Here is a 57,671-nt window from a genome sequence, read left to right on the forward strand (position 1 = left end):
ACGACGACGAGCTAAAACATTGCGTCCTCCTGGTGTTGCCATACGAGCGCGGAAACCATGAGTTTTTGCACGTTTACGTTTGTTTGGTTGCCAAGTACGTTTCATCTATAACACCTCCTAAGAGTTTTATACCATAGCATAATTCAATATTATAGTCAATCTAAACTGTAAAGTCAATGATTACTTTTTGGATATCGTGTCGTCTACTGTGGACATGTGAATAGATTTTACTTAGACGATAGAATTAAAAAGTATTCCACAATATTATTCACAATTCGACACGTTGTTTATACCTTACTCTGTGGATATTGGGGATAAATGACGAAAACATTGGTGTTACAGGCTTTTTAGCTTGTGGTTATCCACTGCACATTGTCGAAAAGTGTTGCAGATTGTTGAAGAAAAACACATATCCACAAGGTTGTTTATAACTTTTTGTTGATTTTTTACACATTGTGGACTTTTTTAAGTTTTGGTTATGCTATAATGTTGATAGAAGAGACTTTCGGATGAGGTGTATGTGGTGGAAAAATATCAACGAATATGGGATGATGCTATCAACCGACTGAAATCTAATATTTCTCAACAATCATTTGATATGTTTTTTAGCACTCCCAAAAAAGTATATAAAGTAAAGAATAATAAAATGTATGTGATTGTTCAAAATAACCATGAACAATTTATGCTAGATAAATTTTATTTAAAAGAACTTGTGGAAATGATTGCCGAAGTATCCGGATTTAATTATGATGTTAAATTTATTACAAATGACTATGTAAAAAATGATCAGCAAGCATTTGATTTAACAAAACCGGATCCAAATCTTCCAAAATATTATAGAGGGAATTTAAATACAACTTATACATTTGATCGCTTTGTTGCGGGGAAAAGCAATCGTTTAGCGTATATGATTGCTCTTCAGGTAGCGGAACGTCCTGGAGAGGTTGCCAATCCACTGTATATTTTTGGTGGGGTAGGACTTGGAAAGACACATTTAATGCAAGCCATCGGGAATTTTATTTTAGATGATAATCCATCATCAAGAATTTTATACTGTACCTCAGAAAAATTTATTGATGATTATCGTCACGCAACATTAGATAATAATTTTGAAGCATTTAAAGAAAAATATCGAAATATTGATGTTTTATTAATTGACGATATTCAATTCTTATCTAAAAAAGAACAAACTCAAACTGAGTTCTTCAACACGTTTAATGAGCTATACAATAATAATAAGCAAATTGTTATCACATCGGATCGTCCAGCATCTGATTTAAAGGATATTATGGATCGTTTAACTTCTCGATTTGAATGGGGATTACAAGCAGATATTCAAATCCCTGATACGCAAACAAGAATTGAAATTATGAAGAAAAAATTAGCTGGGGAAAACATTAATCTTGATGAGTTCCCAGAAGAAGTTTTAGAGTTTATTGCAAGTAAGTTTAATAGCAATGTTCGTACGCTTGAGGGTGCATTGAAACGTTTAATTTTCTATGCTACAATTAATAATTCAGATTTCACTATTGAATTAGCGAACGAAGCGTTAAGAGATTTATTTAAAGCAGAACAAAAAAATTCAAAAATTGATGTGAATAACATTATAAAAGAAGTTGGCGCATACTACGATGTATCAGTTGCTGATATTTTATCGAAAAAACGTAAGAAAAATATTGCTTATGCAAGGCAAGTGGCCATGTTCTTAACAAGGGAACTAACAGGAAGTTCATTCCCAAAAATCGGGGAAGCTTTTAGTGGACGCGATCATACGACAATCATGCATGGTTGTGAGAAGATTGAAAAAGAGTTAAAAGAGAGTACTGAATTAAAGAAAGCTATTAATGATTTAAAACAGGCTCTATCTTAATTTATAAACAGGCTTATGGATAAGATTCGACATTAAAGTATGAACTGTCCACAAGTTATCCACAACTAAAAACACCTACAGGAGGATGTTTTTAGACATTATCCCCTATATTCACAAACATTATTACTAAAATGGTTATAAAAAGATATAATATATAATTATATAGGAGTGATTAATTTGAAAATTAAAGTTGATCGTCAATTGTTATTAACCCAACTTTCATACATTAGCAAAGCAATCCCGACTAAAACACCTTTACCAGTGTTGACGGGTATTAAATTTGTTGTATCAGATGAAGGTCTTTATTTAACAACAAGTGATTCAGATATTACGATTAATACATTTTTACCGTTAGAAGTAAATGATACACAAGTAATCCAAATTGATGCTGTAGGTTCAATTATTATCCCAGGAAAATATTTTATTGAAATTATTAAAAAATTAAATGGAGATACAATTGAAATTAGTACATTTGAAGGAAACTATGTCACAATTAAATGTGGACGAAGTGAATACACATTAAATGGATTTGATGTTACTCAATATCCAAACATTGAGTTAATTAAAAATGATGATCCTATTCACATGGAAAAACAATTACTAAAAACAATTATTCGTCAAACGGTATTTTCAACAGCAAATAGTGAAAATCGTCCTGTGTTAACAGGGGTTAACTTCCGCTATGATGCAGATGAGTTAATGTGTGTTGCCACAGATAGTTTCCGTTTATCTAAAAAGACAGTTCCATTAAATAAATTACATGATTCATTTAATATCGTTATTCCAGGACGTAGTTTAATCGAGTTATCAAAAATTTTAGATGATTCACATAACTCGGTAGATATCTATTTAGCAAATAATCAAATTTTATTCCAAATTGGAAATATTTCATTCCAATCACGTTTATTAGATGGAATTTATCCAGAAACAAAAGAATTTGTTCCTACAACATTCGGAATTGAAATTAAAGCAAATTATCATGAATTATTAAATGCATTTGATCGTGCTGCTTTAATTGCTCGTGATCAAGTATCTAATGTCGTTAAATTAAATATTTTACCTGAAGAAAGTAAGTTATTAATTACAGCTCAATCTCCTGAAGTCGGAAAAGTTGAAGAAGAAGTTCAAGTAGAAATGATTTCCGGTGGAGAATTACGTATTGCATGTAGTGCACTATTTATTATCGATGCATTAAAAGCAATTAATAATTCAGATGTTATCATGAGTTTCAATGGAGATATGCGTCCATTTGTTTTAAGAGATAAATACGATGAGACAACAATTCAATTAATTGTCCCAGTACGTATGGAATAGTATTTAAAAGATTAGTGACATTTTGTCACTAATCTTTTTTTGTTTGTCCACAAGTTGTGGATAACTTTTAGAGTTGTTCACAGATTTGAAAACGATATTTTCCGATTTTTTTAGATAGAAAAAAGTATGATTTTACATTGGTATTATCACAAAATTAGAAGAAAATATTAAATATAGTCGAAAAAAAGATACTATTTTGCCTGTGGATAATGTGGATAAATTAAAAGAGTTAGATAAGAGAATAAAAAAAACGGTAGGAAATAAAGTTTCCCACCGTTTTTTTATTAAGATTTTTTAACTGATTGCATGAATTTTTTGATGACTGAATCTCCCGAGTAGTTTAAAACACCATTTTTATAAACTCGTGATCCGAAGGTTAGAATAATGATGATAACTAGTAGATTGAGTCCAATTGATAACCAAATCATTGGCGTTGAAACAGTCATGGTCGCGATTCGAAGTGGCATAATGTAAGGAGAAACAAATGGAATCATAGACATGACTTTGATAAATGGCGCTTCGGGTGAAGTCATTCCAAAAATTCCAATGTAGAAAGAAACAAGTCCAATGACCATAATTGGTGAAATAGCAATTTGATATTCTTCTACGGAACTAATGATTGAGCTTAAGATTAAGACACTAACGAGATAAACGAGGTAAGCGACAATTGCAAAGATAATTAGGTAAATAATAATTCGAGCTTTATCAGGTGATATCACCATTGAGACGGTATTCATAACATCTTCTGGGAGGTTTTTCATCATCGATTGAATGGAGATTGTAAATAGCACCATAAAGATAGCGAGTTGTGTTAAAGCATAGAAGCTGTTATACACAATTTTTCCGTAAAGCTGTTTGATTGGAGAAATTGAAGTAATGATAATTTCCATAACACGTGATGTTTTTTCTTCCATGATTTCTTGACCTGCATACACTGAGTACATGTATGAGAATAAGAAAATTAAGATGATTGAGATATAGGCAATTCCCATGCTCCCTAATGATTCTTCTGCTGATTGAGCTTTCTCATCAAGTGCAATTAAATTCATAGAAAATGGTCTTTGGATAAGTTCGGTTTGAGCTTCTGTTAAACCGGCAGTTTCCATTGCAATTTTTGAGTTATACCCTGATAAAATTTGTTCACCAATGGTATAGAATGAATTGTTGGAGAAATCATTGGCAACATATGTGGCAGATAATAGGTTCGTTTCATCATAATCGATAATGAAGTAAGCCGATATGTCGTTATTTTCGACGAGTTGGTTAAGTTCATCTGTTGAATCTGTACTTTGTTCAAGTAAGACATCTGAGAGAATACTATTAAAATCTTTTTCAAATTGTGAATAAAGTTGATTCGTTTCGTCCACAACATAAATTGTCTGAGAATAATCAAAAGTATCATTAAAGAAACTCATGATATTACCAAGTTGACTCACTAAAAAGCCGATGATGATTAAGAAGATGTTAAATCCAATAAAGGCTTTACTTTTAATTTTACGAAGATAGTTATATAAGACGTAGTTCCAAAATTTACTCTTCATATGCTTGTCCCACCTTTTCTATGAAAATTTCATGTAGTGAAGGTTCACACACGAGAAACTTTTCAATATGATGCTCAGGTTTTAAAGCATTAAAAATTGTTGAAACATACTCTTTATTATCGATTTTTAAACACCAATCATCTTGAACACGTGTGACTTCATTAACATGTGGAATAGCTTTTAAATAATCAAGAGTTAAATTTCCTTGAATCAGAATGGTTCTAGCATTATATGATTTTTTTATTTCTTTTAGATTACCTTGTAAAACAGTTTGACCTTTTCTCAAAATAGTAAGTCGATCACATAATGTTTCAATGTGTTCCATACGATGAGAGGAGAATATAATCACTTTACCTTGTTCTTTGAAGTTCATTATTTCTGTTTTCATCATTTCAAGATTGATTGGGTCAAGTCCTGTAAAAGGTTCATCTAGGATAATAAGTTCTGGCTTATGAATAACGGCGGTAATAAATTGAATTTTTTGTTGGTTTCCTTTTGAAAGTTCTTTAATTTTTTTGTTTTTATATTCCATGATTCCAAATTTTTCGAGCCAATAATCAAGTTCTTTATCAATTTCTTGTTCTTTCATACCTTTTAGTAAAGCAAGATAAGAAACTTGATTTTTAACGGTTAGTTTTTGTAGCAATGCTCTTTCTTCAGGTAAGTACCCAATGATATCGTTTGTTGATTCATTGATTTTGTGGCCATTCCAAGTGATTTCACCAGAGGTTTGATCATAAAGTCCTAAAATCATTCTAAATGTTGTGGTTTTACCTGCTCCATTTGCCCCGAGTAATCCATAGATTTCACCTTTTTTTAGATGCAGGTTTAAGTCTGATACGGCTTTTATATCATGAAACTCTTTATTTACATTTTTTAAAACTAGCACCGTTTTTCTCTCCTTTTCATGTAAATTCATGAAGTATGCGCCTTATGATTAAGTCATAGATATCAATATTATGATATATTTGGTATCAAATAACAATATTTGGATGATAATAATTCATAATTGCTTTTTATCCACAAATTTAATTTCTCATAAAATATTGAAGGATGTTAAAGAATTTTGTCTAAAACGAAAGAAATTTGTTTACTATTTGTGATACTAATGTTATTTTTATTGTTTATTGTCGAGTTTTAGATGTAAAATAAGAATAGTCTTTTTGAATAGTGTGAAGTTTAATGTTTACTGTAAGGAGTGAGCTTATATGATATATGATGTAATCGTTGTTGGTGGAGGTCATGCCGGAATTGAGGCGGCACTTGCCCCGGCACGTATGGGTTGCCAAACTTTAATGGTAACGGGAGATATTAATCGTATTGGTCATATGCCATGTAATCCAGCTATTGGGGGTCCAGCGAAAGGGATTGTTGTTCGTGAAATCGATGCCCTTGGTGGAGAAATGGGTGCTAATACAGATAAGACGCATATTCAAATGCGTATGTTAAACACAGGTAAAGGACCTGCTGTTCGAGCACTTCGTGCTCAAGCGGATAAAGTTGATTATCCAAAAGAAATGCAAAAAACAGTTCTTTCACAAGAAAATTTAGATGTTAAAGAAGCAATTGTGGATAACTTAATTGTTGAAGATGGAACTGTTAAAGGAATTACTTTAGAATCTGGGGAACAAATTTTTGGTAAAACGGTTATTTTAACAACAGGTACTTACATGCATTCTAAAGTCATGATCAGTGATGAGATTACATTAAGTGGACCTGATGGTGCTAAAACTTCGTTAGGATTATCTCAAAGTCTAAAAGATTTAGGATTTGAGCTATTCCGATTAAAAACTGGAACACCGCCTCGTGTTGCAACAGATAGTGTTGATTTTTCTAAAACAGAAATTCAACCTGGCGATGATGTTGTTCGTGCGTTTAGTTTTGATACAAAAGAACATTTACCACTTGAGGATCAAGTGCCATGTTATTTAACTTATACAAGTGGTGATACACACCAAATTATTATGGATAACTTAACACGTTCTTCAATGTATTCAGGAGTTGTTGAAGGGGTTGGACCTCGTTACTGTCCATCAATTGAAGATAAAGTGGTTCGTTTTAACGATAAACCACGTCACCAAATCTTCTTAGAACCTGAAAGTAAGCACATCGATGAAATTTATGTTCAAGGGTTCTCGAGTAGTTTACCAAGAGACGTACAAGAGAAAATGATTCGTACGATTGCAGGGTTAGAAAATTGTCGTATTGTGCGTTATGCTTATGCCATTGAGTATGATGCAATTAAACCTGTTCAATTATGGCCGTCACTTGAAACTAAATTAGTTAAAAATTTATATAGTGCAGGTCAAATTAACGGAACAAGTGGATATGAAGAAGCAGCAGGGCAAGGAATTATGGCCGGAATTAATGCGGCACTTCGAGTACAAGGGAAAGATCCATTAATTTTAAAACGTAGTGAAGCTTATATTGGGGTATTAATTGATGATTTAGTGACGAAAGGAACGTTAGAACCTTATCGTTTATTAACATCTCGTGCAGAATATCGCTTATTATTACGCCATGATAATGCAGATTTACGTTTACGCGAATATGGACATCAAGTTGGTTTAATTAATGAAGAAAAATATGCAGCCTTTTTAGATAAAAAAGCTCAAATTGAAGCTGAAAAAGAACGCTTATCTCAAATTAAAATTACTCCAAAAGGAAATACGAATGAATATTTAGAAAGTATTCCTTCATCTCCTTTAAAAGATGGGATTACAGCTCTTGAACTTTTAAAACGTCCAGAGATTACTTATCAACATATCCACAGTTTAATTGAAGAAAAAAATGAATCAATTTCTGAAGAAGTCATTGAGCAGGTTGAAATTCAAGTTAAATACGAAGGATATATTAATAAGGCTTTACAACAAGTTGAAAAACTTCATAAAGTTGAAGAAAAGAAAATTCCAGACTACATTGATTATGATGATGTTCCAAACTTAGCGATCGAAGCAAAACAAAAACTAAAAGATATTCGTCCATTAACAATTGGACAAGCAACTCGTATTTCGGGAGTTAATCCGGCGGATATTTCAATCTTAATGGTTTATTTAGAGTCAGGGAAATTTAAAAAAACTAATTAATAAAAAAGAGTTAAGGAAGGACGCTTTCTTAACTCTTTGTCGAGTAAGGAGATGAAATAATGACACCACAACAATTTTATGAGGCATTAAAAGAATTTGGAATTGAGTTAACGGAAGAGCAAAAATGGCAATTACATCGTTATTTTGAGTTATTAGTTGAATGGAATGAAAAAATGAATTTAACTGGAATAACTGAAGTTAATGAAGTTTATTTAAAACATTTCTATGATTCGTTACTTGCATTTTTAATGTTTAAAGATATCCACAAGTGTGAATCTTTATGTGATGTTGGATCTGGAGCAGGATTCCCAGCTTTACCGGTGAAAATCGTTTATCCACATTTAAAGATGGATTTAGTCGATTCCCTAGGAAAACGTGTGAACTTTTTAAATCATGTTATTGCGGAAACAAAGCTTCAAAATATCAAGGCTTATCATTCACGTGCTGAAGAATATGCAGATAAACATCGTGAATCGTTTGATATTGTAACAGCACGTGCGGTTGCAAGATTAAATGTTTTATCTGAGTTATGTGTGCCTTTAGTTAAAGAGGATGGATTCTTTATTGCTCTAAAAGGTCAAACAGGTGATGAAGAATTAAAAGAATCTAAAAAAGCATTAGAAACATTTGGTGTGGAAATCATTGAAGTCAAACATATTGAGTTACCCGAAGAAGCGGGAACTCGAACTAATATTTATACAAAAAAATACAAAAAGACACCAAACAAGTATCCAAGAGCATACGGGCAGATTAAAAATAAGCCAATAAAATAGCATTAACTGTCAGTTGTCAGGACAAGACTTTATAAATGATAGAAAAAAGAAGAAAAATACGTTATAATTTAAACATTAATTCTTTTTTTATTTTACTATAAGGGGGACATAGGGTGTTTAGCTTTTTTTCGAAAGATGACTCGCACAATCAAGTAAAAGATGAAGTAACTCAATTACCTATTGCAAAAATTGTTCCGAATAAATATCAACCACGAAATATTTTTAATGACGAAAAGATTTTGGAATTATCAGAATCAATTAGGGAACACGGGGTTATTCAACCAATCGTGGTAAGAAAATTAAAAGATGGATATGAAATTATCGCCGGAGAACGACGTTATCGTGCATCAAAATTAATTGGATTAGATAAAGTTCCTGCTATTATTCGTGATTATGATGATAAAAAATCAGCATCAATTGCGATTGTTGAAAATATTCAACGTGAAGATTTAACGGCAATCGAGGAAGCTTTAGCTTACAAACAGTTAATTGATTTACATGGTATTACGCAGGCGACTTTAGCAAAACAGATGGGAAAATCTCAATCGACGGTTGCTAATAAAATTCGTTTATTAAATTTATCTGAAACGGTGCAACAGGCTGTTTTAGAACGTAAAATTACGGAACGTCACGCACGTGCATTATTAGTGGTAAAAGAGGAAGAGTTACAGTTAGAGTTATTAAATAAAGTGATTGAAAAGGATTTAAATGTATCAGAAACAGAACGTTTAATTGATGAGACATTAAATCCAGTTCAAAAGCCGACGAAGCCAAAAACAATTTCTCGTGTTCCAAGAGATTATCGTATTGCAATGAATACGTTTAAACAAGCAATTATGATGGTTGAAAAAACAGGAATGAAAGTTGCTCATGAAACAGAAGAATTAGAGGATTCTTATGTGATTAAAATTTCCCTTCCTAAAAATAAACATTAATAGAAAAAAAAACAGGATTATTCATCCTGTTTTTTTTCTATTAATAATTAGGGGAAAAAGTTGTAAGTTTGAGTTTAATAGTAAAAATGGGCTATAAATTTTGAAAAGTTAATACTAAATATCTTTTATTGTAAAGTTAATGATTTTGGGCAAGTTATTTGTAGATTTATTTTGAATGTAGAGTTATTCACAGGTGGACAAATTAGACGCCATTTTTTGATAAAAAATTAGGTATTGTTTATAATAATCCTATATATCTACAAGATAAGATTTTATGTATTATAAAAATCACAAAATACACAATTATCTGCTAAAATTTATTTTTAATATAATATCATTTCATGGTAAAATATTAACAAGTATGACTTTAGGAGGGTTAATATGGGGAAAATTATCGCTATAACGAACCAAAAAGGTGGAGTTGGTAAGACGACATCTAGTATTAACTTATCAGCATCGTTGGCTCACTTGGGACATAAAGTTTTACTTGTCGATATGGATCCCCAAGCTAACGCTTCTACAGGAATTGGGGTTTATAAAGGTGATGCTGAGTTAACTGTGTTTGATTTATTAGTTGATGAGATACCAACAAATCAGGTAATTTTAAAAACAAATGAAGAAAATTTATTTTTAATTCCATCTTCACAGGAATTAGCGGGATTTGAAGCGATGATTGTAATGGAAAAAGAACGTGAGTTTAAATTATTGCCGAAGTTAGAGCAGGTAAAAGATTATTTTGATTACATTATCATTGATTGTCCACCTTCACTTGGATTACTAACTATTAATGCGTTATCTGCCGCAGATTCGACATTAATTCCAGTTCAATGTGAATATTATGCATTAGAGGGATTAACGCAGTTATTAAATACAATTCGTATTGTTCAAAGACGTTTAAATCGAAATTTATCAATCGAAGGTGTTTTATTAACGATGCTTGACCGTCGTACTCGTTTAGGACTTGATGTTATTAACGAAGTAAAACTATATTTTAAAGAAAAAGTTTTTAATACGATTATTCCACGTTTGGTTCGTTTAAGTGAAGCACCATCGTTTGGAAAATCAATTATTGCCTATGATGAAAAATCGTCTGCTGCTCAATTTTATGTTGATTTAGCTAAAGAGGTGGTTAAGAACAATGTCGACTAATAGATTAGGAAGAGGTTTAGGTGCCTTATTTCAAGAACATGATATTGAAAGTATTGAATCTTTTGAGCAAGTAAAAGAAGGAGAAGTTGTTCAGCAGTTAGATGTGAAAACACTTCGTCCAAATCCTTATCAACCACGTAAATATTTTGATGAGACTAAGATTAATGAATTAGCTCTTTCGATTAAAGAGCATGGAGTATTTCAGCCGATTATTGTTAAAAAAGACATTAAAGGTTACATCATTATTGCAGGGGAACGTCGTTTTAGGGCTGCACAAAAAGCAAATCTTCAAACGATTCCAGCTATTGTTCGTGAATTTAACGATCATTTAATGATGGAATATGCTTTAATTGAAAACTTACAACGTGAAGATTTAACGGCAATTGAAGAAGCGGAAGCTTATAAAATGTTGATGCAAAAGTTAGATTTAACACAAGAAAGATTAGCTGAACGTATTGGAAAAAGTCGTGCTTATATTGCAAATACGATGCGCTTATTACAATTACCACGTGTTGTTCAAGATGATATTGAAAATAATATAATTTCAGTAGGACATGGAAAAGTTTTAGCTGGATTAAAAGATGAAGATTTAATCATTAAATTTGCGAATGTTATTAAAGAAAAACAAATTTCAGTTCGTGAATTAGAAGATTTAATTAAAGACGCGTCAATTAATCAACCGGAAATAGAAAAGAAAGTAACGAAAGTATTAAATCCACATCTAGATTATGTTAAAACGAATCTAGAGTCTTATTTCGGAACGAAAGTTAAAATTAAAGAAAAACAAGGTAAGGGTCAGATTATTATTAACTATAATGATCTTGATAACTTAAATCATTTACTCGAGATAATGGGTATAGAATTATAATAGTAAGGAACGATAGAATTGAATTTATTTTTAACTAATTCAGAGCAAGCAATGTCAACAGCAGATGGTATTGCTAAATTCTTTTCAATGGACAAAATTGAAGAATTTTTAGTTCAATTTGCTTTTGATATTTTTACTGTGATTGCGATTATCATTGTTTTATCAATTGTTCGTCGCATTGGTAAGAATATTATTAAGCGTGCATTCGCTGTTAATATCGATAAATTACAAAAGATGACAGGTGGAACGAATCGTCGTAAAGGGACACTTGAGAGTCTTGTTTTAAATATTTGGCGTTATATGATTAATATTATAGGATTAATTGCCGTTTTAGGTGTATTTGTTCCGATTCAAACATTATTAGTAGGGACAGGAAGTTTTGCAGTTGTCTTTGCATTTGCTGCTAAAAGTATGCTTGACGATATTGCAATGGGATTTTTCATTGTGTTTGAAGATTTATTCTCAGTGGGAGATTTTATTGAAGTTGATGGAGCAACAGGTACAGTTGTTGAGATTGGATTACGTTCTGTTAAGATACGCGTTTTAACAGGAGAAACAGTTATTATTCCAAATGGTAATATTAATAAAGTTATTAATCATTCCATTTCAAATGGGCAAGCAGTTGTTGATATTAGTGTAGCTTATGAAGCGGATTTAAATAAAGCTTTATCTACACTTGAAGAAGTTGCGACGCGTACATTTGATTTATATGATGAGATTATTAAAAGACCAGTAGTACTTGGGGTACAAGAACTTGGGGCATCTGAAGTGGTTATTCGTATGATCGCTGAAGTACAGCCGACGACACAGTGGCATATTCAACGTGAATTACGTAAGATAATCAAACTAACTTTTGATGAAAAAGGGATTGAAATTCCATTCCCACGCATGGTTGTATACCAACATAATGGAGGCAATGCAGTCAATGAATAATATTGTATTTGGACTTAATGATATTGTTGAAATGAAGAAACAACATCCTTGTGGGACAAATCGTTGGCAAGTGATTCGTTTAGGGGCAGATATTAAGATTAAATGTTGCCATTGTGAACGCACTTTGATGATGCCAAGACCTGAATTTAAGAAGAAAATTAAGAAAGTTTTAGTCTCTGCAAGTGAAGCTGTAAATGAATAAAATTGTACTGTAAAAGTTAGGTTTGCAGTAACTAAAAAAAAGCGTTGAAATCACTGATTTCAACGCTTTTTATTTTGGAATGACGTGTTAAAAAAATGTAAAATATGCTATAATATATATAGAAAGAAAAAGGTGATTAAACATGCAAACTGAAGTATTTATTACGAGCGAGTACATTACTCTAGGACAGTTTTTGAAGTTTGAAAACATCATTGAAAGTGGAGGAAATGTAAAGTTCTTCTTAGAAGAAATTCCAGTCTATATTAACAATGAACGTGATAATCGTCGTGGACGAAAACTTTATCCAGGTGACGTGATTGTAATTGATGAAGTTGGCGAATTTGTCATTGTCGCTGAGTAGATAGGAAGATTCTTTTGTTTATTAAAAAACTAGTTGTGAAACAATTTAGAAATTATGAGAATGCTTGTGTAGAGTTTAAGAAGAACATCAATATTATTATTGGAAATAATGCACAGGGGAAAACGAGTTTGATTGAGTCGATGTATGTTCTCTCCACGACGAAATCCCATCGAACGAGTAAAGATTCTCAGCTTATTTTATTTGGTACCGATTTTGCCCGTATTGAGGCCGATATTAAACGCGAACAAGATGACTTTTCTTTATCCCTAGTCCTTTCTAAAAAGGGCAAAAAAGCTAGCTACAATGGTATTGTTCAAAAGAAATTGAGCGACTATGTAGGTAAGTTAATTGTTGTTATGTTTGCTCCCGAAGATTTATCTTTAGTAAAAGGTGGCCCTCAATATCGAAGACGATTCATGGATATGGAGATTGGACAGTTATCGCCATCATATCTTTTTCATTTAGGACAATATTCAAAGCTTTTAAAACAACGTAATGAGTTGTTAAAACAGCTTCGTATAAATCGCCAGAATGAGTTGTTACTGGATGTTATAACTGAGCAGTTGGTTCCACATGCTGTTTATGTTTTGAATAAACGCATTGAGTTTTTAAAGCAATTGGAATCATTTTGCAAAGATGTTCATGGAGAAATTTCAAAACAAAAAGAAGAGATTCAATTAGACTACATCAATTCGTTTAAAAATATAGAATTGGATGAAGAATCTATTTTACAAAAGTATAGAGAGTTATATGATCAGGATATTCAGCTAGGATCAACTAATTTAGGACCTCACCGCGATGATTTTAGTGTTTCAATTAACGGGATTAATACCCATCAATTTGGATCACAGGGGCAGCAACGTACTGCATCATTGTCGATGAAACTTGCCGAGATTGAGTTGATTTATTCAGTTTTACATGAGTATCCCATTTTATTGTTAGATGATGTTTTAAGTGAGTTAGATGATACTCGTCAAACTCAATTGCTTAATACAATTAAAAACAAGGTTCAAACTTTTATTACAACGACGAATATTGATGGTATCGACGATGAAGTAATAGAATTAGCAGATATATTTACGATTAATAATGCTGAGATTAGGATAGGTGATAAGTATGACTCAAGAAACGACAACACAGCAGTATGATGCTAGTAATATTCAAGTCTTAGAAGGGCTTGAAGCCGTTCGAAAACGCCCTGGGATGTATATCGGTTCAACAAGTGGACGCGGATTACATCATTTAGTGTGGGAGATTGTGGATAACTCTATCGATGAGGCCTTAGCAGGATATTGTACAGAAATCAATGTAGCTATCACAGAAAATAACGAAATTATCGTAAAAGATAATGGTCGTGGGATTCCAGTCGATGTTCATAAGCAAACAGGTAAATCAACAGTTGAAACAGTTTATACTGTGTTACACGCCGGTGGTAAATTTGGTGGTGGCGGTTATAAGGTATCAGGGGGGCTACATGGTGTAGGTGCTTCTGTTGTTAATGCCTTATCAGAATATTTAGAAGTTACAGTTAGCCGCAATGGGAAAAAGTATTTCCAATCATTTGAAAAAGGAACTCCAATGAATGAATTACATGTGATTGGAGAATCGGATACAACTGGAACTGAAGTTAAATTTAAACCAGATCCAGAAATTTTTACTGAAACAACGGTTTATGATTATGATATTTTAAGAAATCGTATTCGTGAATTAGCATTTTTAAATAAAGGGTTAAAAATTACATTAGAAGATTTACGTTCTGAAAAACCACAACGACATGAGTTCCATTTTGAAGGTGGAATTAGTGAGTATGTAAGCTTCTTAAATAAAAATAAAGAAGTTATTCATGAAGATGTTATTTATGTTGAAGGAGAACGTGACGGAATTAGTGTTGAAATTGCTATGCAGTATAACACTGGTGTTGCAGGAAATATTTATTCATTTGCTAATAATATTAATACTCATGAAGGTGGAACACATGAAGCTGGGTTCCGTGCTGCATTAACGCGTATTATTAATAGTTATGCTAAAAAGGCAAACTTATTAAAAGGTGATGATGCTTTAATCGGTGAGGATATCCGAGAAGGATTAACTGCGATTATTTCAGCAAAACATCCAGATCCACAGTTCGAAGGGCAAACGAAAACGAAGCTTGGTAATAGTGAAGTTCGTCGTATTGCTGATAATGTGTTCTCTGAAGGATTTGAACGTTTCTTAATGGAAAATCCACAGGCTGCAAAATTAATTTTAGATAAGTCTTTAATGGCAGCACGTGCTCGTATGGCAGCAAAACGTGCTCGTGAGATGGTTCGTCGTAAATCACCACTTGAGTCTTTAGGGTTCAAGAGTAAGTTAGCCGATTGCCAATCACGTGATGCTAATATTTCTGAGTTATTCATTGTCGAAGGGGACTCTGCCGGAGGATCTGCTAAACAAGGTCGAGATAATAAATTCCAGGCAATTTTACCTCTACGCGGGAAAGTTTTAAACGTTGAAAAAGCACGTATTGATAAAGTTTATGCAAATAATGAGATTAAAAGTATGATTCATGCGATTGGAACGGGTGTTGGAGATGAATTTGATATCGAGAAAGCTCGTTATCATAAAGTTGTTATCATGACCGATGCCGATGTCGATGGAGCTCATATTCGTACGTTATTATTAACGTTCTTCTATCGTTATATGAGACCATTAATCGAGAATGGATATGTTTATATTGCACAACCTCCTCTATTCAAAATCTCTCAAGGAAAACGAATTGAGTATGCTTATTCACAAGAAGAATTAGAAGCTGTTATGGAAACATTATCAGCAACACCTCGTCCTAATGTTCAACGTTACAAAGGGCTTGGAGAAATGAATGCTGAACAATTATGGGAAACAACAATGGATCCTGAAGTACGTACGTTATTACAAGTTACTCTTGATGATGCTGTTGAAGCCGATGAAATTTTTGATATGTTAATGGGTGATCGTGTAGAGCCACGTCGAGAATTTATAGATGCTAATGCTAAGTACGTAACAAATCTTGATTTCTAATTTGAAGCAACATCTATAAGGAGGAACGAAAATGTCTGGATATGATCAAGTTAAACCACATAACATAGCAAAAGAAATGAAAACTTCATTCATTGATTATGCAATGAGTGTTATTGTATCGCGTGCTTTACCGGATGTTCGTGACGGTTTAAAACCTGTACATCGTCGTATATTATATTCGATGAATGATTTAGGAATGCACAGTGATAAACCATATAAAAAGTCTGCCCGTATCGTCGGGGACGTAATTGCCAAGTACCATCCTCATGGGGACTCGTCTGTTTATGATGCCATGGTACGTATGGCACAAGATTTTAGTTATCGTTATCCTTTAGTTGACGGTCACGGAAACTTTGGTTCTATCGATGGTGACGGAGCAGCCGCAATGCGTTATACAGAAGCAAGAATGTCAAAACTTGCGATGGAAATGATGCGTGATATTAATAAAAATACGATTGATTTCCAACCTAACTTTGATGGTGAAGAACATGAGCCAGTTGTTCTACCAGCACGTTTTCCAAGTTTATTAGTTAATGGTACAACTGGGATTGCAGTAGGTATGGCTACCAATATTCCTCCACATAACTTAACAGAGGTGATTAACGCCTGTTTAGCTTATATGGAGAATCCAGAAATCGATGTTTTAGGATTAATGGAACATATTAAAGGGCCGGATTTACCAACAGGGGCTTTAATTTTAGGGACTAAAGGTATCCGTAACGCTTATGAAACTGGTAATGGTTCAATTATGATGCGTTCAAAATGTGAAATTATCGAAGGTCATGGTGGGAAATATTCAATTTTAGTAACTGAAATTCCTTACCAAGTTAACCGTGAACGTTTAATTGAAAAAATTGCTGAGTTAGTTAAGGAGAAACGTTTAGATGGAATTACAGATTTACGTAATGAGTCTAACCGTGAAGGAACTCGAATTGTTATTGAATTGCGTAAGGATGTTAATCCACAGGTTATGTTAAATAACTTATTCAAATTAACTCAATTACAAGTTTCTTACGGAATTAATATGTTAGCTCTTCAAGATGGGCAACCTAAAGTATTAAACTTAAAAGAGATTATTGCAGCGTATATCAAACATCAGGTAGAAGTTATTGTACGCCGTACGCAATTTGATTTAAATAAAGCAGAAGATCGTGCTCATATTTTAGAAGGATTCCGTATTGCGCTTGATCATATTGATCGTATTATTGCAATTATTCGTGGTTCTTCAAATGATGAGGAAGCATTAAATAACTTAATTTCAGAATTCTCATTCTCTGAACGTCAAGGTAAAGCAATTCTTGAGATGCGTTTACGTCGTTTAACAGGTTTAGAACGTGACAAAATTGAGGATGAATATCAAAATTTAGTGACTTTAATTGCTGATTTAAAAGATATTTTAGCTAATGAGTATCGTGTACATGGTATTATCCGCGATGAGTTAACAGAAGTAATGATTAAGCATGGTGATGATCGTCGTACTGAGATTGTTCGTGGTTCTGATTTTGATATTGAGGATGAAGATTTAATTCCAGAAGAACAAGTCATTATCACATTAACGAATAATGGATATATTAAACGCCAACCTATCTCAACATATCGTTCTCAAAACCGTGGAGGACGTGGTGTCCAAGGTATGGGAACTCATGATGATGATTATGTAAAAGAGTTGCTATCAACTTCTACGCATGATTATTTATTATTCTTCACGAATAAAGGTAAGGTATATCAGAAGAAAGCTTATACTATTCCAGAATATGGTAGAACAGCTAAAGGATTACCGATTGTCAATATTATTGAAATTGCACAAGATGAGGAAATTAGTGCGATTATTCCAGTTAAAGAGTTCAATGAGAATGAGTTCTTATTCTTTGCAACTCGTACCGGAGTCGTTAAACGTACAACGTTATCAGCATTTGGTAATATTAGAACAAATGGTTTAATTGCTTTATCATTGCGTGAAGATGATGAGTTAATTGGAGTCAGAAAAACAACTGGTTCAAATGATATTGTTATCGCATCAAGTGGTGGTAAATTAGTATGGTTTGAGGAAGATCAAGTTCGTTCAATGGGACGTACAGCTGCCGGAGTTCGAGGAATTAACCTTGAAGAGGGAGAAGTTGCAGTTGGAATGGAAATCGTAACTGAGGATCAAGAAATTTTAATTGTTTCTGAAAAAGGATTTGGAAAACGTACTCCAATTAGTGAATATCGTAAAACTAGCCGTGGTGGAAAAGGTGTTAAAACAATTAATATTACAGATAAAAATGGTTCATTAGTTGCAATGAAAACTGTAACAGGTGAAGAAGATTTATTAATTGTAACGAATAAAGGTATTATTATTCGTACACCGATTAGCCAAATTTCACAAACAGGACGTGCAACACAAGGAGTAACGTTAATTCGATTAACTGATGATCAATTTGTATCAAGTGTGGCACTTGTTGAACATGAAGAAGAGCATACAGAGGAATTAGCAACTGAAAAGGTTGAAAATACCGAAGCTTCAGAAATTTTATTAGAAGAAAAAGAATAAACAATAGGTCTTATGCGCATATAATTAAATTTAATGAGACATAATAATATAAACTAATGTACATATGTGATGTCAGAATTCATATCAATAGATAAACCTATAGAAGCAGTATTAAATGTAAAAAACTACTGCTTCTGATATAATATTGACAAAAAAAATGTATAGTGTTATATTACAAGTAAATAATAAAGCATTGATTAGGATTAGTAATTTTCTTTCTATAGCATAGAGAGTCAGTGGTTGGTGTAAACTGATGTATAGGAGATTAAGAATCAACCTAGGAGCGGAATGAAGAAAGTCATTGATGAGTATTTATTCACGGTATAACCGTTATCTTTGTAAGGGGTCTCTAAATTGTTCCACGTGGAACAAGAGGCAACTAGGGTGGCAACGCGGGTTAATCTCGTCCCTAATTCAGGGACGAGATTTTTTTATTTTCTTTTAAATCTTTGAACTGAAATGGGATGTTGATGATTGAATTGATGCTAAATCATATTAGGAGGAATTGACATGTTAGATTTAAAATTAGTACGTGAAGATTTACAAGGTACAATTAAACGTCTCGAAACACGTGGTGGTGATTTTAGCTATTTAAATAAAATTGCTGAATTAGATGAAAAACGTAAAGAAATCATCTTAGAAGTTGAACAATTAAAGTCTAAACGTAATGAAACTTCAAAATTAATTGGTCAATATAAACGTGAAAAAAAGGATGTAACTGAATTATTAAGCCAAATGGATGGTGTTGGTGAGACAGTTAAACAATTAGATGAGCAATTACGTGTGATTGATGAAGAAATTAAAAATATTTTATTAGGAACTCCAAATGTTCCATGTGGAACAATAGCTGTAGGTAAGGATGAAAATGATAATGTTGAAATCCGTAAATATGGAGAACCAACTAAATTTGATTTTGAACCAAAAGCTCACTGGGATTTAGTAACTGACTTAGATATCATTGATTTTGAACGTGCAGGAAAAATCACTGGTAGCCGTTTTGCAGTTTATAAAGGATTAGGAGCTCGTTTAGAGCGTGCTTTAATTAGCTTTATGTTAGATTTACATACTGGTGATCATGGATATACTGAAATTCTACCTCCAGTTATTGTTAATCGTGCAAGTATGACTGGAACAGGGCAATTACCAAAGTTCGAAGATGATGCATTTAAATTAGTAGATAGTGATTATTTCTTAATTCCAACTGCTGAAGTACCAGTTACTAACTTACATCGTGATGAAATTTTAAGTGCTGATCAATTACCAATTAAATATACAGCTTATAGCCCATGTTTCCGTGCTGAGGCAGGTTCTGCTGGACGTGATACTCGTGGTATTATCCGTCAACATCAATTCAATAAAGTTGAATTAGTGAAATTCGTTAAACCTGAAGATTCTTATCAAGAATTAGAAAGTTTAACTGCTAATGCTGAAAAAGTATTACAGTTATTAGGGTTACCTTACCGTGTTATCGAATTATGTACTGGAGATATCGGATTCTCTGCTGCTAAGACATATGATATCGAAGTATGGTTACCATCTTATAATGCATATAAAGAGATTTCTTCTTGTTCTAACTTTGAAGATTTCCAAGCACGTCGCGCAAATATTAAATTCCGTCGTGATGCTAAAGCTAAACCTGAGTTCGTTCATACGTTAAATGGTTCTGGTCTTGCTATTGGACGTACTGTTGCAGCAATTATTGAAAATTACCAACAAGCTGATGGAACAATTGTGATTCCAGAAGTTTTACGCCCATATATGCGTAATGCAGAAGTAATTAAATAATTTGTATCTTAGTCAGAGGAGTACTGTATAGTACTCCTTTTTAATTTGTATAAACGCATTATTAGACATGAAAGTGTTTTGACAGTGAGATTAGATTAAAGTAAAATATTAGTATAATATACCAACTGAAGATGAGAGTGATAAGATGAAAAAACGGGGAATGAGTATTATTCTTATCATATTGTGCTTTATACCACTTATATCTGCATATGCGGGGGATATAAGCCAGATTATTTATCGGGTTTATGTTAATGATCAGATGATAGGTGTTTTAAGTGATATTGCAATATATGAAGAATATGAGGAAAAGAAGATTGAATCTTATCTAAATCACTATAAATTAGAGGATTTAATTATTCCTGATAATGTTCGAATTGAACAAGAGGTAACATATATTCCGCATATTCCGAAAGATGAGGAAGTCATCAATTATATTGATGAAAATGTTAAGTTTAAAACAAAAGGATATTATGTTAAAGTTGGTTCAGCTAATATGTGCGTAAAGGATGTTACTGAAGTTGAAAAAGAGATTGAATCATTATTTCAGTTATATATTTCTGAATCTGATTTAAAGCGTGTAAAGGATACAAATTTAAAGATTGAACCTCTGATGACTGAAGGAGAACAGGTTATTGGAATTAAATTTAGTCCAAGTGTTGAGTATTCTAGTTCTATTTGTAATATTGATGATTTAGTTACTAAACAGGAGATTGGAAATCTGATTTTAACTGGCGAAAAAGATCCTGTTAAAGTAGGTATTTTAGAAAATGATAGTACAATTGAAACTTTGGCATCATTAAATGATTTGAAATATAATGATTTCAAATTATTAAATTATCGTGTTTTAAGTAACCAGGCGATACCTTATGTTGGGCAAAAATTTAATGTTACGCCGATGATGCAATCCGTCCAAATTCAGGTTGAAAAAGAAGTTGTAAAGCAAGAAGTGATTGAGTATATAACTGAGACGATAGAGGATCCAAATCTTCCTGTGGGGGAAACATATACAGAGCAGGAAGGGTATAATGGTATTAAGCTGACATCTTACAAGGAGTCCTATATTAATGGAGAACAGGTTTCTCAAGAAAAGTTGAGTGAAAAAGTACTAAATGAGGCTCAAAATCGTATTGTTGTAAAGGGAACGAAGGAAATTCCGAGTCGTGGGACAAAGGATTGGAAATGGCCAACATCACGATATACGATTAGCTGTGCTTATTTATGCTATAGTGGTCATTATGCTTTAGATATTTCGGCTTATGTGGGACAGCCTGTTTATGCAGCTGATAATGGGGTTATCGTTCAAGCTGGCTGGAACGGGGCTTATGGATATAGTATTTTGATTAATCATAACAATGGATATTATACTCGCTATGCTCATTTAAGTAAGGTTGATGTATCTGTTGGACAAGTTGTGGCAGGAGGGCAATTAATTGGAAAGGCTGGTAATACGGGGAATAGTACAGGTCCTCATCTTCATTTTGAGATACGGACCAATACTGGATCCCAACCGAGTTATGCACCTAATCCAATGAGTTTTTATTAAAAAAAGTAGGTAGGCTTTCAATAGCCTACTTACTTTTTTTTATTTTTGAGTGCTTCTATGTGTTACCACTGGATTAGAAGTTATAAATCATGTTAAAATGAATAATCAGATAAATATCAAGGTTAAGATATAGGTTTCTTTAGAGAAAAAGGTGATATGATGAGAATATGTGTATTATCGAGCGGAAGTGTCGGAAATGCGACGATTATTGAAACAGAAAATACAGCAATATTAATAGATAATGGTTTATCATTAAAAAAATTACAAGAATTGATTAAAAAAAGTGGATTTGACGAAAATAAAATTAAGCATATCTTTATTACACATGAGCATGGGGATCATATTAAAGGTGTTGGTGTTTGTACACGTAAATGGAAGTTAAATGTTTGTGCAACAGCTAAAACAATTGATGAGATGCATCGCAAGGCGATTATTAAGCCAGGTGTTGAGAAAACGACGATTTTAGAGAAGAATGAATGGGCTGAATTTGATGATTTAATGATTATGCCATTTAGAACATCTCACGATGCTGTTGATCCTGTTGGATATATGATTAAAAAGGATGAAAAAGTACTAGTTTATATTACTGATACAGGGTATATTACAGGTGATATTTTAAAGACTTTACATAATGCAGATGCTTATATTATGGAAACGAATCATAATGTGGAGATGTTACAGATGTGTAATCGTCCGTGGTCGTTAAAGCAACGTATTTTGGATGATTGTGGCCATTTATCGAATGAAGATTCTGCTTATGCTTTAAGTCAGTTAATCGGAGATAAAACAAGACATATTTATTTAGCACATTTAAGTCAGGATGCAAATTTACCAGATTTGGCAGAAATGACGGTACGCCATATTTTAAAAGAAGAAAATGTTGATATGAATAAATTAAATTTACATATGACTTATCCGATGAATCCATCAAAGGTGATTAAATTATAAGGAGGAATAATAAATGTATACTTGTTTAGAGCATGTTGAAGAAGCAATGGATCGTTATTTAGATGAATACGGTAAATTACCTATTTTAGTGGAAGTTGAGTTACCTGAAAAATGTCAGTTTTGTAATCATTCAGCGGTTTATAAAATTATCGAAGGAATGATGGCTGATGAGGAAGATTTCGAATAGGATTTAACGTATAAAATTCCCTGTTAATCAGGGAATTTCTTTATGAATTGGAGGATATGATATGAACATCACGATTATTTCAGTCGGAAAGATTAAGGAAAAGTATATTAAACTTGGAATTGATGAGTTTTCTAAACGTTTATCACGTTATTGTAAATTAACGATGATTGAGGTTCCAGATGAGAAAACACCTGATAATGCATCAGAGCGCGAGATGGAATTGATTAAGGATAAGGAAGGAAAGCAAATTCTTTCTAAGATTAAAGATAATATGTATGTAATTGCGATGGATTTACAAGGAGAAATGAAGACTTCTGAGCAATTTGCGAAACAGTTAAGTAATTTAGCTCTAAGTGGTGATAGCAATGTGGCGTTTATTATCGGAGGATCTCTTGGATTATCAGATGATGTTAAAAAACGTGCCAATTACAAACTTTGTTTTTCAAAAATGACTTTCCCACATCAGTTATTTAAATTAATTTTACTTGAGCAAATTTATCGCACGTACCGTATTAATAATAATGAACCGTATCACAAGTAGGTATGTATATGTTCACATATATAAAGGGGCGTAAATGCAATGGAAAAGATATATCGATTAGTAGATTCTAGCGGAAAAGAATATGAAAGTAAGGTGCCGGGAAACTTTGGTGGTCATAAAAGATTGAAAATATATGGTCGATTAGATTGTAAATCTGCAGCTAGATATATTGAAAAAGGACAGTATGTACAGCATAGAGTATTTTTTGCAAATGAGGAGATTGCCATCAAGGCTGGTTATAGACCGTGTGCGAAGTGTATGCCGGAAGAATATAAGGAGTGGAAAAATAGAAAATAGGGGGTAAATATGAAGGTTGAATTTTTAAAGGCAGCAGAAGCTGATTTTGATGAGGTAGTTGATTTTGCAAACTATGTATTTAGTCATGATGGAGGCAAGACTGATTTTCCAAGTTTGTTACCTAAGTTATATAAGAAAGATTATCAGATGATGGAATATCACTATCTTGTAAAGGAAAATGGAAAGATAAAGGCTTTAGTAGGGGCATTTCCGATGGAGCTTAGTGTTTTAGGTCAGACGTTAAAGGTTTTTGGTATCGGTACGGTGTCTGTTCATCCTTATTCACGAGGATGTGGGTATATGAAGCAGTTAATGAATATGGCGTTAGGAGATATGAAAGAACAAGGATTCCATTTGAGTTGTTTAGGGGGAAAAAGACAACGTTATGAACATTTTGGATATACGCCTTGTGGGCAAAAACTTTCTTTTACGTTAAATAATGAAAATATTAAATATAGACTAAATCATTATGTTAATGAAAATCTTATTTTTAAGGGAGTAACTGATGATATAGAACAGGCCTACGAGCTTTATAATAAAGCACAGTTTAAGGTTACTCGAGAAAAATCAGTTTTTTTAGATTGGTTAAGGTCTTGGGATTTTAATGTTTATTTTGTTTATGAGTGTAATCATTTTATTGGTTATGTTGTTGTGAACAAAGAAAATACTTATATTAGTGAGTTAGTTGTTAAGAATGATGAGGATTATATTCGTGTTTTAGCAACTTATATTCATAACAATAAGGCGGATTTCGTGAATTTTGAGTTGCCTGTTTGGGAGAAACAAAAGATAAAACAGTTAACTCAGGTTGCAGAAGATGTCACGCTCCATCACGCTTATCAGTTTAATGTGTTGAATTATGAAGAGATTATTGCACAGTTGTTACATTTTAAAGCCAGTTATGCTGATTTGATCGATGGGGTGTTAAGTTTTGAAGTTTTAGATTACGGTATGTTTGTCATTTCGGTAGAAAATGGAGAGGTAACGGTTAGTAAGTTTGAGGGAGAGTGTGATGTGTTGCTTAGCCATATTGAGGCGATGCAGCTATTCTTTTCACCTTTTGGACAGCATTTGGTCGATGATGAGTTATTCAATCATTTGATCCATTCCTGGTTCCCAGCACCTTTATTTATGCCGACGCAAGATAAGGTTTAAAAATATAGTTTTCGTTATCATAAATTTTCTAGGAAAAAAATAAATATATAATGAGACTAGATTCAGATTTTGAGTCTAGTTTTTTGATTATAAATGGATAAATAAAGATTAAGTAGAAAATTTATCCTTTAATGTTGTAAAATTAAATTGATAGGATTATCGGAATCTAATGATTTAATATAGGGGGGAATTTATGACTGAATTAATGATAATTAGTGGGATTGTATTAATTATCTGTATCACTTCGAGTAAAGTATTGTATAAGTTTGGGGTGCCGATGCTACTTATATTTATGGTACTCGGGATGCTATTTGGATCAGATGGACCTGTTGGAATTTATTTTGATGATTATGAATTAACGAGTCAGTTATGTTCTTTGGCATTAGTTTTTATTATGTTTTATGGAGGATTCGGAACCAAGTGGAAGATGGCTAAACCGGTAGCTGTCCCATCTATCATGATGTCTACACTCGGAGTCATGATGACTGCGGGGTTGACCGGTTTGTTTTGTCATTTTGTTATAAAAACAACGTTATTAGAAGGCTTATTAATTGGTGCTGTGGTTTCTTCTACTGACGCGGCATCGGTCTTTGCTGTATTGAGGGCGCAACGTTTAAATTTAAAGGGATCTTTAGCCTCACTTTTAGAAATTGAAAGTGGAAGTAATGACCCAATAGCGTACATGATGACAGTTTTGATTCTTACGATGATGAAAAGTTCTAGTAGCCTTACCATTGGAACGGTATTAGGTAGTGTTTTAACACAAGTTTTAATAGGTGGAATTATCGGAGTTATTAGTGCGAAGGGAACGGTTTATCTATTACGACGATCGAAGTTTGAGATAGAAGGTTTTTATACCATTTTTGTTACAGCAATCGCCATTCTTTCGTATGCATTAAGTGAGTATCTAGGTGGAAATGGATATTTAAGCGTCTATATAGCCGGAATAATTATTGGGAATAGTGTTATTCCTCGTAAGAAAAGTATGTTTCACTTTTTTGATGGAATCTCTTGGATTATGCAAATTGCATTATTTTTTATGTTAGGTTTATTGTCTTTTCCATCTAAATTACCGTATGTGAGTGGGAAGGCAGTTGCTATTTCGTTGTTTATGATATTAGTTGCTCGTCCATTAGCCACGTTTACCATTCTTAGCCCTTTTAAATTTACAATGAAGGAAAAGTTGTTTATCTCGTGGGTAGGATTAAGGGGGGCAGCATCGGTTGTCTTTGCGATTATTGCTATAACTTTTGGAGTTATGATAGAAAATGATATCTTCCATATTATCTTTTTCATTGCTTTATTTTCTGTTTCGATTCAAGGAACACTTATCCCTAAAGTGGCTACTTTGCTAGGATTAGTTGAAACGGAAGATGAACACCAAGTATTGAAGACTTTCACAGATTATACAGGAGACATTAATACAGATTTATTAGAGGTTACAATCAAAAAAGACAGTCCGTGGCTGAATAAAACAATTATGGATGCAAATATTCCGGAAGAAATCTTGATTGTAATGATAAAGCGTGGAGATAAAATATTAGTTCCAAAAGGTGCGACTGTGTTAGAAGAAGGCGATATTTTAGTTTTAAGTGGAAATGGAATCAAAAGTTTATTAGAAGGTTAATTATGATTACATCAAACAGTCTTATTCATTGAGTTAAATGTTTAAGACTGTTTTTATATTGAGATAGAGTTGATGAATGATGATTTTTAGTTATAGGCCTCATTATCTTATTAAGGAAAGTGTTATTAATGAGTGTAATATGAGGTAAAGTATAATGAGATATAGAAATTAGGAGGTTATGGTTATGGCTAGAGGCGTTTTAGTAACGGGTGGCGCTCATGGTATTGGAAAGCAGATTTGTTTGGATTTTTTATCATTAGGTGATTTTGTTTGTTTTATAGATATTGATGAGGAAAAATCATGTTAATTTGAAAAAAGTCATCCAAATTTATTTTTATGGTGATGTGGCAAATTCAGCAACTTTGAGGGAGTTCGTAGAGTTTGCAATAAAGAAATTAGGTCGAATAGATGTGTTAGTTAATAATGCCTGTCGTGGAAATAATGGAATTTTATCTGATTTAGATTATGACGGCTTTGATTATGTGTTAGCAGTGGGGTTAAAGGCCCCTTATGAACTAAGTCGTTTGTGTAAGGAAGAGCTTAAAAAGAATCGAGGTCATATTATTAATATTGCTTCTTCAAGAGCCTTTCAATCGGAGCCGGATACAGAGGCCTATGCCAGTGCAAAAGGAGGAATTGTGGCGTTAACTCACGCTTTAGCTATTTCTTTAGGACCAGATGTATTAGTAAATTGTATTGCCCCTGGTTGGATTAATGTGATGGATGAAGTGACGTATAGTAAAACGGATGAGATGGCCATTCCAGCAGGAAAAGTTGGCAACCCAAAAGATATTTCGAGTATGGTAATCTATTTAACTAATCAGACATTTATGACAGGAGAAACGATTACGATTGATGGAGGAATGAATAAGCGAATGATTTATCATGGAGATTGGAATTGGCAATATAATAGTTAAAAGAAGACATTAATGCTCATTCTTTATTAAGATTTAATTTTTAGGTAGCGGTACAAAGAGATTGGAATTAAGATGATGATAGGAGGGGATGGTTATGCAATATAAATTAGTGGAAAATTATAAAGATGATGAAAAACTCGTTAAAAGTTTTAATGAGTTAACCGAGAAAACCTTTGGATTTAATTTTATAGAATGGCAAAATAATGGTTTTTGGACAGAAAAATATATACCTTATTCCTTAGTTAACAATAATCAGATAATCGCAAATGTTTCGGTTAATTTAATGGATTTTATGCTTGATGGTGTCAAAAAGCACTACATTCAGCTGGGAACGGTTATGACGGATGAAAATTATCGTAGACAGGGTCTTTGCCGTTATCTGATGGAGCATGTGATTAAGGAATATCAGCACAAAGTAGATGGCATCTATTTGTTTGGAAATGATAGTGTCATTCATTTTTACCCGAAATTTGGTTTTGTTGAAAGTAAAGAATATCAATATATAAAAAGTATTTGTTCAACCTCTAGTCAAGAAGTTGAACAAATCGATATGTCAATTCAATCAAATCGTGATTGTTTTTTAAATATTGTAAAAAATAGTACGATTAATGAACGTTTTACAACAGATAATTGGGGATTGATTGCTGTTTATTTGTTATTTGGGCAACCTGTCTATTATTTGGCAAAAGAAGAGGCATATATTCTTGCAAATGTTGAAAAAGAAAAACTTTTTATTCATCAAATAGTTACTAAGCATGAAGTTAATTTAGAGTCTATCATTCATGCTTTTGGAAGTGAAATTCAAGAAGTTAGACTTGGATTTACGCCTGTTAAATCTTCAGGATATGAAGTTAAAGAAGTTGAGGAAGATGACTGTACCTTGTTTATTTTAGGTAAAGATTTAAAAGAGATAGAAAAGAAAAAGCTTATGTTTCCAACGTTATCACATGCTTAAATGATAAAAAAATCTCGTAGAATGAGGATCTACGAGATTTTTTTATGTTAAAGGACTCCTGAAAATAGTCTTGAGAGAGATTCTTTTATTTTTACAATAGTGCTTCTATTTTTGTAGTCAGTTAAGGTTAATTCTGTTGATTTTAAGATATCGGCTTCAAACTGATTTTTTTGTTGTTTAGCAATCTCTTCTGAGTAAATGATAGCATTGACTTCAAAGTTTAACTCAAAGCTTCTTGTATCCATATTTGCAGTTCCAACGGAGCAAACTTCGTCGTCGATAACCACTGTTTTAGCATGTAGGAAGGCATCTTTATCGTAATGATAGATTTTTACGCCGTAATTTAATACTTCTCCAGCATATCCAAGATTTGCCCAGTAAACGAATGGATGATCACCTTTCCCAGGAATCATCACTCTTACATCTACACCTGAGATTGCGGCTAATTTTAGGCTATCTGCAATACTTTTATCGATAATTAAGTAAGGAGATTGAATGTAAATATATTTTTTAGCACGTTGAATCATTTTTAAGTAAGATAGCTTAATTTCATGCTTATTTCCTGTATTTGGTCCACTGGATACGATTTGCATTCCAATATTTTGATTATTTTGCGTTAAATCAGGCAAGACTGGATGAAGGGAAATATCTTCTTTGGTCGCATATCGCCAGTCTGCTAAAAAGCGTAAATTTAAATCTTTTACAGAAGATCCTGTAAATTTTATATGAGTGTCTCGCCAGTATCCAAATTTAGCGTCTTTTCCTAAGTATTCATCCCCAACATTGAAACCACCAATGTATCCAATACGACGATCAATGACAACAATTTTACGATGATTTCTAAAGTTCATGTTTATATTAATCAAGCGTAGCCAGGCTGGGAAAAATTCACCAACTTTCCCTCCAACAGCAATTAAATCTCGAAGTTTTTCTTTAGTGAGGGAGCGGCTTCCAACTGAGTCATAAAGGAATCGAACTTCGACGCCGGATTTGGCTTTTTCGATTAAGATATCGAGGATTTTATTTCCGATTTCGTCTCGTCTAAAGATGTAAAACTGGATGTTGATACTTTTTTGAGCTTTTTTTAGGTTTTCGAGTAGAGAATCGAAAAATTGTTGACCGTCAGAAAATAATTCGACTTCGTTATCGTTTCTAAATGGACAGTATTCGAGATTTTCGATTGCCATAATCATATTAGAGGCAGGCAAATCTGAGATGTTTGTTTGTGCTACTTGTTGTTTATATTTTTCAAAGATTTTGAGTTCTGATTCTTTTACATTAAATATTTTAGAGTTATTGATTCGTCGACCGATCATTAAAAAGACGATAAATCCAAGTAGAGGAGCGATATATAAAATTAATGTCCAAGCAATAATACTATTTGCAGATCGTTTTTCTTTAAAAACCATATACATGATGGTGACTAAGTTGATAAGATGGATTAAGATAGAAAAAAATTGAAACATGGTAATCTCCTTTCGGATTAGCTTAAAGAGGCTATTAATGATAGTTTATGTGATATGAACTAACTTTATCAAAAGAAGAATTATTTTTAAAGAGGAGGAAGAAATTTTGACAAAGTATATTGATTTAAGTTATGAAATTGAACATCAAATGGCGGTTTATCCAGGGGATGACGAGCTCAAATTGTATCGTCATCGATTTTTAAATCGCGATTATTACAATGATACAAAATTAGAAACAGGAATGCACGTTGGAACTCATATTGATGCACCAAGTCATCTACTAAATAAAGATCGTTTTATTTGCGATTATCCTGTTGAAAAATTTATTGGAAATGGCTGTTTATTAGATGTTCGAAATGAAGAAATTATTAAACTAAAGGATGAGTATTTGGATAAAGTTCAAGAAGGTGACATTGTATTGTTATATACGGGATATGATGAGTTTTTTGGAACAGATAAATATTTTGAAAATCATCCAATCGTTGATGAAAAATTAGCACAATTTTTCGTAGACCGAGGTGTTAAATTAATAGGAATCGATATGCCATCACCCGATCAGTATCCGTTTAAAGTGCATCATAAATTATTAGAAAATGATATTTTAATTATTGAAAATCTTCGAAATTTAAAAAAATTAGAGGGAGTTAAGAGGTTTGAAGTCATGGCTTTTCCGTTAAATATTCGCGCTGAGGCTTCATTAACGAGGGTTGTAGCAAGGATAAATTAAAAAAGCTATCTCACGTGAGATAGCTTTTTTAATTTAATCTGTTACAATGACCTCTTTCTTTTTGACCACGAAGAAAGCAATGATTAATCCGATAAATGTTAAAGCACCAATGGATGCAAAAGCAATATTCATACCGTATACTTGCGATTCAAGTGGATTTGTTGAAGATGAAGTCAAACTGGCTTTACTCATGATGGTAATGATGATTGAGGTTCCGATAGAACCTGCTACTTGACGTAATGTATTATTAGCAGCATTACCATGCGCATATAAATCACGATGTAATGAGTTTAATCCTGACGTTGTTAATGGCATTGTAAGCATGGCAATTCCTAGCATTCTTAATGCGTAGACAACGATCACATATGTTTTGGTTGTATCTGGAGTTAAGAATGAGAGTCCAAATGTTCCAAGTGTTAGGATAGTCAGTCCGATTAATGCTAGATAGCGAGCGCCGTATTTATCGAATATTTTTCCGGTAATCGGGTTCATAACTCCCATGATGATAGCACCTGGCATAAGGGCAAGTCCTGTGTCAAAAGCGGAGTATCCTTTGATATTTTCTAGGTACATGGGTAAGATCAATTCGGATGAAATGAGTCCTGCATAAGTAATCATGACAATAATAGTAGAGAAGATAAAGGTTTTGCTTTTAAAGACAGTTAAGTTTAGGATGGGGTCTTTCATTGTTAATTGACGCCAAATAAATAATATTAAGAATAAAGCACCTATTAATAGTGGAAGGTAAACTAATTTATCCGTCCAATCATAGTTTCCAGCATTACTGAATCCGTATAGTAGAGCTCCAAATCCTATTGTAGAGGCTATAAATGAGAAAAAATCCATGGATACATTTTTACCACCCGTTACATTTTTAGTAAGAAGAAGGCGAGGATAATATCGATGATCGCGAATGGAATTGGAATATAAAAGAGATATCTCCAAGGATAGCTATTGATAATCCAGCCTGATAGTGTTGGGCCAACTGCAGGAGCAAAAGCAAGGACGATTCCGACGATTCCCATGGCAAATCCACGGCTTTTTATGGGAAAGATTAGCATAAATACGGTTTGCATTAGGGGGACGGTAACACCTCCTGCTAAACCTTGTATAAATCTAGCGGTTAATAGCACTTCAAAGTTTGTGGCAAAAGCTCCAATTATGGTTCCAATGGTAAAGAGGGACATTGAAGTTAAAAATAGTGTTTTAGTTTTAAATCGGTTAATAAGAAAGGCTGTAAAAGGAATAACGATTCCTAGAGCAAGCATGTATCCTGTACTGAGCCATTGAACAGTTGAGACACTGACGTTTAATTCTTTCATGATATCAGGCAGTGCAACGTTCATGAAGGTGCTATTTAAGAAAGTAATAAAAGTACCGAGTAAGAAAACGGCTGCTATAACGATGACGTTATCGCCTTTATCATTAGATGATGATTCATTCATAAGGTCACCTCGCTAATTTAGGGATATCATTATGATTCATCATTAATAATTTTTTATGCTATTACCTATTTATAAGGGATGTTATCTTATGTTTTTTGTTATATGATTAGGTCAGATTATAAATTTAGGAGGTTATTATGACGTTTGAGAAGATGATTAAGTGTTGTGGGAATTTGACGCCAACAGAAAGTCAGCTGGCGCAATATATATTAAGAAATAAGGAAGAAGTTCAAACCTCATCGATTCAGTCTCTTTCAGAGAAAACATTTGCTTCTAAGTCAGCGATTCATCGTTTTTGTAAAAAGATTGGGTTTGAAGGATTTAATGATCTTAAAGTAAAGATTGCTAAAGATTTGGTGGAGGAAAGCAAGGGGGTCCCGCATATTGATGTGAATTTTCCATTTACAGCACTTGATAATCATCAAACGATTGCAAATAAATTGCTTAATTTATATGAAACAACGATCGAAGATACATATCAATCGATTAATTTAGAGGATTTTAATGAGTGTGTAAAATTACTTTATGAAGCAGATTATATTGATATTTATACGCATGGTCACAATATGAATGTTGCAAAGAATTTCCAGGATAAAATGCGTGCGATTGGACGTAAGGTGACGTGCCCAAAGTCAGCCTATGATCAGCGAATGACGGCTGTTTCATCGAATGAACGTCATGTCGCAGTTATTATTTCGTATTCTTTGAAGGCAACTTTTTTACCATCTGTTATTGATATTTTAAAGGATAAAAAGGTTGAAATTATTTTAATTGGTCGTCTTGGAAATAAGATTCCGTATCAGTCGATTCAACATTATTTATATATTAGTGATCGCGAAAACTTAAGAAATCGAATTTCTCAATTTTCTTCTCATATTGCGATGCAGTATATGCTTGATTTACTTTTCAGCTGTATTTTCAAAGTTGATTATGATGAGAATATACGGTATATCGAGGAAATCATGAATACGATTGATGATCGTGAAATTGATTATGAAGATTAATTTTTTTATAAAGGCCTCTTAGTTTTTCCACTGATAGGCCTTTATGGTGCCAAAAAGTTTCAAAATGATGAAAAAAAATCAGGAAGTTTTAAAACATTAAACCAGTCTTTGTTTATTCTATTGAACTTTGAAAGAGAAGAAAATATAGTAGGTTTAGGAGGCGGTTTAATGAAAAAAGTCATTTTTTTTGATATAGATGGAACCTTAATTGATAGTCATAATGGAAAAAAAGATATTTCATCTCGTGTAAAACAGTCATTACGTGATTTACAAAGACGGGGGCATTATGTTTTTATTGCAACAGGAAGACCATATGCTTTTTTAAGTAAAGTGATTCGTGAGTTTGGTTTTGATGGGTACGTTCTAGCTAATGGAGCTCATGTGATTGTTGATGGAAAAAAGATTCATAGTAAAGCAATAGATAATGGGATATTAAAGAATTTAGTTTCACATTTAGAGAATAAAAATCTTGAATTTGTGTTAGAAGATGAGACATGTGTTTACGCATATGAGAATTATGAGAAGATTTGGCCATTTTATGAGCAATATGGGATTTTAAAAGATTATTTTATGTTAGATTACGAGGTGGATCAGGTCAATGCGTTTAAGATAGAGGTGCTATGTCCAAAGCCAGAAGATTTAGAGTATTGTATAGAATTTTTAAAAAATCATGAGGAATATACATACTGCCACAGTGTGCACCCTACACATCTTGAAATTTATTTAAAGGAAAATCATAAAGCGACGGGAATTTTAAAGGTATTAGATTATTTGAATATCTCGATTGAAAACACGTATGCTTTTGGTGATGGAAGTAATGATATTGAGATGTTAGAGACTGTTGGGTGTGGAATTGCCATGGGGAATGCTTCAGATGAGGTTAAAAAATATGCTAATGTGGTGACAGATACAGTAGCGAATGATGGCATTGTATCAGGGATTGAAAAATATATTTTAAGCTAATAAAAGGTGAGAGTATTGGTTCATTTTTATATGGAAATATTGAAAAATAATAAAAAAGGTCTGTATCGAATCGATACAGACCTTTAATTTAGCTGAATAAGTTAATAAAGATGGTAATGATACCTGAGTTGATAAAATCAATGAAGAGTCCCCCAACAAGTGGGACGACAAAGTAGGGTGTTGGTGTGAATCCAAAACGATTTGTTAATTCGTCCATATTGGCAATAGCATTTGGGGTTGCACCCATTCCGAATCCGCATGTGGCTGAGGCGAATACAGCTGCTTCGTAGTTTTTCCCCATGACTTTATAGGTTATAAAGGAAGCAAAAAGTGCAATCAGAATGGATTGAGCAATTAGCATGATGATAAGTGGTAAAGCTAAATCGAATAATTGCCAAAGTTTCAGTCCCATAAGCGCCATGGTTAGAAAGAATGAGAGAGATAAGCTACCAATTGTTTCAATTTCTTTTTCAACCAGTTCTTTTCCTCTTAAATCGGCAATATTTCGAATAAGGGCCGCTACAAGCATCGCTCCGATATAAGAGGGGAATGTTAAACTTGTCATTTGAATGAATTTAGAAACAATAGATCCTAATCCCATGGCAATGAATAGTAAGCACGCACCATTCATCATGTGTTTTAGTGAGAGAATGTTTGTATTTTCTTCGTTAAATCCTCCCGCTTCTTCTGGTTTTTGATTTGATTTTTCAGCTTTTAAATGATGTTTAAGTATTAAATTTCTTGCTACTAATCCACCGAGAATACTTCCCATGATTAGTCCAAAGGTTGCTGAAGCAACTGATACGGTTGTTGCTCGTTCAACGCCAAGTCCTTCAAGAATCGGACCAAATGATCCGGCAGTTCCATGTCCTCCAACCATTGGAATAGATCCAGTTGCGAGGCCGAGTAATGGAGATAACCGAAAAGCAGTTGCGAGAGATACTCCAACGATATTTTGTAAGATGACAAGTAAAATGGCAAGAAGTAAGAAAGTAATCACTTTTTTACCGCCTTGTTTTAATAAAGCAAAACTTGCTGTAAATCCGATACTTGTAAAGAATGTTGTCATGAATAGATTTTGTAAGGATGTATCTAAATTTATGGCTGCGAGGTTAGTTTGATATAAAAAGAGTGTAACTAATGAAAAAATAAATCCGCCTACTACTGATGGTGGAATACAGTATTTAGAGAGAATCGAAAATTTCTTTCGGATATATTTTCCTAGATAAAAAATAATTGAAACTAAAGCCATTGTTTCGTAGAGGTTTAAATTCAGTTCCATGTCTTAGGCTCTCCTTTCATTTCTCTAATTATTATGGATGAATTGTCATATAAAAATTAGAGTTTAAGTATGAACAAATCAAATATGTTATTAGTTCAATTCAAAACTATAACTGATAATCATAATTAAAAAAATGCTTTCGAAAAAAATTCGAAAGCATTTTGTATTGAATCACTTTTTCTAGTGTCTAGTAAAATACTAGGGTAAATCTACAGTAGTTAAATAAAAAATCATTAATAGATAGTTTTCATCCAATTTAAATCAATAATCCCTGAACCAACTGTCTCTTTTAAGGTAGATAATAAGTTTTGTGTGTCATCTAATGTATAATTGTAAGGTAGTTCATTAAATCCATTCCATGAGAATTTTAGACTTGTTGCTGGTTCAGGTGATAATGGAGAGTTAGGGTCAGTACTGTTTCCACGATATGAGATATTTTTATACTCGTAGATAGTATCAAGGGCTAAGATTTTTCCTGTGTAAGATGAGTTAGAGGCACTTTTTTGGTTATTTCGTAATGGGTATTTAATACCTAGGATAGCTGAGTTTTCTACTAGGACTGCACCGCCTTCTGTTGAGATGGCTCCATTACTTGTGACATTGAAGCTATAGCCTTTGTTAGTAATGGCTTTAGCGACTGATGATGGAATTAAAGTAGAGGCTTTGTAGGCATTTTGTGAATCCATCACGATATTATAGACGTGTGCATTACCACCACGAAGTCTAGGTAATCGATCCTGTGAATCTAAGTAGTAGTTGTGGTGCATTGTAATCTCTAAGTCCTTGTTATCAGTAGCCATTTCTGTAGCTCCAATCAAATGGGTTTTCTTTTGAGGTGCCGCAACGGCCATTATGGTTTCTTGACTTAGGTTTTGAGAGCGTAGGAATTGATACATTGGATAGGCTGATTGGTTAGCTTCCATTGCTTTAAACATTGCTTCATAGAATTCACCACGACCAGGTAGGAATTTCGAGTATGAAATAGTTAGTCCTGTTGTTCCTTTTTTAGAGTCAACGACACCATCGTATGCTTTACCAAATGTACAGTGATCAATCCAGATGTTACTTGATTGTTCTAGTGTGATGTAATCCCAATCATTTTTATCATATTTTCCTTTTGTTGATTCGTCCCATTCCCAGAGTTCATCGAATTCAATGTTTCGAATGACGATGTTATTTGAACGTTTGAAGATTAAAGCTCCATGAGTGAGTTTGGCCCCGTTTTTAGAGAAGATTGTCAGACCATCAAATCCATCAATCATAATCTTACTGACACCTGTTTCTTTTAAAATAGGGTGAGTTAAGGCAGTGTTATGAGAGGTAAATGGTGCGACTTGAGCACTTGGTCCAATAACATTCCACCCCAGGTCAATATCATTCATAATTTCAATGACTTTGGTTGAAGCCTTTTTAGTAAGAGCTTCTCCTAATTCCTTAGCGTTTGTAACTTTGATGTAGTAAGGGCTAGTTTCATCTAATTCACCTCCACCAGTTACACCCTCAGCAAATCCCGCTACTGAATACTTTGATTGACTGGCTTCAGGTTTTACTTCAGGAGTCGGATCTTTAGTAGGTTCAGGTTCTGGCGTTGGTTGTGGCATTGGAGAAGGATCAGGATTTGGTGTTGAATCTGGTGTTACTGTGTTATCAACATCAGTTACTAAAATATTGTCATAGTTGACTTGAACTTTGCTTGCGACTAGTCCTACAGCACCAGCTGTTAAAGAATCATCAGTTGCTTCTATCATCAGTTTCCCATTTAAATATACTTTTAAGATAGAACCTTGCATTTCGAGTGTTACGTTATACCAAGTATTTTGTTGAATTTCTGTACTTACCTGGGCAATTACCGAAGAAGCCCCATTTACTTTCTTACGTAGTTCTAATCCATTTTTGCTGCTTAGACTTACCCCATAGAAGTTATTCCCGTCTGTGTATCGGCCACATAAAAAAGCACGATTAGATCCATTGAAGTCAAGAACTTTCATATCTGCTGAAATACTGTAGTCAGTCCATGATAAATCGCCACGCATGATACGACCTTCGCTATTAGTAGAGGTATGTCCAATTGTATTGGTTTCATCTAAAATAATATTAAAGCTCCCTCTTTGGATTTCCCACTGGTCGTAGTTTGATTCAAAATCTTCTGAAAAGTATATGTTTGATGCTAAAACATCACTTTTTTGTGTCAGTAGTAAACTAGCTGTCATAAAAGCGAAGCTATAATAAGATAAATGTTTTTTTGTAAGCTTCAAGGTCATTCCTCCTGGTTTTTAATATGTATCATCATAAGGGAAATGACTGAGATAAAAAAGTGAAAAGAATGTCATGGCATCAAAAAAGCCTCTAGTCTGAGGCTCCTTAATTAAAAATATTTTCCGCTAAATTTTTCTTTTACTGCATCTAAGACTGGTTTAAAATCTTCTTCGTTTTCCGAGAATAATTTAATGAGTTTTTCTTTAGCTTCAATGTATTCAGGGTCGGTTTCGCTATGATTTACAATAGGATTAAATAACTTGTGGTATTTCATAAATAATACAGGGTGTTTTTTAGCAAAAGCTTCAACTTCATCAATATGACGTTCTGGCTTTGTTGCGTTTTTAATCCATTTAAAGACGTAATCGTATTTATCAGTCATTTGAAATCATCCTTTCAGATTAGGTGTTCATTATAGTTTTGCTTAAAGTACTAGGATTTATAACTAGGTCACGTTAAAATAAAAGTAGGTTATGTGAGAGGATTAAGGAGTTGTTTAGGATGTGTGATAAATTTAAGGATTTAAAAATTGATTGTAAAAATTGTTTCGGTCTTTGTTGTGTGGCACTTTATTTTTCGAAGTTTGAGGGTTTTCCAAGTGATAAGGTTGCAGGGAAGCCGTGTTCTCATTTAAGTGATGACTTTAGTTGTAAAATTCACGAGTCGTTAAGTGATAAAGGTTTAAAAGGATGCACTGCTTATGATTGCTTTGGGGCGGGCCAAAAGGTCGCACAGGTCACGTATAAGGGAATTGATTGGAAGCAATCATCTAAGACTGAGATGTTTGATGTCTTTGTTGTGATGCGTCAGTTACACGAGATGTTATGGTATTTAACAGATGCGAGCTTACAAGAGGTATCGATTTCACTTAAGAAAGAGGTTGAAGAGATGAGACTGAAGATTGTTCAGTTAACGTATCTTGATCTCGCTTCATTATTAGTTTTAGATATTGAATCATATCGTGATGAGGTCAATAAAATTCTTCGTCAGATTGGAACGTTATCAGGTGAGAAACTTGGCAAAGATTTGATGGGAAAAAATTTAACGAAAAAGAATCTAATTAACTCGGATTTAAGAGGGGCATTATTAATTGCAGCTAATTTGAAGAATCAGGATTTAAGTGGAGCTAATGTTATTGCGGCAGATTTTAGAGATGCAGATATTAGGGGGGCTAAACTTGATAAATGTTTATTTTTAACGCAATCCCAGATTAATGTGGCCAAAGGAGATCAGCAGACAAAAATTCCAAATTGGCTATCACGTCCTGCGCACTGGTAATATAATTTTTCGCTAGACTTTGGTTTTGAATTGACTTTTCAGTTAGTCTAAAATACTAATAGCTTTCATAATATGATAAGGAGAGGTACTTTTTAAGTTGCTTCTTCTTTTTTTGAATGAATATAGGGAGAGGATAGAGATGTGTACAGCTATTACATTAAAGACACAAGATGGATTGCATGCATTAGGGAGAAATTTAGATATTGTGGCTTTATTAGATGTTGCTGTTATTTTGATTCCGAGGTCATATGCATTTACTCATACTATCATGAGTCTAAAAAAGAAAAATAAATACGCGATGGTTGGAATGTCTACGACGTTTGAAAATCATGTCTTATTAGTTGACGGGATGAATGAAAAGGGATTAGCTTGCGCTGTATTAGAGTTACCTAAATATGCTTCATGGAGTAAAGTATTGGATAAAGATAAAATAAATGTGGCTCCTTATGATTTTGTTTATTGGATTTTAGCAAATTTTCAATCTCTTGAGGAAGTAAAAGACGGATTAAAAAATGTAAATCTAGTTAATGAGTCGCTTGAAGGGAAAGAGGTATCAGTAGATGTTCATTGGATTGTAACTGATCGTACAGGACAGTCTATTGTAATAGAAAAAACGAAGGGGAATTTTCGAATTTATAATAATAAGGTGGGAGTTTTAACTAATGCTCCAACATTCGATTGGCATCTCATAAATTTAAATCGGTATATGAATATACAAGTGACGAATCCGCATAAGGTGAAGTGGGGACATCAGGAGTTAAGTTTTGACTCAGAAGGTTTTGGGGGAATCGGACTACCAGGAGATGTTTCATCTTCATCTCGTTTTGTAAAAGCAGCTTTTCTAAGAAATCATATTAGAGTAGAAAAAGGAGAAGATGCTTTAATAACAAGTACTTTTCATATTTTAAGTAATGTGGCTGTTATCAAAGGAACTGCTGTTACTTGCCACCAACAATATTTGAAAACGCAGTGTACTAGTTGTATGTGTTTAGAGACAGGCGTTTATTACTATAACACTTATAATAATAATCAAATTAATGCTATTCATTTATTTGACGAGAATTTAGATGCCTCTGAAGTTAAAGTGTTTCCTTATCAAGATAAACTGGTAGTACAGAAACAAAATTAAGTAAAATATGAGGGAGATTAAAGATGGATTTATCTTTTTTACAAACTTACTGTATTCCTGTCATTGTAGGAATTTGTTTGTGTGTGGGGGATGTTATCAAAAATAGTTTAACTCTTGTACAGAATAAATATATTCCATTAATTATGGCTATTTTAGGGTTGATACTAAATGTTTGGATTAATAAAGGAATTTCACCTGATATTGTTCTTGGGGGAATGTTTTCAGGACTTTCGAGTACGGGGGTTCATCAGTTATTTAAGCAATTGATTCAAGTTCAGAGTGATGAAAAATAAGAAAAAAGAGCTAGTTAACTAGCTCTTTTTTCTTTTAATTAATAGGTGAACTATTGTTAGATTGTTGTGACCATTCAACTAATCTTGCCATCTCTATTGGAGATTCTTGCATTCCTCTTATGATCCATTCATCAATCCATCCAAACTGGCCACAAGCTAGCCATGCATTTGTATAAGCCTGGATATTTTCTTGTTCAGGCTTGGGTCCACATACAGATTTAATCGTATCTAAAACTAAATAAGATAAGCCACATTTATAAAGTAATTGATAGGTTTCAGCATATTTTAGATAATGACCAAATAGACTTTCGACAAAATTAGGATTTTTACTTTGCTCAAACTCAGTTCCCCATTCTTGAATTAATTTCACCAAATGTTGTTTTAAAATATCTTCTTTATTTATAAAATTTCTATAAAAAGAAGCTCTACTAACCAGTGCATGTTTTACAATCTCTGTAATTGTAATGTCTTCAAAGGGGTGATGTTTCATTAAACTTAAAAGTGCATGAGTAATTTGCTCTTTAACAAATGAATTATTTTGTTCTTTTTTCATGTGATACAAAACCTCCAATTTGTCTCATTTTTTCCAGATATCTTGTTTTCTATTTTAGTAGATGATACATTTGTCTCCGTTAGAGGATACCTATGTATAAATGAATTGTCAAGGAGGTTTGTCGATGGTTTTTAGGTTAATGAAAAACACTTTTATTGTTGTCACAATTATCTTGTTATTAATAGTTGTCTTTTTAATCATTGCTATGTTCATAGGCTCAAGACCGATTAAAAGTAACTACTATAATCAAGTTGATGCAGTGGGCATGATTGAAAAGAAATATACTAATCGTGGGGAGTATGAAGTTGAGTCTATTAAAGCTAATAGCAATGAAGAATTATTTAAGGAGTACAAAATATGGTATCCGTTAGAATTAGAGGAAAAGGCTGATAAAACATATCCAGTTGTTTTGTTAGTAAATGGGACAGGGGTTCCCTATACAAAGTATGGTGCAATATTTGAACATTTGGCTTCGTGGGGATTTATTGTGGTAGGAAACGATGATAAAAATTCAGCAAGTGGTAAGTCGTCATCTATTATGTTGAACTACATCCTTTCTTTAAATGAAGATAACGAAAGTATTTTTTTTGGCAAAATAGATTTAGGTAATATTGGAATATCAGGGCATTCACAAGGAGGTGTGGGTGCAATTAATGCTATAACAAGCTTTGATAATAGCAACATATTTACGTCGCTCTATACAGCAAGTACCACAGCTTTAGAGCTCGCTCAAGCACTTGAATGGGACTACGATGTATCAAAAATAAAATCCCTTATTTTAAAGTAGCAGCTACAGGAAAGTCTGATGCTGAGTTAATAGCACCTCTTTTATCTTTAATAGATAATTATAACAGAGTAGAAAGTGAACAACTTACCATTATGGGAAGACGAAAGAATGTTGAGCATGACCAAATGCTAACTCATGCTGATGGTTATATGACAGCTTGGTTTAGGTACACATTAATGAATGATGAAGAAGCTGGTCAAGCTTTTTCTGGTGATGTCCCTGAAATCTTAACTAATTTAGATAATTGGCAAGATGTTCAAATTAAAGAATAATGACCGATGAAAAAATAAATTTCTCAACAAGTAAAGATAGCTTTACGGATTATAGTAAGAATTGGCTAAAGTTGAAATGGGTATCCTAAATTATTTTATTTTTTTAAATATTAATCTGTTGTATAGTAGCAAAATAGGGAGGACATAATGATGACAACAATATTATTAATTATTATTTATATTGCTTATATTGGACTTGGAATTCCTGATTCATTACTCGGGGTAGCATGGCCAGCCATTTATCGTGAGTTTGGATTACCTGTTTCTACTGTTAGTTGTATTTCATTATTAATTTCAGTAGGAACGGTTATTTCAAGCTTATTAAGCGCAAGAGTAATCAATAAGTTTGGGACAGGGAAGGTAGCAGCGGTTAGTACATCCATGACAGCTATTGCATTACTAGGGTTTTCTTTATCAAATAATTTGCTATGGTTATGTTTATCAGCTATTCCACTTGGATTAGGTGCAGGTGCAATTGATGCTGCTATGAATAACTATGTTGCTCTTCATTATTCATCTAAACACATGAATTTCTTACACTGTTTTTACGGAATAGGAGTTTCGTTTAGTCCTTATTTGATGTCTATGGCCTTATCTAATCAATCTGACTGGCGTAACGGCTATCAGAATGTTTTCTATTTTCAGTTAGCTATTTCAATGATTTGTATCATATCACTTCCTCTTTGGAATAGGGTCAAAGAATCAGTACATGTTCAGGAAGAAAAGACTCATCCCTTGAAACTATCTGAATTAGTTAAAATTCCATCAGTACGTTGGGTATGGGGCGCGTTTATTGGATTAGGTGCAATGGAATCATTATGTGCTGTCTGGACAAGTACATTTCTCGTAAATGCAAAAGGAATGGCTTCTTATCATGCTGCAAAAGTAATTATGATATATTATATTGGGATGACACTAGGACGTTTATTATCAGGAATTTTAGCCGATAAATTATCAAGCTGGAAGTTAATAAAAATTGGTCAATTTATTACCATATTAGCAATTTTATTATTACTATTACCTTTATCTTTAGAAAGCTCAATTTTAGGATTATTTCTGATTGGACTGGGGATTAGCCCTATTTTTCCAAACCTAATTCATTTAACACCTGAAAACTTTGGGAAAAATCTTTCTCAATCTGTTATGGGAACACAAATAGCGGCTTGTTATGCAGCTACTATACTAACACCACCATTCTTTGGTCTGATAGCTGAATTATTTGGATTGAATTTATTTCCATTAACTTTATTTATCGCCTTTATCGTGATGTTATTCTCAATTATTTGCTTAACGAGAAAATTGAAAAAATCAAACTAGATATTAACTCTTTAGGGTAGTAACTTTAGATTAAATAAAACTTTATAAAAATAAAAACAGTCATCTTAAAATGACTGTTTTTATTTTTGTATGCTGCGTTATAGTACAGTTACTAGCTCTTTTTTATAAGTAAGGTCTTAATTCATGTAGTAGTTTTTCTTCTATTTTAATGAGTTGATTAGCAAGATCTTTGATATCGCTTGTTGCAGCGGGATATTGGTTAAGATATTTAGCAATAGATTTAATTCCCATGTTGCATCCATCTGTTACGATATCGGCTATTTTTTCATCAACATCACCTGTTAGTAGTTTAACATTTGTACTCATCCAAGACATTGCTTTTGCAATAGGGTTGGGTTCTTTATCAGAATCGTGAGCTTCCATTAGTTTTTGGTGTGTTAAGTCACCGAATTTTTTATGTTCTTCAAGAGAAGTAGTTAAAGTATTACGTAGGTTCTCATTTTTAACTTTTTCTAGAACCTCATTTAAACTCTCAACTGCCATTTTAGTTCCAGAATTACATTCATTTAATAGTTTAATTGAATCTTGATTAGGCATTAATATAACCTTCTTTCTATTTCATATTTAATATTATTTGCTATTTTAATGAAGGGTATTCCAATAAAGAACTAAGAATATTTAATCTGATACAGAGTGTCTAATTTTGAATTTAGACATAGGATACTATAGGACAGATTTTAATATTAAGTGCAACATAAAAAAAACTCATAAATAAGATTATTGTTATAGAATGAGTTACCACACCAAATTCTTAACAAGGAAATTTATTGATAAGTTATAGACATCTTAAGACATTCGAGGGGACCCCTATAGAGGTGCTTTCGAAAATGAGATATTTAGTGAGATAAATGACTCAATGATTTCTCCTGAATTAAAACGAAACACTCAGGAGATGTATCAGGCTGAGTCCACAGATGAATTAAGCAAGAAAAGACACTTAATTCATTATCGTTCAGAGAAGAAATCCAAAGAAGTCATTTCCCTATATTATTTAACATTAACTCAGTCGCTAGACCAGATTTTTAATACAGTTTTAAAAGGGATTATTTCATTTTATGCCATTTATCGTTGATGATGGAGCATTTTGTTAGAAGATTTAAGTTGTTTAAAATAAACAGGAAAGCCTTGAAAATTATGAGAAACTAACTTTAGAACGTCGATTTATCAACGTTCTAAAGAAGTGAAAAACATAAAAGATTTAGGAATAGTGTGAAGCAAGTATCCTCCTTTGATGGTGATGGGCAATAGATACGATTATTTCAAGTCGTATTTAAAGTAAAGGTTGTTTATCATCATTTGTAGAACACCAAATCCATTATTACATCGCTATTAAAATATAAAATTTCTCAGAAATGGAAATGTACAAAGCGCTAAGTCAATTAAATGAAAACTATCATCTATAAATCTTTAAAACCGACATAGTGATTGAGGGAAGGGGTTGCTTGTTACTCACAACTTGAATCAGAATTAAAGATACCTATTTATTTTGTAGATGCTTATTCATCAACGCCTATGAAAATGTTTAGGTGGGAAATTTTCATTCGAACTATTTGAGGAGAAAGTGTTGTACCTGTATTGAATTCGTCCTAGGGAAAAGTTTATAAGGAGGGAATGTGATGGCAACTATAGAGGTTACAGGCTCAGATATGACTATTCAAGAAGCAATTAATAATGCTAGTCCAGGAGATAAGATTCAAGTTCAATCAGGGATTTATAGAGAGAATTTATTCATTAATGTGGACAACCTTACCATTTTTGGTGACGGAGAAGTTATTCTTGATGGAACTGATCAGGGGTTAGTCGGAATAACTATTGATGCTAATGAGGTTATATTAGCCAATTTGACTTTTCAAAACTTTACAATAGGAATTTTATCAATTGGGGATAAGAATGTCTTCCATCATGTTAAATCTGATAGTAATGTAGGAAGTGGATTTAAAATCAGTGGGCATCTTAATACTGTAAGGCAATGTCAGATAAACAATAATCAAGATAAAGGGATTATATTGTCTGGAAGAGAAAATTTATTTTATGAAAATAGTTTAGAAGGAAATAGAAGAGGTGGCTTTTTAGCGGGACCCGGAGATTTTAGGGAAAATATTATAGCTAATAATTACTTTGACGGTAATGGAAACTTTGCCATTAACATTAACACAACTTATTCCGATAAAAATATTGTTTATACTAATCTTATTCAAAATTCATCTAATGGTATTATAGTGAAAAGAGGTCGTTTTTTTATTGGTTTAAATACGATTACGAACATTAATCAGATCGGAATAATGATCGAGGGAAATTACTCAATTATATTTAAAAATACATTGATTAATTCAAAGAATGGGATAATGTTAAAAGCTAACGATAGCTCAATTATAGAGAATGTTGTGGAACATATAAATAATACTGCGATTTTAATTCAGGGAAATAGAAATTATGCCAGACAGAATACGGTAAGCCAATTTCATGATGTAGGGATATTAGTTAATGGATTCTCCAATACATTACGATGCAATACTCCATTGACTTCAGTTGTTAATTATTCTGCCACTGGAGAGAATAACGTAGCAAATGATACGACTTGTGATACACTAGCGAATGGTATACAGGAAATTAATCTAGATAACTTAACAGACGGCTATAAGGGATTGCTAGAGTTATTTTATAAGAATTTCTAGTAAATATTTAAAAATGATTTAATGGTCATTTAAGTTCCCTATCAATAGCGAATTTTTGGCGCATACTAATTGAGAAGGATACCAGATTCCAGTTCAAATCACCGTTTGTCAATATGTACAGAATATGATAGTATATAAGAATATATTTGGCTTTTTATTGTAAGAAAAGTCAGATGCTACAACATTAACTGGAGGAATGGATTTTATGTTACCAAATTGCCCAAAATGTAATTCAGAATATACATATGAAGATGCAGGAATGTTAGTGTGCCCAATGTGTGCTTATGAGTGGAGTCCAGAAGCAGAAGCTGAAGCAGCGGAAGCTAACGTGATTCGTGATGCAAACGGAAATGTTTTATCGGATGGAGATACTGTAACAGTTATTAAAGATTTAAAGGTAAAAGGTAGTTCTTCAGCGATTAAACAAGGAACTAAAGTAAAAGGAATCCGTTTAGTTCATGATTCATCTAATGGTCATGATATTGACTGTAAAATTGATGGATTTGGAGCAATGAGTTTAAAATCTGAATTCGTAAAAAAAATCTAATTATTTTTTAGAATGATGAAGCATCCTAATTAACTAGGATGCTTTTATTGTTAGAACTTTACTTTGAAATAGTTGGGATTTATAGTAAAATTAAGTGTAACAATGGAAAAGATAGTTATTTTTTTAGGGATAGGGGAAGGTGGACTATATTAAGAAGAAATTAGGATTTCTCTTACTAGCTATATCCATTGGAATCATCACTCTATTTATAATAGGAAGAGAAAAAACGAATTATCATTTAGAGATTATTAAGCGAGCAATTAAAGAGAATGTTGTATTAGACGTAGAACAACTTAGACAATACTCGGAAAAGATAGAAGTTAAATTAAGTAAAGATGAAATGGACTATTTCACTTTGGGATATATGAATGAGGTAGAAGGTAATGAAGAGTCCGCTATCGCGAATTATCATCAGGTTACTGAGTTGATTAGTGAAAAAACAGATCCCTTTGTAATATTATATACGACGACCTATTTAGCGAAGCAAATGATGGATACAAAGCGGTATCAACAAGCCTTAGATTATGTCATGATTGGTGTTAATAATATTGAAATCGAAGATTATAATGACCATGCTAAGTCTGTATGGGAGTTGTTATTGATAACGATAAATAATGATAGAGGTGAGCATTTTACTACACAAACGCTTGAAGAGGTGTTGAAGTATGAAAAGAAGTTAAATGAAGAAACATTACTGTATTTGATTTCCAAACAAACACCATTATACTGTTTACGTCATCAATATGCTGATGCAATTAATGCTGCATTAAAAGGAATTAAATTAGCAGAGCAGCAACATGACCAGGCAACGAAAATGAAAATTTTAATAGAACTTGGCAATGTTTTTAAAATATTAGAAAATTACGATGCAGCCAAACAAGTTATACAAGAAGCATTAAAAATGGTAGTCAAGGATACAGATTTAAGTGATAATCTTAAATTATATGCTTATAAGAATTTGGCACAAATCAGTTTGATGCAGGAAGATTATGAACAGGTCATAGCTTACACTGGATTGATGAAAGAATATGAATCTAAGGTTAAATCTGAAATTGCGATTGAGTATGAGATATTAAGATATTTAATTTATGCACAAGTTGATATTTATTATGGGCATATAGATTATGCGTATCAAAGCCTCCTAAAGGCGACTGAATTATTTAAACAAGATGAAAATTATACCGTATTTGAAAAAGATTTATATTATTTAAATACGTTAGGTCAATTATATTATCATCAGGAAAATTATGATGAAGCAATTAAAACATATCATGAACTATTAGAGTTATCTGAAAAAAGAGAGTCTCTAGGATTTCAAAAAGAGAGTATAGCCAAATTATTGGCTATTTATCAAGAGTTAGGGCGCATAGATGAGTATCAACTGTTGACAGATAAATTAATTGCTTTTTCAGACGTTCAACAAAATCGAATAGGAAATGAGTACATTTTTTATGCGATTCAGTCTCATCAAAATGACCTTATTTTACAAAGAACGATACAATATAGAATAATCAATATGAGCATTTTTATGGTATTAGGGAGTATTATCATTTACGGTATTCTTAAATTTGTTAGATTAGTGTCACAAAATAGAAAGGACCATCTTACTAATCTATATAATCGTCGATACTTTGATAAAATTTATCTTGCTTTGAAAAAAAGAAAAAAAGGTCATTATTCTATCATTTTATTTGATATTGATGATTTTAAAAAAATTAATGATCGTTATGGTCATGATGTTGGTGATGCGGTATTAATGAGTTTGGCTAAGACGGTTAAAGGGGAACTTGGAAAACGAGAATATGGATTTAGGTATGGCGGCGAGGAGTTTGTCATTTTATCTGTTGATAAATCTGAAGAACATGTTCTTGCTTTAGCAGAGTCTATTCGTGAAAAGGTGGCCAAAACGATTGTGAGTCCCAATATTCAGTTTACGATTAGTTTAGGAATTGCACACTCTAGGCAGCATGAATTTAGTTTAAAAACCGCAGATGAAAATTTATATCATTCGAAAGCTCAGGGTAAAAATACAATTACAACTTAAAGGTAATCATGAAAGTGTCATGTTTATCTGAAAATCAGAAATTGTGGATAAGTGATGGGATTTTATTATCCACAAAAAATAGCTAGTGTCTTTAGACACTAGCTATTTTTTATAGAATGAAGAATGAAGCGGCAATAATGAGATAAACAGAGAGTAGCTGAACTCCTTCAAGCCAGTTTGATTCTCCATCATGGGCTACTTTGTTGACGATAAGAATTGAAGCAATCAGAGCAATAAGTTCAAATTGATTGAAGACGATACTCATAGGGATGAAGAATTGGCTAATAAAAATTAGGATAGGAGCGACGAATAAAATAATTTGTAAGCTTGAACCAATTGCAATTTCAAGAGCAACGTCCATTTTATCTTTTCTAGCCATAACGACGGCTGTACTATGTTCAGCTGCATTTCCGATAATCGGGATTAAGATAATACCGACGAAAAACTCACTCCATCCAAGTGTTTGGGTAATGGCTTCGATACCACTAACTAAAAATTCACTTTCTATTGCAATGAATACAGTTGCAATGACTAAAATTAAAATAGCTTTTGGCAACGACCATTTTGCTTTATGTTCTTCACCACTATCCGTCTCGGTATAGATATGTTTGTGTGTACTAAAGGAAAAGAATAAACTTAAAACATAAATAATAAACATCACGATAGCAACAAAAATACTTAATCCTTCGTAGCGGGTATTGAGTAGTGCCGGATCAACTGTGTGGGTGAAAAGTGCTGGAATACAGAGTCCAATCACGGCAAATAATAACATGCTTGATGAGACATCAGAGACTTTTACATTAAATTTTTGTGATTTGTATTTTAATCCACCTGCGAGCATACTAGCTCCGACAACTAATAAGATATTTCCAATGACGGCTCCTGCAATTGAAGATTTTACAACTTCGAATAATCCTTGTTTTAAAGCAAAGAATGAGATAATAAGTTCTGTCGCATTTCCAAACGTCCCATTTAAAAATCCACCAATTTTAGGCCCCGAATAAAATGAAATTTCTTCAGTTCCTTCTCCCATGAGACCAGCTAATGGAATAATTGATAAGCAAGATAAGATAAACATCCAAGAATCTGAAACGCCCATAAATTTAGCAATGAAGCTTATCGGAACAAAGATAAGCAAATATTTTAGAATTTTCATTGAAAATATGAACCTCCTATTTTTATAGATAATACTAGTATCCACAGTTTGAAAAATTCTAATAACCAATTAGGAAAATAATTGATAAAAAAGTTAAAGATGTTAAATTTAAGTTATATTTTTTAAAGACGTATCAGAGTTTAAAATAATGAGCTACTCTGTGTATCTTTTTTGTATTTTAATTCTTGCAATCTAACTTTCAGGTGTTTTATCATGAATAAGTATAAAAATGTGATAATAATTTGGTCATAGTTGAAAGGATGAGTATGATGTCATTACCACAAGACTTTTTAGATAAAATGCAACAATTATTAGGTGAAGAATTTGATGAATTTATTAAAAGTTATGATCATGAGAAATCTCATGGATTGCGATTAAATTTATTAAAGACATCAATGGAGTCATTTAAAGAGAAGAATAAATTGACGTTAGATTCTATTCCGTGGGTGGAGGAAGGATTTTTCTATAAGGGTGAGGAACGACCAGGAAAACATCCTTATCATGAAGCGGGAGTCTACTATATTCAAGAACCAAGTGCTATGTCTGTTGGGGCGTTTGTTGAAGCAAAACCAGGGGAGAAAGTACTAGATTTATGTGCAGCTCCTGGTGGGAAGAGTACACATGTTGCTTCTCAACTTGGGCAAAAAGGTCTTTTAGTAGCCAATGAAATTTATCCACAACGTGCGAAAATCTTATCTCAAAATATTGAGCGTATGGGGGTTAAGAATGCGATTGTGTTAAATGAAACACCAGCTCGTTTAGCAAAGCATTTTCCACTATATTTTGATCGTATTGTAGTCGATGCTCCATGTTCAGGTGAAGGAATGTTTAGAAAAGATGTAGTGGCACAAGAAGAGTGGAGTTTAGAGAATGTGAAGCTTTGTGCTACGCGTCAGAATGAGATTTTAGAAGAAGCAGCTAAGATGCTAAAACCTGGTGGTCGCTTAGTTTATTCGACGTGTACATTTGCACCTGAAGAGAATGAACAAGCGATTGCGCAGTTTATAAGTCATCATCCTGAGTTTGAAATTGAATCGGTTAATGCGTATGAATCATTTAAACCAGGACGTGGCGAGTGGTCTCAAATCGCTGTGGAAGGGATTGAAAAAACCTATCGTTTATGGCCCCATTATATTAATGGAGAAGGTCATTACTTAGCGGTATTGCGTAAAGTTTGTGGGGAAGATGCAGATTTAAAACGTGAGTACGTGAAGCCATTGAAGAAGGATAAGTCTTTAAATGATTTCTTTGATTTTGCTAAAGATACGTTAAAAGATGTTCCACATGGAGACTTTGTGTTATTTGGATCAGAGCTTTATTTAGTACCAGAAGGTATGTTAACGTTTGATAAATTAAAGGTTGTTCGTGCAGGATGGCATTTAGGAACATTTAAAAAGAATCGTTTTGAACCATCACATGCCTTAGCTTTATCACTTCGCCCTGAAGATGTTAAGCATTATGTTTCTTATCCACAAGATTCTAATGAGATTAAATCGTATTTAAAAGGTGAGACATTATCTCATGAGGGAGATAAAGGATGGTATCTAGTTTGTGTTGATGGTTATTCTCTGGGATGGGCAAAACTAGTTAATGGAACATTAAAAAATCATTATCCAAAGGGATTACGTTGGATGTAATTTTGAGTTTAGGGCATTAGAAGGTGCTTTTTTGTGAAAATGAGAGTCTAAGTTTTCATAAATGTTTGTAAGATATGAAAATTTGTTGTATTTTAATCGAGTTCATAATATAATACGGATATCTTAATTGAATAAATTCTCGTATATGCCCGGTGATATGGACTGGGCGTCTCTACCTGCAAACCGTAAAAGTGCGGACTACGAGGAGTTGTATGATTTTAATATATAATTTTTTATTATATAGGAAAAAGACAGCACCTCGTTTTTATAATGGGGGCTGTCTTTTTTGTTATCTAAATACTAATTGGAGTTAGTAAAAAGGAGAAGATTACGAAATGAGGAAAGAACAGCAAGTCGAAACAGGATTAATTTATGATGTAAATGATAATCCATCAATCGGGAAGAAGTTTTTATTTGGATTACAGCATATTTTTGCTGCTTTCTCAGGAATTGTCGTTGTACCATTAGTGATTTCAGGATCATTAGGTTTTGATAGTAAGATGACGACATCTTTAATTAGTGCTTCGATTTTAGCAGCGGGGATTGCAACAATTATTCAAGCACGTGGGATTGGCCGAGTTGGATCACGTGTTGCTTGTATTATGGGAACTGATTTTACGTTTGTATCACCTGCCATTTCAGTTGGGTCAACACTTGGAATGCCAGGGATTGTAGGGGCAACGATTCTAGGATCATTTTTTGAAATTATTTTAAGTTTCTTCATTAAACCACTGATGAAATTATTCCCCCCCCTTGTAACAGGAACGGTTGTTTGTTTAATTGGTTTAACGTTATTGCCAGTTTCAATTGACTGGGCAGCAGGTGGTAGTGGTGCTTTGGATTATGGAAGTTTATTAAATGTTTCAATTGCAATGCTTGTAATGATTGTGACGCTAATTTTAAACCGCTATGGCAAAGGGTTAGTAAGTAGTGCTTCTATTTTAATTGGGATGCTTGTTGGATATCTAGTGTGTATTCCTCTTGGAATGGTTGATTTTACGCCAGTTGCAGAAGCAAGCTGGTTTGCGATGCCAAATATTTTAGAATACGGTGTGGTTTTTGATTGGAAGGCTGTTTTAGCGTTTATTCCAGCATATTTTGTTACAACGATTGAAACGGTAGGATGCTTAAAGGCTGTTGGAGAAACATCTCAAATTGAAATGGATGATAAGAAAATTGGATCAGGAATTTTAGCTGATGGAGTTGGAAGTATTGTAGGTGGATTAGTTGGATCCTTCTCTAATACTTCGTTTAGTCAAAATGTCGGATTAATTTCGTTAACAAAGGTAGCAAGTAAACATGTTGCTGTGATGGCAGGTATTTTATTAGTATGTTTAGGGTTATTCCCAAAATTAGCAGGTGTGATTAATGGTATTCCACAACCAGTTTTAGGTGGAGTTGGACTTGTGATGTTTGGAATGGTTGCAGCAGCAGGAATTAAGACGTTAAGTCGTGTTGAATTAACTGACCGTAACCTTTTAATCATCGCAACATCTATGGCATTAGGTCTTGGTGTAACATTCCGCCCTGATTTTATTGGTCAATTACCTGAAGCTTTACAGATGATCTTTTCATCAGGAATTTCAACAGGAACTATTGTGGCATTGATTTTAAATTTATTGTTAAAAGAGGATAAAGTAGTTGCTACAAAAGCGGCTAAAACGGAGGTTGTAGTTTAATGAAGGCTTTACAAGAACGTATTTTAAAAGATGGAGTAGCATTGAATGAAACAGTTTTAAAAGTGGATTCATTTTTAAATCATGGAGTTGATGCTCATTTAATGTATGAGATTGGGACAGAGTTTAAAAAATATTTTGAACATCACGGAGTAACTAAAATTTTTACGATTGAAAGTTCAGGAATTGCTCCAACGGTTATGACAGCGATGCAAATGAATTTACCGATGGTCACTTTAAAGAAACAATCATCTAAAATTTTGAATGGTGATGTTTATCAAACAACAGTTCATTCGTTTACAAAAGCAACAGATTACGAATTAACGTTATCTAAAAAATATATTTCACAAGATGATCGTATCTTAATTATTGATGATTTCCTAGCTAATGGAGAAGCCGCTCTTGGAGCTATTCGTTTAGTTGAAGAAGCAGGAGCAAAAGTAGCGGGAATTGGAATTGTCATTGAAAAATCGTTCCAACCAGGACGTAAGATGTTAATTGAAAAAGGATATGAGGTATATTCCTTAGCACGAGTTAGCAAGTTAGATGCGGGTGTTATTGAATTTGTTCAAGAATAATGAAAAAGGCGAGGATGATGAGGATCCTCGCCTTTTTCATTATTCTTTGTACATGTAATCTCTTGTTAATGGTAAAGAGTTATTCACACCTTTGGTAAAGACAATTTGGTGTAAATCAATGACACCATTGTTAAATGAGGCAGCACATGAGCATAAATACATACGCCACATACGAATGAAACGCTCGTCAAACATTTTACTAATTTCATCAATGTTATCTTCGAAGTTTTTATACCAATGTAATAATGTCATACGGTAGTGAGGGCGTAAGTTTTCGATATCGATAACGTGGAATTTATAGTCTGCTGAAATTGAAACAATTTCACGTAAAGATGGGATGACACCACCAGGGAAGATATATTTTTTAATCCATGCATCTCCTTCACTTTCTTTTAAACTGCTAATGTAATGAAGAACGAAGATTCCACCTGGCTTTAATACGGCATTGACATTTTTGAAGAATAAATCGTAGTTTGGACGCTCTACATGTTCAAGCATTCCGACACTGACGATTTTATCGAAAATTAAATCAGATTTTTCTAAATCTCTGTAATCCATTAGTTTAACTGACAGATAATTTTCAAGATTTTCTTCTTTGATACGTCGTGAGAATTCATTATATTGCTCTTGACTTAATGTGATTCCAGTTCCTTTAACTTTATATTTTTTAGCAGCTGAAATTAACAAGCAACCCCAACCACATCCAATATCAAGTAGTGTTTCATTTTCTTTTAATTCCAGTTTATTTAGTAAGTGATCAATTTTATTAAGTTGTGCTTGGTGCAATGACTCATCTTCGCTTTTAAAGTAGGCACAAGAGTAGCAAAGAGTATCATCTAACCACAATTTATAAAATTTATTTCCAATATCATAATGAGAAGAGACTTCTTCTTTTTGTTTTGACTTTGAGGTAGGGTTGTTAAAGATTTTAGGTAAAGCTTTAAAATCTGTTGTGAAGTGTTCAATATGACTTAAAATAGCATCTAATGCTTCATACAAATCTCCCTCAATTTCAATAGTTTTATCCATATAAGCTTCCCCAAGTGCTAAAGAGGTACTAGTCACTAAATCTTTTTTGCTTATAGGGCCATTAATATAAACTTTAAACTTGGGCTCTCCTTGTCCTACAGAAAATATTTCATGATCCCAAAATTCAACTGTAAATGGAACGCTGTCAAAATTTTTTAATAAATTTTTAAAAACTAACTTATCGAAAGCCATAAACTCAATCCTTTCCAAATTCCTTCAAAAATTACTTTTATTATTTACCAAATCATCTCTTTTCATCATCAATAAGGAAAAAAACTTTCAAAAAATCAAAAAAATAACAGTTTATCCACAGTTCCACAAAGTTCCATGTGGAACAATTCCCGAAAATTGTGGATAAATGTCTAATAAAGTTTATTGTGTTGATGAATGTTCTAAATATGATGAAAATGATTTTTTGTCGCAGTGCATATAATGTAATGAAAGGAGTGGAGATATGATTAAATTAGTTTTAATTCGTCATGGTCAAAGTATCTGGAATTTAGAAAATAAGTTTACAGGATGGACTGATGTAGAGTTATCTGATAATGGATTAAATGAAGCTAGGTTAGCTGCTAAAGTTTTAAATAAACATGGATTTGAATTTGATGTAGCTTATACTTCGTGTTTAAAACGAGCTATTAGAACATTGTGGATTATTCTTCATGAGATGGATTTAATGTGGATTCCTGTCTATAAATCATGGAGGTTAAATGAGCGACATTATGGTGCTTTACAGGGATTAAATAAGGAGGAAACGGCAAAAAAATATGGTGAAGAGCAAGTTCATAAATGGCGGAGATATGTGGATATCCGTCCACCTGAGCTAACAAAAGACGATCCTAGATATCCAGGTTATGAATATAAATATCATAATTTGAAGGAGAATGAGTTACCGTTAACGGAAAATCTTGCAGACACTGAAAAACGAGTTTTAGAGGAGTGGCATGAGAAAATTGTGCCTGATTTGTTAGCAGAAAAAAAAGTAATCATTGCAGCCCATGGTAATACGTTGAGAGCTTTAGTAAAGTATTTAGATGAATTATCGAATGATGGGGTGGCGAATTTAAATATTCCAACTGGGATGCCACTGGTATATGAATTAGATGATCAATTAAAGCCAATAAGACATTATTATTTGAATTTAGAGGGTGAAATTCCGAGTGGTATTATTCCAGAATATATTCTTTAAGATACAAAAAAACACTCTGTGGATAGAGTGTTTTTTTGTGTATTATTATTCAAATAGATCATCAAAGACTTCGTCTTCAAGTTCTTTTAATCGTTTCATTTCATTTGATTTTGCTTTTTTCTCAGCCATTTTTTTAACAACACGAGTAGATCCAACGCCGATTCCAACAATAGCTCCGGTAATTAATAGGGCTGCGAATCCACGTTTTTTTGTAATTTTCACTTTTTGTTCCATCATATGCCCTCCCTTAAGACCCTGTAATGGATACTATTATATACTATTTTCGACAATATACAACTTAAATTTAATGTTAGTTAATGGATTAAAATAACTTGGTAACTGATTATTTGATAAGGTCACAAAGTTATTTTTATGAGTATTCTTAAAGTGATTATTTAAAGGAAAAAGTAGCCTTTTTTATTAAAATTGTTATCATAGCAGGTATCATTGAGATTAGTATAATCCGTATTTTACAGTCTAGAAGAGAAGATTTAGTATAAAATCTTTTAAAGAATATTTATCCACAAATTAGTTTTATATTAGTAGATTGTAAATATCAAATAGATATATTTTAAATTAATAATATTTAATGAAGAAAAATTGAAAAAAAACGAAATAATTAAACTGATAACTATAAAAAGATGTGTATAAGTATATAAATAAGATTGAAAAGTGAACCAATGGGGATTTATAGAAAATAGCTAAATTTAATGAATTCTGTAGTAAATAAAGACAAGAGAAGCAAAAATACTGTAAATAATATACGTTTAAATAAGAAAGATCTTAAACTAATTGAGACATATTTAAGAGCTAGAAATTAATGTGTTTTATTCTTTTAACAGGTAGATAGACTGTAAAATTAAAGTAATTAAGAATATCTTATATAGTAGTTATTTAAGTTATGATTCTAAGATAATCGTTGATACGGGATAAAAATGACTATTTGCAATAAAAAGAAGCATTCAGTAAATTGAATGCTTCTTTTTATTATGGCGTTTATGAAACTATTTTTTAATTATTTATATACGATTAGCGATAATTTTTTATGAGGAAAAAACAGTTATTTTTACTATAAGATAATTAGTCTTAAAAGATCCTAATTATTAAGTTTGATTTAAAATAGGTGAATTACTTTCATTACGTATCATTAAGTTTTTATTTTTGACTCTTATTTATTACTTCAACAGAACTAGTTTCTTCTATCATTTTTAGAAATTTACATAAACTCTATTTTTTATAAAAATCTTCATTTTTCTTTATTTTTATGCTTTCTGGAGCATTATTTATAGAATCTTTCTTCTAACCTTCTTTTTCTATCTTTTTTCTTTGATAGTTCTTTTACTTTTTATCATTTATCCTTCCAGGCTGCTTTTTTTATTTTTTCTTCATTTTTTTCTTCTATACTACCACTATACTTAAACATATTAAACAGTATTTTTAAACAACTTCAGAGAAAAAATTCTTCAAACACCATCGAAACTATAGAAAACATTCATAGATTTATTCTATGATTTTGTTTTACACTTGTATTTAAGTTGTATTATAAAAGAAAAAAATATTTTGGGAAATAATTTTGTGAAAATATTAAATATAGTATAGCTTTTTTGAAATGATAAATTTGTAGGAATCTGAAAGAGAAGTTCGACATCTTTTTCTTACTTAATATTGGATAGCATAGTTTTTATTTCGAGTTTAAATAATAAATAAGATGAAAGTTGAGAGGTCACAAAAGCTAGCATTAGATTTTGATTATTGTGGTAAAAAAGAAACCCAGACAAAAAAATTTATTTT

At 32.8% G+C, this 57,671-nt stretch carries 55 protein-coding genes, 1 riboswitch and 1 other annotated feature; of the genes, 41 read left to right on the plus strand and 14 right to left on the minus strand.

Going from position 1 to position 57,671, the window contains the following annotated elements:
- Nucleotides 1–105: 50S ribosomal protein L34 (gene rpmH / locus J6D32_RS10890; protein ID WP_287467683.1), on the minus strand; the 105-nt coding region annotated here is incomplete at its 3' end.
- Between the two features lie 418 nt (nucleotides 106–523).
- Between rpmH and dnaA the strand changes: the two genes are divergently transcribed.
- Both dnaA and dnaN read left to right on the plus strand, forming a co-directional pair.
- The gene (gene dnaA, locus J6D32_RS10895) at nucleotides 524–1,870 is read left to right on the plus strand and encodes a chromosomal replication initiator protein DnaA (protein WP_287467675.1); all 1,347 of its coding nucleotides are present in this window, start codon (nucleotides 524–526) and stop codon (nucleotides 1,868–1,870) included.
- Nucleotides 1,871–2,038: 168 nt separating this feature from the next.
- On the plus strand, nucleotides 2,039–3,184 hold the full coding sequence (dnaN, locus tag J6D32_RS10900) for a DNA polymerase III subunit beta (RefSeq protein ID WP_237701261.1): 1,146 nt from the start codon (nucleotides 2,039–2,041) through the stop codon (nucleotides 3,182–3,184).
- A gap of 284 nt (nucleotides 3,185–3,468) precedes the next feature.
- Here the strand turns inward: dnaN and J6D32_RS10905 are convergent, their stop codons facing one another.
- Together J6D32_RS10905 and J6D32_RS10910 are read right to left on the minus strand one after the other, a co-directional pair.
- Nucleotides 3,469–4,725, minus strand: coding sequence for an ABC transporter permease (locus tag J6D32_RS10905; protein WP_006784013.1), 1,257 nt, complete (start codon nucleotides 4,723–4,725; stop codon nucleotides 3,469–3,471).
- A complete protein-coding gene (locus tag J6D32_RS10910; RefSeq protein WP_006784014.1) occupies nucleotides 4,715–5,614 on the minus strand; it encodes an ABC transporter ATP-binding protein in 900 nt (299 codons plus the stop codon). The genes J6D32_RS10905 and J6D32_RS10910 overlap by 11 nt, the downstream gene beginning before the upstream one ends.
- A gap of 319 nt (nucleotides 5,615–5,933) precedes the next feature.
- Between J6D32_RS10910 and mnmG the strand changes: the two genes are divergently transcribed.
- From mnmG to J6D32_RS11020, 22 genes are all read left to right on the plus strand, one after another.
- Nucleotides 5,934–7,811, plus strand: a complete 1,878-nt coding sequence (mnmG, locus tag J6D32_RS10915; RefSeq protein ID WP_129821475.1) for a tRNA uridine-5-carboxymethylaminomethyl(34) synthesis enzyme MnmG — start codon at nucleotides 5,934–5,936, stop codon at nucleotides 7,809–7,811.
- Nucleotides 7,812–7,870: 59 nt separating this feature from the next.
- Nucleotides 7,871–8,584: a 16S rRNA (guanine(527)-N(7))-methyltransferase RsmG gene (gene rsmG / locus J6D32_RS10920; RefSeq protein ID WP_129821474.1), complete on the plus strand. Its 714-nt coding sequence runs from the start codon at nucleotides 7,871–7,873 to the stop codon at nucleotides 8,582–8,584.
- Nucleotides 8,585–8,697: 113 nt separating this feature from the next.
- Nucleotides 8,698–9,519 carry a nucleoid occlusion protein gene (noc, locus tag J6D32_RS10925; RefSeq protein ID WP_009607226.1) on the plus strand — a complete coding sequence of 274 codons (822 nt, stop codon included), beginning with the start codon at nucleotides 8,698–8,700 and terminating at the stop codon, nucleotides 9,517–9,519.
- 381 nt (nucleotides 9,520–9,900) lie between these two features.
- Entirely contained in the window at nucleotides 9,901–10,668 is a 768-nt protein-coding gene (locus tag J6D32_RS10930; RefSeq protein WP_006785413.1) for a ParA family protein, read from the plus strand.
- A complete protein-coding gene (locus J6D32_RS10935; protein ID WP_006785412.1) occupies nucleotides 10,658–11,536 on the plus strand; it encodes a ParB/RepB/Spo0J family partition protein in 879 nt (292 codons plus the stop codon). The genes J6D32_RS10930 and J6D32_RS10935 overlap by 11 nt, the downstream gene beginning before the upstream one ends.
- An 18-nt stretch (nucleotides 11,537–11,554) precedes the next feature.
- On the plus strand, nucleotides 11,555–12,469 hold the full coding sequence (locus J6D32_RS10940) for a mechanosensitive ion channel family protein (protein WP_129821473.1): 915 nt from the start codon (nucleotides 11,555–11,557) through the stop codon (nucleotides 12,467–12,469).
- On the plus strand, nucleotides 12,462–12,671 hold the full coding sequence (locus J6D32_RS10945; protein ID WP_006785410.1) for a DUF951 domain-containing protein: 210 nt from the start codon (nucleotides 12,462–12,464) through the stop codon (nucleotides 12,669–12,671). The genes J6D32_RS10940 and J6D32_RS10945 overlap by 8 nt, the downstream gene beginning before the upstream one ends.
- A gap of 142 nt (nucleotides 12,672–12,813) precedes the next feature.
- Complete coding sequence (yaaA, locus tag J6D32_RS10950; protein ID WP_006785409.1) at nucleotides 12,814–13,032, plus strand: S4 domain-containing protein YaaA; 219 nt, start codon at nucleotides 12,814–12,816, stop codon at nucleotides 13,030–13,032.
- A gap of 14 nt (nucleotides 13,033–13,046) precedes the next feature.
- A complete protein-coding gene (gene recF, locus J6D32_RS10955; RefSeq protein ID WP_006785408.1) occupies nucleotides 13,047–14,180 on the plus strand; it encodes a DNA replication/repair protein RecF in 1,134 nt (377 codons plus the stop codon).
- Nucleotides 14,149–16,068, plus strand: coding sequence for a DNA topoisomerase (ATP-hydrolyzing) subunit B (gene gyrB, locus J6D32_RS10960; protein ID WP_006785407.1), 1,920 nt, complete (start codon nucleotides 14,149–14,151; stop codon nucleotides 16,066–16,068). The genes recF and gyrB overlap by 32 nt, the downstream gene beginning before the upstream one ends.
- A 31-nt stretch (nucleotides 16,069–16,099) precedes the next feature.
- Nucleotides 16,100–18,601 carry a DNA gyrase subunit A gene (gene gyrA / locus J6D32_RS10965; RefSeq protein ID WP_006785406.1) on the plus strand — a complete coding sequence of 834 codons (2,502 nt, stop codon included), beginning with the start codon at nucleotides 16,100–16,102 and terminating at the stop codon, nucleotides 18,599–18,601.
- 184 nt (nucleotides 18,602–18,785) lie between these two features.
- Nucleotides 18,786–19,015, plus strand: a binding site (T-box leader).
- A gap of 96 nt (nucleotides 19,016–19,111) precedes the next feature.
- Nucleotides 19,112–20,386, plus strand: coding sequence for a serine--tRNA ligase (serS, locus tag J6D32_RS10970; RefSeq protein ID WP_006785405.1), 1,275 nt, complete (start codon nucleotides 19,112–19,114; stop codon nucleotides 20,384–20,386).
- Nucleotides 20,387–20,531: 145 nt separating this feature from the next.
- Nucleotides 20,532–21,929: a peptidoglycan DD-metalloendopeptidase family protein gene (locus tag J6D32_RS10975; protein ID WP_009606420.1), complete on the plus strand. Its 1,398-nt coding sequence runs from the start codon at nucleotides 20,532–20,534 to the stop codon at nucleotides 21,927–21,929.
- Between the two features lie 159 nt (nucleotides 21,930–22,088).
- A complete protein-coding gene (locus tag J6D32_RS10980; RefSeq protein WP_006785403.1) occupies nucleotides 22,089–22,877 on the plus strand; it encodes an MBL fold metallo-hydrolase in 789 nt (262 codons plus the stop codon).
- Between the two features lie 13 nt (nucleotides 22,878–22,890).
- Nucleotides 22,891–23,064: a CxxH/CxxC protein gene (locus J6D32_RS10985; RefSeq protein ID WP_006785402.1), complete on the plus strand. Its 174-nt coding sequence runs from the start codon at nucleotides 22,891–22,893 to the stop codon at nucleotides 23,062–23,064.
- 61 nt (nucleotides 23,065–23,125) lie between these two features.
- Nucleotides 23,126–23,605, plus strand: coding sequence for a 23S rRNA (pseudouridine(1915)-N(3))-methyltransferase RlmH (gene rlmH / locus J6D32_RS10990; protein WP_006785401.1), 480 nt, complete (start codon nucleotides 23,126–23,128; stop codon nucleotides 23,603–23,605).
- A gap of 39 nt (nucleotides 23,606–23,644) precedes the next feature.
- Nucleotides 23,645–23,902 (plus strand): Ada metal-binding domain-containing protein, encoded by a 258-nt coding sequence (locus J6D32_RS10995; protein ID WP_006785400.1) that lies wholly within the window; start codon nucleotides 23,645–23,647, stop codon nucleotides 23,900–23,902.
- 9 nt (nucleotides 23,903–23,911) lie between these two features.
- Nucleotides 23,912–25,057 (plus strand): GNAT family N-acetyltransferase, encoded by a 1,146-nt coding sequence (locus J6D32_RS11000; RefSeq protein ID WP_006785399.1) that lies wholly within the window; start codon nucleotides 23,912–23,914, stop codon nucleotides 25,055–25,057.
- Nucleotides 25,058–25,250: 193 nt separating this feature from the next.
- The gene (locus J6D32_RS11005) at nucleotides 25,251–26,684 is read left to right on the plus strand and encodes a potassium/proton antiporter (RefSeq protein ID WP_006785398.1); all 1,434 of its coding nucleotides are present in this window, start codon (nucleotides 25,251–25,253) and stop codon (nucleotides 26,682–26,684) included.
- Nucleotides 26,685–26,868: 184 nt separating this feature from the next.
- A complete protein-coding gene (locus J6D32_RS11010; RefSeq protein WP_287467676.1) occupies nucleotides 26,869–26,991 on the plus strand; it encodes a hypothetical protein in 123 nt (40 codons plus the stop codon).
- 1 nt (nucleotide 26,992) lies between these two features.
- Nucleotides 26,993–27,601, plus strand: a complete 609-nt coding sequence (locus J6D32_RS11015) for an SDR family oxidoreductase (RefSeq protein ID WP_229040161.1) — start codon at nucleotides 26,993–26,995, stop codon at nucleotides 27,599–27,601.
- Between the two features lie 94 nt (nucleotides 27,602–27,695).
- Nucleotides 27,696–28,556, plus strand: coding sequence for a GNAT family N-acetyltransferase (locus tag J6D32_RS11020; RefSeq protein ID WP_287467677.1), 861 nt, complete (start codon nucleotides 27,696–27,698; stop codon nucleotides 28,554–28,556).
- Between the two features lie 47 nt (nucleotides 28,557–28,603).
- Here J6D32_RS11020 and cls read toward each other — a convergent pair whose 3' ends face one another.
- Nucleotides 28,604–30,022 (minus strand): cardiolipin synthase, encoded by a 1,419-nt coding sequence (gene cls / locus J6D32_RS11025; RefSeq protein ID WP_055164321.1) that lies wholly within the window; start codon nucleotides 30,020–30,022, stop codon nucleotides 28,604–28,606.
- 106 nt (nucleotides 30,023–30,128) lie between these two features.
- On the opposite strand from cls, the gene J6D32_RS11030 reads away from it, so the two are divergent.
- Complete coding sequence (locus tag J6D32_RS11030) at nucleotides 30,129–30,749, plus strand: cyclase family protein (RefSeq protein WP_009606622.1); 621 nt, start codon at nucleotides 30,129–30,131, stop codon at nucleotides 30,747–30,749.
- A 33-nt stretch (nucleotides 30,750–30,782) separates the two neighbouring features.
- Here the strand turns inward: J6D32_RS11030 and J6D32_RS11035 are convergent, their stop codons facing one another.
- Nucleotides 30,783–31,595: an MFS transporter gene (locus J6D32_RS11035; protein WP_287467678.1), complete on the minus strand. Its 813-nt coding sequence runs from the start codon at nucleotides 31,593–31,595 to the stop codon at nucleotides 30,783–30,785.
- 20 nt (nucleotides 31,596–31,615) lie between these two features.
- Entirely contained in the window at nucleotides 31,616–32,194 is a 579-nt protein-coding gene (locus tag J6D32_RS11040; RefSeq protein WP_287467679.1) for an MFS transporter, read from the minus strand.
- A gap of 137 nt (nucleotides 32,195–32,331) precedes the next feature.
- On the opposite strand from J6D32_RS11040, the gene J6D32_RS11045 reads away from it, so the two are divergent.
- Both J6D32_RS11045 and J6D32_RS11050 read left to right on the plus strand, forming a co-directional pair.
- Nucleotides 32,332–33,198 carry a MurR/RpiR family transcriptional regulator gene (locus J6D32_RS11045; RefSeq protein ID WP_006785390.1) on the plus strand — a complete coding sequence of 289 codons (867 nt, stop codon included), beginning with the start codon at nucleotides 32,332–32,334 and terminating at the stop codon, nucleotides 33,196–33,198.
- A 168-nt stretch (nucleotides 33,199–33,366) separates the two neighbouring features.
- Entirely contained in the window at nucleotides 33,367–34,161 is a 795-nt protein-coding gene (locus J6D32_RS11050) for an HAD family hydrolase (protein WP_006785389.1), read from the plus strand.
- Between the two features lie 88 nt (nucleotides 34,162–34,249).
- On the opposite strand, the gene gltS is transcribed toward J6D32_RS11050, so the two are convergent.
- From gltS to J6D32_RS11065, 3 genes are all read right to left on the minus strand, one after another.
- Entirely contained in the window at nucleotides 34,250–35,443 is a 1,194-nt protein-coding gene (gene gltS / locus J6D32_RS11055) for a sodium/glutamate symporter (protein ID WP_006785388.1), read from the minus strand.
- Between the two features lie 233 nt (nucleotides 35,444–35,676).
- Nucleotides 35,677–37,698 carry a pectate lyase family protein gene (locus J6D32_RS11060; RefSeq protein ID WP_287467680.1) on the minus strand — a complete coding sequence of 674 codons (2,022 nt, stop codon included), beginning with the start codon at nucleotides 37,696–37,698 and terminating at the stop codon, nucleotides 35,677–35,679.
- Between the two features lie 110 nt (nucleotides 37,699–37,808).
- On the minus strand, nucleotides 37,809–38,081 hold the full coding sequence (locus J6D32_RS11065; protein ID WP_009606618.1) for a hypothetical protein: 273 nt from the start codon (nucleotides 38,079–38,081) through the stop codon (nucleotides 37,809–37,811).
- A 119-nt stretch (nucleotides 38,082–38,200) separates the two neighbouring features.
- On the opposite strand from J6D32_RS11065, the gene J6D32_RS11070 reads away from it, so the two are divergent.
- The 3 genes from J6D32_RS11070 to J6D32_RS11080 all read left to right on the plus strand — a co-directional run bounded on the left by J6D32_RS11070 (nucleotide 38,201) and on the right by J6D32_RS11080 (nucleotide 40,399).
- Nucleotides 38,201–38,977 (plus strand): pentapeptide repeat-containing protein, encoded by a 777-nt coding sequence (locus J6D32_RS11070; protein WP_006785386.1) that lies wholly within the window; start codon nucleotides 38,201–38,203, stop codon nucleotides 38,975–38,977.
- A 139-nt stretch (nucleotides 38,978–39,116) separates the two neighbouring features.
- Nucleotides 39,117–40,106 (plus strand): choloylglycine hydrolase, encoded by a 990-nt coding sequence (gene bsh / locus J6D32_RS11075; RefSeq protein WP_006785385.1) that lies wholly within the window; start codon nucleotides 39,117–39,119, stop codon nucleotides 40,104–40,106.
- 23 nt (nucleotides 40,107–40,129) lie between these two features.
- Nucleotides 40,130–40,399: a phage holin family protein gene (locus tag J6D32_RS11080; protein WP_006785384.1), complete on the plus strand. Its 270-nt coding sequence runs from the start codon at nucleotides 40,130–40,132 to the stop codon at nucleotides 40,397–40,399.
- A 34-nt stretch (nucleotides 40,400–40,433) separates the two neighbouring features.
- Here the strand turns inward: J6D32_RS11080 and J6D32_RS11085 are convergent, their stop codons facing one another.
- Nucleotides 40,434–40,952 (minus strand): TetR/AcrR family transcriptional regulator, encoded by a 519-nt coding sequence (locus tag J6D32_RS11085; protein ID WP_132942924.1) that lies wholly within the window; start codon nucleotides 40,950–40,952, stop codon nucleotides 40,434–40,436.
- 124 nt (nucleotides 40,953–41,076) lie between these two features.
- Between J6D32_RS11085 and J6D32_RS11090 the strand changes: the two genes are divergently transcribed.
- From J6D32_RS11090 to J6D32_RS11100, 3 genes are all read left to right on the plus strand, one after another.
- Entirely contained in the window at nucleotides 41,077–41,739 is a 663-nt protein-coding gene (locus tag J6D32_RS11090) for a poly(ethylene terephthalate) hydrolase family protein (RefSeq protein ID WP_262951569.1), read from the plus strand.
- Nucleotides 41,740–41,831: 92 nt separating this feature from the next.
- Nucleotides 41,832–42,011, plus strand: a complete 180-nt coding sequence (locus J6D32_RS11095) for a hypothetical protein (protein ID WP_050775616.1) — start codon at nucleotides 41,832–41,834, stop codon at nucleotides 42,009–42,011.
- Nucleotides 42,012–42,161: 150 nt separating this feature from the next.
- Nucleotides 42,162–43,328, plus strand: coding sequence for an MFS transporter (locus tag J6D32_RS11100; RefSeq protein ID WP_229059698.1), 1,167 nt, complete (start codon nucleotides 42,162–42,164; stop codon nucleotides 43,326–43,328).
- A 123-nt stretch (nucleotides 43,329–43,451) separates the two neighbouring features.
- Here J6D32_RS11100 and J6D32_RS11105 read toward each other — a convergent pair whose 3' ends face one another.
- On the minus strand, nucleotides 43,452–43,886 hold the full coding sequence (locus J6D32_RS11105) for a hypothetical protein (RefSeq protein WP_006783897.1): 435 nt from the start codon (nucleotides 43,884–43,886) through the stop codon (nucleotides 43,452–43,454).
- A gap of 319 nt (nucleotides 43,887–44,205) precedes the next feature.
- Here J6D32_RS11105 and J6D32_RS11110 point away from each other — a divergent pair, with 319 nt between their 5' ends.
- From J6D32_RS11110 to J6D32_RS11125, 4 genes are all read left to right on the plus strand, one after another.
- Entirely contained in the window at nucleotides 44,206–44,421 is a 216-nt protein-coding gene (locus J6D32_RS11110) for a hypothetical protein (protein WP_006783898.1), read from the plus strand.
- 544 nt (nucleotides 44,422–44,965) lie between these two features.
- Nucleotides 44,966–46,024, plus strand: a complete 1,059-nt coding sequence (locus J6D32_RS11115; RefSeq protein ID WP_006783899.1) for a right-handed parallel beta-helix repeat-containing protein — start codon at nucleotides 44,966–44,968, stop codon at nucleotides 46,022–46,024.
- Nucleotides 46,025–46,229: 205 nt separating this feature from the next.
- Complete coding sequence (locus J6D32_RS11120) at nucleotides 46,230–46,571, plus strand: zinc ribbon domain-containing protein YjdM (RefSeq protein ID WP_006783900.1); 342 nt, start codon at nucleotides 46,230–46,232, stop codon at nucleotides 46,569–46,571.
- Between the two features lie 139 nt (nucleotides 46,572–46,710).
- Complete coding sequence (locus J6D32_RS11125) at nucleotides 46,711–48,615, plus strand: diguanylate cyclase (protein WP_006783901.1); 1,905 nt, start codon at nucleotides 46,711–46,713, stop codon at nucleotides 48,613–48,615.
- 109 nt (nucleotides 48,616–48,724) lie between these two features.
- On the opposite strand, the gene cax is transcribed toward J6D32_RS11125, so the two are convergent.
- Nucleotides 48,725–49,816 (minus strand): calcium/proton exchanger, encoded by a 1,092-nt coding sequence (cax, locus tag J6D32_RS11130; RefSeq protein WP_262942017.1) that lies wholly within the window; start codon nucleotides 49,814–49,816, stop codon nucleotides 48,725–48,727.
- 224 nt (nucleotides 49,817–50,040) lie between these two features.
- On the opposite strand from cax, the gene J6D32_RS11135 reads away from it, so the two are divergent.
- The 3 genes from J6D32_RS11135 to J6D32_RS11145 all read left to right on the plus strand — a co-directional run bounded on the left by J6D32_RS11135 (nucleotide 50,041) and on the right by J6D32_RS11145 (nucleotide 53,662).
- On the plus strand, nucleotides 50,041–51,408 hold the full coding sequence (locus tag J6D32_RS11135) for an RsmF rRNA methyltransferase first C-terminal domain-containing protein (RefSeq protein WP_147633601.1): 1,368 nt from the start codon (nucleotides 50,041–50,043) through the stop codon (nucleotides 51,406–51,408).
- A gap of 119 nt (nucleotides 51,409–51,527) precedes the next feature.
- Nucleotides 51,528–51,629, plus strand: a riboswitch (purine riboswitch).
- Between the two features lie 114 nt (nucleotides 51,630–51,743).
- Nucleotides 51,744–53,087, plus strand: coding sequence for a uracil-xanthine permease family protein (locus J6D32_RS11140; RefSeq protein ID WP_055164354.1), 1,344 nt, complete (start codon nucleotides 51,744–51,746; stop codon nucleotides 53,085–53,087).
- Nucleotides 53,087–53,662, plus strand: coding sequence for a xanthine phosphoribosyltransferase (locus J6D32_RS11145; RefSeq protein WP_009607518.1), 576 nt, complete (start codon nucleotides 53,087–53,089; stop codon nucleotides 53,660–53,662). Before J6D32_RS11140 ends, J6D32_RS11145 begins: the two co-directional genes overlap by 1 nt.
- 39 nt (nucleotides 53,663–53,701) lie before the next feature.
- On the opposite strand, the gene J6D32_RS11150 is transcribed toward J6D32_RS11145, so the two are convergent.
- Complete coding sequence (locus J6D32_RS11150) at nucleotides 53,702–54,883, minus strand: SAM-dependent methyltransferase (protein ID WP_009607515.1); 1,182 nt, start codon at nucleotides 54,881–54,883, stop codon at nucleotides 53,702–53,704.
- A 262-nt stretch (nucleotides 54,884–55,145) separates the two neighbouring features.
- On the opposite strand from J6D32_RS11150, the gene gpmA reads away from it, so the two are divergent.
- A complete protein-coding gene (gpmA, locus tag J6D32_RS11155) occupies nucleotides 55,146–55,880 on the plus strand; it encodes a 2,3-diphosphoglycerate-dependent phosphoglycerate mutase (protein WP_006783907.1) in 735 nt (244 codons plus the stop codon).
- A 45-nt stretch (nucleotides 55,881–55,925) separates the two neighbouring features.
- On the opposite strand, the gene J6D32_RS11160 is transcribed toward gpmA, so the two are convergent.
- Nucleotides 55,926–56,114: a hypothetical protein gene (locus J6D32_RS11160; RefSeq protein WP_229040154.1), complete on the minus strand. Its 189-nt coding sequence runs from the start codon at nucleotides 56,112–56,114 to the stop codon at nucleotides 55,926–55,928.
- Between the last annotated feature and the right edge of the window lie 1,557 nt (nucleotides 56,115–57,671).

It is taken from the genome of Turicibacter sp. (assembly GCF_017941855.1).
Taxonomy (GTDB): domain Bacteria; phylum Bacillota_I; class Bacilli_A; order MOL361; family Turicibacteraceae; genus Turicibacter; species Turicibacter sanguinis.

Bases quoted from the DNA above. Each gene is read 5' to 3' on its own strand.
- J6D32_RS11070 (WP_006785386.1), top strand. From the start codon at position 38,201: ATGTGTGATAAATTTAAGGATTTAAAAATTGATTGTAAAAATTGTTTC.
- J6D32_RS11035 (WP_287467678.1), bottom strand. From the start codon at position 31,595: ATGGATTTTTTCTCATTTATAGCCTCTACAATAGGATTTGGAGCTCTA.
- gyrA (WP_006785406.1), top strand. From the start codon at position 16,100: ATGTCTGGATATGATCAAGTTAAACCACATAACATAGCAAAAGAAATG.
- J6D32_RS11045 (WP_006785390.1), top strand. From the start codon at position 32,332: ATGACGTTTGAGAAGATGATTAAGTGTTGTGGGAATTTGACGCCAACA.
- J6D32_RS11050 (WP_006785389.1), top strand. From the start codon at position 33,367: ATGAAAAAAGTCATTTTTTTTGATATAGATGGAACCTTAATTGATAGT.
- J6D32_RS11065 (WP_009606618.1), bottom strand. From the start codon at position 38,081: ATGACTGATAAATACGATTACGTCTTTAAATGGATTAAAAACGCAACA.
- J6D32_RS11040 (WP_287467679.1), bottom strand. From the start codon at position 32,194: ATGAATGAATCATCATCTAATGATAAAGGCGATAACGTCATCGTTATA.
- J6D32_RS11085 (WP_132942924.1), bottom strand. From the start codon at position 40,952: ATGAAAAAAGAACAAAATAATTCATTTGTTAAAGAGCAAATTACTCAT.
- J6D32_RS11150 (WP_009607515.1), bottom strand. From the start codon at position 54,883: ATGGCTTTCGATAAGTTAGTTTTTAAAAATTTATTAAAAAATTTTGAC.
- J6D32_RS11000 (WP_006785399.1), top strand. From the start codon at position 23,912: ATGAAGGTTGAATTTTTAAAGGCAGCAGAAGCTGATTTTGATGAGGTA.
- J6D32_RS10985 (WP_006785402.1), top strand. From the start codon at position 22,891: ATGTATACTTGTTTAGAGCATGTTGAAGAAGCAATGGATCGTTATTTA.
- J6D32_RS10930 (WP_006785413.1), top strand. From the start codon at position 9,901: ATGGGGAAAATTATCGCTATAACGAACCAAAAAGGTGGAGTTGGTAAG.
- J6D32_RS11115 (WP_006783899.1), top strand. From the start codon at position 44,966: ATGGCAACTATAGAGGTTACAGGCTCAGATATGACTATTCAAGAAGCA.
- J6D32_RS10995 (WP_006785400.1), top strand. From the start codon at position 23,645: ATGGAAAAGATATATCGATTAGTAGATTCTAGCGGAAAAGAATATGAA.
- J6D32_RS11100 (WP_229059698.1), top strand. From the start codon at position 42,162: ATGACAACAATATTATTAATTATTATTTATATTGCTTATATTGGACTT.
- J6D32_RS11095 (WP_050775616.1), top strand. From the start codon at position 41,832: ATGGGAAGACGAAAGAATGTTGAGCATGACCAAATGCTAACTCATGCT.
- J6D32_RS11105 (WP_006783897.1), bottom strand. From the start codon at position 43,886: ATGCCTAATCAAGATTCAATTAAACTATTAAATGAATGTAATTCTGGA.
- yaaA (WP_006785409.1), top strand. From the start codon at position 12,814: ATGCAAACTGAAGTATTTATTACGAGCGAGTACATTACTCTAGGACAG.
- J6D32_RS11160 (WP_229040154.1), bottom strand. From the start codon at position 56,114: ATGGAACAAAAAGTGAAAATTACAAAAAAACGTGGATTCGCAGCCCTA.
- rsmG (WP_129821474.1), top strand. From the start codon at position 7,871: ATGACACCACAACAATTTTATGAGGCATTAAAAGAATTTGGAATTGAG.
- J6D32_RS11140 (WP_055164354.1), top strand. From the start codon at position 51,744: ATGAGGAAAGAACAGCAAGTCGAAACAGGATTAATTTATGATGTAAAT.
- J6D32_RS11110 (WP_006783898.1), top strand. From the start codon at position 44,206: ATGATTTCTCCTGAATTAAAACGAAACACTCAGGAGATGTATCAGGCT.
- J6D32_RS10975 (WP_009606420.1), top strand. From the start codon at position 20,532: ATGAAAAAACGGGGAATGAGTATTATTCTTATCATATTGTGCTTTATA.
- J6D32_RS11120 (WP_006783900.1), top strand. From the start codon at position 46,230: ATGTTACCAAATTGCCCAAAATGTAATTCAGAATATACATATGAAGAT.
- J6D32_RS10935 (WP_006785412.1), top strand. From the start codon at position 10,658: ATGTCGACTAATAGATTAGGAAGAGGTTTAGGTGCCTTATTTCAAGAA.
- J6D32_RS11010 (WP_287467676.1), top strand. From the start codon at position 26,869: ATGGCTAGAGGCGTTTTAGTAACGGGTGGCGCTCATGGTATTGGAAAG.
- gltS (WP_006785388.1), bottom strand. From the start codon at position 35,443: ATGGAACTGAATTTAAACCTCTACGAAACAATGGCTTTAGTTTCAATT.
- J6D32_RS11135 (WP_147633601.1), top strand. From the start codon at position 50,041: ATGTCATTACCACAAGACTTTTTAGATAAAATGCAACAATTATTAGGT.
- J6D32_RS11020 (WP_287467677.1), top strand. From the start codon at position 27,696: ATGCAATATAAATTAGTGGAAAATTATAAAGATGATGAAAAACTCGTT.
- J6D32_RS11145 (WP_009607518.1), top strand. From the start codon at position 53,087: ATGAAGGCTTTACAAGAACGTATTTTAAAAGATGGAGTAGCATTGAAT.
- J6D32_RS10945 (WP_006785410.1), top strand. From the start codon at position 12,462: ATGAATAATATTGTATTTGGACTTAATGATATTGTTGAAATGAAGAAA.
- cls (WP_055164321.1), bottom strand. From the start codon at position 30,022: ATGTTTCAATTTTTTTCTATCTTAATCCATCTTATCAACTTAGTCACC.
- rlmH (WP_006785401.1), top strand. From the start codon at position 23,126: ATGAACATCACGATTATTTCAGTCGGAAAGATTAAGGAAAAGTATATT.
- J6D32_RS10905 (WP_006784013.1), bottom strand. From the start codon at position 4,725: ATGAAGAGTAAATTTTGGAACTACGTCTTATATAACTATCTTCGTAAA.
- J6D32_RS10980 (WP_006785403.1), top strand. From the start codon at position 22,089: ATGAGAATATGTGTATTATCGAGCGGAAGTGTCGGAAATGCGACGATT.
- mnmG (WP_129821475.1), top strand. From the start codon at position 5,934: ATGATATATGATGTAATCGTTGTTGGTGGAGGTCATGCCGGAATTGAG.
- gyrB (WP_006785407.1), top strand. From the start codon at position 14,149: ATGACTCAAGAAACGACAACACAGCAGTATGATGCTAGTAATATTCAA.
- serS (WP_006785405.1), top strand. From the start codon at position 19,112: ATGTTAGATTTAAAATTAGTACGTGAAGATTTACAAGGTACAATTAAA.
- J6D32_RS11005 (WP_006785398.1), top strand. From the start codon at position 25,251: ATGACTGAATTAATGATAATTAGTGGGATTGTATTAATTATCTGTATC.
- gpmA (WP_006783907.1), top strand. From the start codon at position 55,146: ATGATTAAATTAGTTTTAATTCGTCATGGTCAAAGTATCTGGAATTTA.
- bsh (WP_006785385.1), top strand. From the start codon at position 39,117: ATGTGTACAGCTATTACATTAAAGACACAAGATGGATTGCATGCATTA.
- J6D32_RS11080 (WP_006785384.1), top strand. From the start codon at position 40,130: ATGGATTTATCTTTTTTACAAACTTACTGTATTCCTGTCATTGTAGGA.
- J6D32_RS11090 (WP_262951569.1), top strand. From the start codon at position 41,077: ATGGTTTTTAGGTTAATGAAAAACACTTTTATTGTTGTCACAATTATC.